The sequence below is a fragment of the Mariprofundus sp. KV genome (genome assembly GCF_013387475.1).
In the GTDB taxonomy this organism is placed as follows: Bacteria; Pseudomonadota; Zetaproteobacteria; order Mariprofundales; family Mariprofundaceae; genus Mariprofundus.
The window spans coordinates 57,672-113,836 of sequence record NZ_VWNB01000007.1 but is presented as its reverse complement, the minus strand read 5'-3'; the positions used below and the strand labels follow the sequence as shown (position 1 = coordinate 113,836).

Here is a 56,165-nt window from a genome sequence, read left to right as displayed (position 1 = left end):
GAGTAACCGGTACCGAAGTCATCAATGGCCAGTGCCATGCCCATCTCTGAGAGTTCCTCCAGCACCTTAATGGTGCTCTCGATATCATTCATGATGGTGCTTTCGGTGATCTCCAGCTCAAGGTAATCCGGCGCCAGTCCGGTCTGTTTAAGCGTTGTGGCGATCTTCTCAAGCAGCTGTTTGTCGGTGAACTGGCGACCTGAGAGATTGACGGCGACTTTCAGGCCACCCACACCGGCCTCCTGCCAGGCTTTGGTCTGGCGGCACGCCTCATAAATAACCCACTCACCAATCGGGCCGATCAGGCCGGTCTCTTCGGCAATCGGGATAAAGTGGAAGGGGGGAACCATGCCTTTTTCAGGATGTATCCAGCGGATCAGTGACTCCATGCCGACAACCAAACCACTCTCAATATCGATCTGTGGCTGGTAAAAGAGCACAAACTCTTCGCGTTCGATCGCCTTGCGCATCTCACTTTCCATGCTCAGACGATTGAGTGCAGAGTTATGAATGGATGCTTCGAAGAATTGATAGCCGTTACGGCCTGCGGCTTTAACGTCGTACATCGATTTCTCGGCGTGTTGCAGAAGTGATTCGCTATTGTCGCCGTCACCGGGGAAGATGACGATACCGGTACTTAAGGTGACTACAACATCCTGTCCGCCAATCTGAAATGCACGTTCGAGTGTTTTCATCAGCTTGCGGGTAACGATGCTTGCATCTTCAGGGTGGGCGAGCTCGGGCAGCAGCACGGCAAACTGGTTGCTGCCAAGGCTGGCCAGCAGATCATTGCCGCGCAGCTGCTTATTCAGGCGCTCGGAAATCATCTGCAGCAGTTCATCACCTTTTTCAAAGCCGAGGAAATTATTGATTACCTTAAAGTGATCGACATCTATCAACAGCACGCCAAGCTGGGTCTGTTTACGGCGGGCGTTTTTCAGCTCCTGTGATAACACCTCTTTAAACAGCTGACGATTGGGCAGCTGGCTCTTTTGATGATGCTCCCCTGGCATAGACTCCGGGGGTTGAATGATATGGATAAAGTGGGAGATCTCTCCGGCCTCATTGTCGATGGAGACGGTGGTCTGCAGCCCGTTGATGATCTTGCCACTGGCATGTTTCAGGGTGATGTTGCCACTCCATATGCCTTTTTCCTTAAGTGTCTCAAGTTCCACGCAGCTATGGGCAGGTTCGTTCTCTGCAGGAAGGTAGACTGTTGCTGAACGCTGCCCGATTACATCTTCAGCCGCATATCCGGTTAATGCAGTAAATGCAGGATTGATACGGGTGATCCGGGAGTTGCTGTCAGTAAGCAGAACCGCCGTTGCGTCGGTAGGGGCGTTCAAAGAAGATATCCGTTCCGGCAATGGTTGCTGATGTAAAAGCCTGCTTTCATGGCACTACTATGCAGCTGATTTTGAGGCATAGAGCTTTAGTAGGAGTTTGACCTGTGCCAGCGGGATATCGAGCCGGTCAGCAATGGCTTCGGGCTCTTCGCCTTCGCGGTGCATGCGCAGCACCATGGTTGCCTGGGTACTGTTCTCCGGTGGCAGTTTGGCTGGCGGCTCCTGCGCTCTGGCCGGGCTGTTGCGAACCGGTTTCTGGACGGGCTCCCGGTAAGCTTCAGGCTCTGCGCTGCGCGGTTTCTCCTCCTGCCGCTTGAGCTGTTCAATCATCAGTGTGGCCTGATTCAGATGCTGCGTGGCCTCATCAAGCTGACGGGCGGTCTCAGCCAGCAACTGCTCAAGCTTTTTCTGGCGGTTGCCGTTTCTGTACCAGACCAGCCAGAGCGCAAACAGCCCGGCTATGACGGCAATATCGATAAGCAGGCTGATCATCTGGCCATTGTTGCTCATGATGTCGGATAGTGTTGTTTCCATGAAATTACAGACCTACTCGAGATTCATCAGGCTACGCAGGCGCAGCACCATTTGTGAGTGAAGCTGTGAGACACGTGACTCGGTCAGTCCCAGAATCAGCGCAACCTCTTTCATGGTGAGCTCTTCGTAGTAGTAGAGGGTGATCAGAATGTTTTCACGTGGCGGCAGTGCCGAGATCGCCTCAGCCAGCATGCTGACAAACTGCAACATGCTGTTTTGCGACTCAGGCATCAGCATGGGGTCGCCTTCAAGGGTTTCAAGAATACTCAGATCTTCATCCTGATTACCGGTGATGGGCAGATCATCAAAGTGAACCACAGACATGCTGCGCACCTGATTCAGACGCAGGCGATACTCATCGAGTGTAATGCCGAGATGTTTGGCAATTTCAATCTCATCTGCAGGCCTGCCATACTGCTGCTCAAGTTCATGAAACGCGACCTGCATCTCCTTGGCATGATCGCGCAGACCACGCGGCATCCAGTCAAAAGCCCGCAGATAATCAATCATCGCACCGCGCACACGGTAGGAGACAAATGTTTTGAACTGCACTTCCCGGTTATGATCAAAGCGCTGGGCTCCGTCAAGCAGCCCGAGAACACCGGCATTGATCAGATCATCCAGCTCAATGGAGTCGGGTGTACGGCGCATCAGCTGATCGGCGTGGTAACGCACCAGAGGCAGATACTCCTCCAGCAGCTCATCCGGAGTTGGAGCAGAAACGTGCGCATATTGTGGATTGGCGGTCATATTCCTGTATCTCGATGTCCCTTGTTATCGTCTTGTTTGTTTGGCAGCAGCTGATTCAGCCAGGCCAGTAGCAGCCCCATCCAGGCGCCGACAAAAGTAAGAATGGCGATGCGTAACAGTGCATCGGTAATGGGGATCGCCTGAATCAGGCAGATGGCGATGCCGAGCATCAGCCCGATCAGTGCGCCCGAAGTGGCGGCGTGCGTTGGTGTCATTGTGAGGCTCCCTGGGCCTGCATGGTATCGCCGGGGTTATCGTCCAGCGTAGAGGCCAGAGAGTGCTCCCAGAAAAATTGCAGGCCGCTGGAGCGAGAGGTGTCACGCGGACGATCCAGTAGTTTGTCGAACAGTCTGTTCAGATGCGGGCCGACAGCACTGTCCATGTCGGTGAGCAGTCGCTGCTGCTGGATCGCTTTGCGTACCGACGGGTGCTGCGGCACATAACCGACAAAATCGAGATAGACGTCGAGGTAACGGTCAGTCACTGAGAGCAGGCGTTTAAAGGTGATGTGGCCTTCGATCTCATCGGTCTGATTCACCAGTACCATAAAGCGGTGTACATCGCGCTGCTGCGAGAGCACCTTGATCAGTGCATAGGCATCCGTCAGTGAGGTCGGATCAGGGGTGAGTACCACAAGCGCGGTCTCAGAGGCGGAAGCAAAGTAGAGTACATTGTCGCCGATGCCAGCGGCTGTATCGATCAGAATCAGATCATAGAGATGGCCTGCATCACGCAGCGTATCGAGAATCAGCTGCTGTTCACCGGTATTGAGGCTGGTCAGTTCATAGATGCCGCTGCCACCTGGCAGAACGTCAAAACCCTGAGGACAGTGGACAATAAGATCGTCAAGAACAGCGCCCTCAGTAAGCAGGTCGCGTACCGTGCCGGTGGTGTGAATGCCAAGCATCACATCAACGTTGGCCAATCCCAGATCGGCATCGATGACCAGTACCTTCAAACCATTGCGGGCCGCCTGTGCAGCCAGATGCACCGTCATAAATGTTTTGCCAACGCCACCTTTGCCACTACTGACCGAGATGACGCGTGGGCTTGCGCTTTTTAGTGCAGAAGCGTTCATGCTGCCATGCCCCTCTCATTTTTGCTGAGCAGGGTGGTTAGTGCATGCGCTGTAAGCCAGCCCATCTGTTCAGGCACCTCTGGACCAAAGCTGCAGTAACTCATCGGCAGATCACCGGCGATGGACCAGTTTACCACTTTACCGGGCGTACGGGTCTCATCGAGTTTGGTGAAGGCGATATCCGTCAGGGCTGTGCTCCCATGATGGGTCAGTTGCTGCATGCCATCCTCCTCATCCATATTGGCCGGAATAACCATAATACGACGTGTACAGTTCAATTCGCTCCACAGTGGCGATTGTCTTTTCAGGCAGACATCGCGGCGTGGGCTCCAGCCTTCAGTGTCTATTAGCAGGAGTTGTGCCGATTGTGTTTTTTGCAGCACCTTTTCAGCATCTTCTCTCTTTCTGACTGCGAAAAAGGGGATGCCGAGGGTGTTGGCGTAGCTCTTTAGCATCTCCAGGCCGCCCATGCGTTCGGTATCGGTGCTAACCAGTGCGACGCGGATGCCTTTAAGACTGTAGTGGGCGGCCAGCTTGGCAATCAGCGTGGTTTTACCGCTGCCGGTAGGGCCGGTGAAGAGGATAGAGCTGTTCTGCTCCTCCGGATTGATACGTCTGCTCCAGCGCAGCGCTTTAAAGCTGATCGCTTTGTGATGCGAAAAGTCGTTGGCCATATCAAAGGCGTGAGAGGCTGATATGCCGAGGCGGATCAGCTGATCAAATGCCTCCTGATCTTTGGCAGAAGGCAGGGATGTGCGCAGGCTTGCCGACTCCTTGTTGCCCAAGCCTTCAACAATGCGTTCAAGGCGTTTGAGGGTCTCATCTGCATGGTTTGGTTGTGGAGCAGTTTCAGTTGCCGGCTTTTTAAGCTCCACCTTCTCTTTTTTCGGTGGTGCCACATTGTCGAGCGCGGCATGTACATGCCAGAGGCTGCCACCTGCGGCATCGGTGGTTTGCTGACGGTCAAGGATCAGGGCCTCAGGACCCATATTCTGGCGTACCTTGGCCAGTGCCTCATGCAGGTGAGGGGCGGAGAAGACCTTAATGCGCATCGTAGAGGCTCACTTTTGCCAGCGACTGGACATTGGTCTGTGGCGGGATTTCGGTAATTGAGAGTACAACAATCCGGGTCATCACTTTGCGCAGTGATTGTGAGAGATGGGAGCGGATCTGCGGCGTGGTCAGCAGCACCGGAATATCCACATCATACTGCATGGTGATCTCATTCAGGCGAGAGATAAAGCGTTGCCACTCCGCCATATCCAGCGGCAGTGACCAGCCCGGTTGCTGCATGACGCGCTCTGTCATGCGCTGCTCCAGCTCGCCATCAAGCATGAATACGTTGAGCTCGCCCTGAGCATTGAGGTAACGCTGTGTAATGGTGCGGCCAAGGCGAACACGAACCTTCTCTATCATATCATCCAGCGAGTTGTTGCCGCCGGAGCTGTCGGAGAGTGATTCGAGGATAATCATCAGATCGCGAATCGGTACCCACTCTGCCAGCAGCTGTTGCAGTACATTCTGCAGCAGACCAACCGACACCTGTGCCGGTACGATCTCTTCAACCACTTTCGGATGCCGCTGTGAAAATTTATCAAGCAGCTCATGCACCTGCGTGCGATCGAGCATCTCAGAGGCCTGGGAGCGCAGCAGTTCAGTCAGGTGGGTGATAATAACGGTTGATGGCTCAACCACGGTGTAACCCGAGAGTTCAGCCTGTTGCCGCTTATCTTCTGAAATCCACACCGCAGGCAGACCGAAGGCCGGCTCCTGTGTTGCAATACCCTCAACAGCGGGGCCGGTAATCTGACTCTCCAGAGCCAGCAGGTTGCGGGGCCGAACCTCACCTTTGCCCACCACAGCACCGCGAATGAGAATCTGATAATCGGAGACACCCAGCTGCAGGTTATCCTTGATATGCACAGGAGGCAGTACAAAACCGATCTCCTGAGTGATCTGACGGCGCACCTTTTTCATGCGATCAAGAAGATTACCTTCGCGGCTGTTCTCAACCATGTCGATCAGGCCATAACCGATCTCAAGGCGGATCGGGTCTTCAACCAGCAGTTCATCGAGTACCTGTTCAGGTGTCGGTTCGGCAACCTCTGTGACCTCTTCAGCCACAGGCATCAGTTCGCGCTGCTGCTCTCCCAGATGCAGATACCAGCCACTGGCACCGAGTCCGAGTGCAAGCACGAGAAATGGCAGAAATGGCAGACCGGGCACCAGACTCATCATCAGCAGGGCACCACTGGCGACAAAATGTACCTTGGGATGGTTGGTGAACTGTGTTTTAAGTTCGAATGGCAGTGCCTTGTTGCTACTGGCACGGGTAATGATGATACCTGCCGCGGTGGAGATCACCAGAGCGGGGATTTGTGACACCAGACCGTCACCTACCGTCAAAAGGCTGAATACTGACATCGCATCGGAGATCGGCATGCCATGCTGCATCACACCGATAATCAGGCCGCCAATCAGGTTGATCATGGTGATGATCAGACCGGCCACAGCATCACCGCGTACAAACTTGGATGCACCATCCATAGCACCGTAGAACTCTGCCTCACGAGCAACATTTTCACGCCGCTTGCGCGCTTCCGCCTCGTTGATCAGACCTGCATTCATGTCTGCATCAATGGCCATCTGTTTGCCGGGCATCGCATCGAGGGTGAAGCGGGCAGCCACCTCGGCAATACGTGTGGAGCCTTTGGAGATAACGACAAAGTTGATCAGTACCAGAATGATGAAAATGATCAGGCCGACAACGGTATTACCACCGACGACAAAGTGGCCAAAGCCTTCAATAACATGGCCTGCAGCGGCAGGGCCCTCCTGCCCGTGCAGCAGGATGAGACGTGTTGTGGCAACGTTCAGCGACAGCCTGAAGAGGGTGGTTAAGAGCAGCAGGGACGGGAAGACCGAGAACTCCAGTGGCTTCAACACATAGATGGAGGTGAGCAGAATCAGGATGCCGATGGTGATGTTGGCGGCCAGCAGCACATCCATCAGCCAGAGTGGCATCGGCACCATCATTACCAGCAGAATGCCGAGCACACCGATGGCCAGCAGCAGGTCCGGCTGTCTGCCGATCTTCTGTAATGTTAATGCTGCAGTTTTTTGCATCTGCTCAGTTTCTCCTCTATTGCGCTCAAACGTCTCAATATCTCTGCTTCAGACGGAAGATCTCCGCAAGCAGAATGGCGACGGCTTCAAACATCTCCTCTGGAATTTCATCGCCAACCCTTACCTGCTTAAACAAGGATCTTGCCAAAGGCTTGTTTTCGCGCATCGGAATGTGATTTTCCTGTGCGATCTCTCTGATTTTTGCCGCGATATGGCCTTTGCCCATGGCCAGAACCTTCGGTGCTCCGGGTGTTCCTGGTTTATAGGAGAGGGCAATGGCCAGACGGGTAGGGTTGGTAATAACCACGTCAGCATTGGGCACATCCGACATCATACGGTTATGGGCCTGCTGCATCTGTATCTGACGGATCTTCGATTTCAGCTGCGGATCACCCTCCTGCTCCTTATGCTCATCACGGATCTCCTTCTTGGACATGCGCATCGATTTCATATGCTCCCAGCGCTGATAGAGCACATCGGCAAGTGCGATAAAGAAGAAAATAATGGCGGCCAGCGTCACAATCTGGATGCCGCCATCGATCGCCAGTGCCGCGATCGCTTCGGGATCCTTGAATGAGGAGCGCTGGATCTCATCATATAAACCTTCAACCACGGTGGCACAGGCAACGCCGATAACGACCATTTTGAGAACCGATTTGATGAATTCAGCCAGTGATTTGGTGGAGAAGAGGCGCTTAAAGCCCTTCATCGGGCTTATCTTCTCCATTTTCGGTTTCAGGGTCTCAAAGGTGAATACAGGCCCTGCCACCATGAAGGTGACCAGAACACCCAGCATGACAATGGGGATGGCAATAGGCAGTACAATGGTGGCGATATCAGCACCGGCCATAATCAGCAGCGCCTGTACCCCTTCGCCGGTGGCATCCAGGTGTGATTGCCCCGACAGATGGAACTGCATCAGCTCCATCATGGCATTGCCGAGAAAACTGCCGAGTCCGGTAACGACAATCAGACTGAGGGTGAGAAAAGTGATGGCCGTGGATGGCTCCTTACTGTTGGGTACCTGACCTTTTTTTCGGGCATCTTCGATTTTCTTCGGAGATGCCTCTTCGGTCTGTTGACTCTTATCCTGTTCTTCAGCCATCAGGGCTCCTTATATGCCGCTCAGATGGCGTAAAAACATGGGCACCTGCATAGCAAGTGACTCATAGGCGTTGTGCATCAGGTAGATGAAGGCGGGCATGCCGATACCGAAGGCGAGAAGCCCCAGACCGACAGTAAGCGGGAAGCTGACAAAAAAGACCTGAATCTGTGGTACGGCACGCGAGACCAGACCCAGCGCGATATAGACAAAGGTGAGCAGCAACATGATCGGAGCGGCAATTTTAAGGGAGAGTACAAACATTGCTGCCGCAGCATCGGTGAGTGCAAGCAGGCCGGGAAATGACCAGGGCTGATCAATGGGGAAGAGTCTGAAGGACTCAATCAGGGCACTGATAAAGATGTAGTGGGCGCCAACTGTAACCCATAACAGCATGGCCAGTGTCATGGCCAGCTGGCCGATAACCGACTGCTGACTGTGCGTGGTCGGATCAAACACATTGGCCACGGTCATACCCATCTGGAAGCTGATGAGCTGACCGGCAAACTGAGCTGATGCAAAGATCAGCTGACCGAACAGGGCAATGGCACCGGCAATCAGAATCTCCTGAATGGCAATGGCACCGAAGGCAATCGGATCAAGCGGGATCAGCGTGACGCTGCCTGAGACAATCGGATAGATGATAATACTCAACAGAACAATCAAGCCGACTTTTACCTGCTGTGGCACCAGTTGGTGACCCAGTACCGGCAGAAAGATCACCAGGGCGCCTACACGCAGGAGAATGAGCAGGCCGACGGTAATCTGTTCGATTTCAGGCCAGGGGAGATTCATCGCTTAAATCCGGTCAGTTGGTGAGGTTGGGAATCATGGCAAACAGGTTCTGTGTGAAGCTTACCATCCTCTCCGTCATCCAGGGGGCAGCAAAGATAATGGCTGCAAATACGGCAATAATTTTGGGAACAAAGGTCAGGGTCATCTCCTGAATCTGTGTAACGGCCTGAAACAGGGAGATGGCGATACCGACAACCAGTGCCACACCGAGCATCGGCATGGAGATCAGCAGCACCATTTTAATGGCTTCACTTCCTATCTGAATAACTGAATCAGGTCCCATAATAAACCTTTAAAAGCAAGGCAGGGGCCAAAGCTGAATTTCGCTTTTATTGTCGACTATTGGCTGGTTATAGCGATCAGAATTTGAAACTTGCCAATAAATTGGCAGTGATCAGATGCCAACCATCGACCAGTACGAAAAGAATAATTTTCAACGGCAGTGAGATCATGATGGGGGGTAGCATCATCATACCCATACTCATCAATACGCTGGCTACCACCAGATCAAGCACAACAAAGGGGATATAGATAAGAAAGCCGATCTCAAAAGCAGTGCGCAGCTCACTGATGACAAACGAGGGGATAAGCACATGCAGTGGCATATCCTCAACCTTTTCCGGCTTCTCCAGTTTGGCTGCATTGAGGAACAGGATCAGATCATCTTCGCGGGTTTGATTCATCATAAAATGGTGTAGCGGAGCTATGCCACGATCGACAGCAACAGACTGATTGATCTCTTCATTGAGATAGGGAGTCAATGCCTCTGTGTCAATTTTTTGCCACACTGGCATCATAATGAACAGGGTAAGAAAAAGAGCCAGGCCAACAAGAATCTGGTTGGGTGGGGACTGCTGGGTTCCCAGCGCCTGACGCAGGAAGGCAAATACAATCAGTACACGTGTGAAGGATGTCATCATCACCAGAATGGAGGGGGCCAGAGTCAGCACTGTCATCAGTGCAATAATCTTCAGACCGGTGAACCATGAATCCGGATCTTCTGCCTCACCGAGACTTAATGAGAGGGTTGGAATATCAGCCGCAGCGACCAGCTGAGGGAAAATAAGCGCAGCAGGGATCAGCGGTAGTAGCAGTAGCTCTTTTTTCATGAAACCTTCTTCTCGGCAGTGGATTCGTTGATCTGGCTGCTTGCAGGCAGGGCATCTTCTGCCCGCAACTGGGTCATGCCTCCGGGAGAGAGGCCGAGCAGATAGTGAACGCCGCGATGGCGCACCTCGATGATGCTGTTTTTGTTATCAATATGGATACGCTGAACAACCTTGAAGTCACGCTGAACAGGGCCGCCTGTATGCAGCTGAAAACGTTTCATACCCCAGATCATCAGGGCAAACAGCCCTAACACCGCTGCTAGTGCCAGCAGCGATTGTAAGACCATCGAAATGAGGTTTGTGTCCATGGTTCAGCGCAGGGATGGTTTCAGGAGAGCGTGTCGATACGGGCTGAGGCAGGAACGATTTCGGTGATGCGTACACCGAGTTTGTCACCGGTTGAAACAACCTCACCTTTAGCGAAGATGCTGCCGTTGGCCAGGATCTGAACCTCTGCATTGGCGTCCTTGTTCATCTCGATCACCATGCCTCTGTTCATGCGGGCGATAACATGCAGCGGCAGCTGAATGCGCCCCAGCTCCACGCTGATCTCCAGAGGCACATGCATAATAGCCTCAAGGTTGGCTTTTTGAGCGTTGTCTGCTTCAGCAGTATGTGGTTCATCAGTCATGACTTACCTCCGGAATGAATGGGTTCTATAAGCTCTGCAGCCAGTACGCCGTCGCTTTCACCGGGGCGGGCCTTGAAGATGGGGATATCTTCAATCCACAGTTTGCAGGGGTCATTGGCTTTGGTTTTGATGGGTAAAAAGTCTCCCGGCTTGAGTGCCAGAAATGTGCCGATATTGATCTGGCAGCGATCGAGCTCAAAGCGCAGGGAGGCAGGTGTGCTTGAGAGGCGATCCATCAGGGCATCAGTCCACTCGGTGTCGGTTTCTGAAGGTTCATCACTCACGGTGACGCGCAGACTCTCCAGCATCGGTTCAAGGAATGGCCGTGGGTAGTGTACGCCGAGCTTACCTGTCTGGGATTCACTGATTTTTACATCGAAAAGGGTTGAGAAGCACTTCTCCATCGCACTGGTTACCGCCAGAAACTGCGGGTCATAGTCGAGCTTGTAGACTTCAAATGTTAGCGGCTGAACCGGCTTCCAGAGGTTGCTCAGGGTGTTGCCGATCTTCTCTGCGATGCGCCTGCTGAGCCTGAGTTCAACAGGCGAAAGGGTTTGAGGGTTTTCACTGGACTCGCCATCACCACCGAGCATGGCATCAACGAATGCGACAATCATGGCGGTGTCAAAGGTGACCATCATGCGGCCATTGCCTTCTACTTCAAATACAAAATAGACCTGGGGGGTATCGGTGGTGATCAGATCTTTATAAACAGAGCTGGCAAGCTCCTGCACATGCACAGAGATATCGCGTCTAAACAGCTCTTTCCACTGCTCATCGAGCATCTCGGTCAGTCGCTCCTGCAGATTAACAAACATCGGATATCGTTCGGGACTATCCTCATCGCTGCCAGCAAAGAGAAATTTGTCGACCTTTTCAGGCTGCTTGATCGGAGGCAGAGCGGCAAAAATTGCATCAGCATGCTCAGATGGCCCGACCTCTGCCATCAGCGCCTCAATCTCCTCCGGTGCAAGGATGGGTTCACTCATACCAGGCCTCTTTTAACAGTCGCTTTCATTACTGTGATACAAAGTCGGTGAAGTAGAGATTCTTGATCGGCTTACCACCGACAATCCGGTTCATACGGTAGATCAGATCCTCTTTCAGGGCATATTTACCCTGCGGAGTTCTGATCTGATCAAATGTTTTACTGGCCAGGATGGTGATGATCATGTCATTGATTTTAACCATGTTCTCATCAACCTTCAGCTTTGCCTCTTCGTTACGCACCTCAAGTTTGATCTGGGCACGTAGAAAGCGGCTCTGGTCGGTATCGGCAAGGTTGACCGTGATATTTTCAATGTCGATCAGCACCGGTGGCTCATCACTCTCATCCTCAGCTTCAGGGATGGCGGTATCATCAGTCTGCTCAACGGCTGCTTTATCACTGCTGGTGGGGGCTGAGTCCATGCTGATCATTTTCCAGGCAATAAATCCACCCACGGCAAGCACCAGCACCAGCAGCACAAGATTGATGATCGGAAGTAGCCCGCCACCTGATGATTTGCCTTCCTCTTTCTTTTCCTCTTTATCTGCCATGATGCTCCTCCACGTTCATCGTGTGGTTGTACTTATGATGTACGCCCATTATTTATAAACCATAATCTCTACGCGCCGGTTTTTACTGCGTCCGAAAGGGGTTGCCTCGGTCGAAATCGGCTGCGAAGGACCGTAGCCAACCATAGACAAACGCCCCGGATTGACCCCTTCATCTTCGAGTATATGCAAGACTGATGCCGCTCTGGCCAGTGAGAGTGTCCAGGGGTCTGCAAACTGGCTGTCAGCCAGATCAAGATTCTCGTTGGTATGTCCCTGAATGCGTATGTTTCCCGGTGTGATAGCCAGCATCTGGGCTAGTTTTTTCAGTGCTTCAATATGATCCGGCTTAAGTTCGGCAGAGCCCTTCTCAAACAGGGTGGTGTCAGGAATGCGCAGATAGAGACGATCTTTGATGATGACGCCCTTCACTTTGTGCTCGAGGGTGCTGTTTTGCAGCATCGCCTTGCTGTTCTGGCGCATGGCCAGCATCAGCTCTTTGGCCGAGACCAGCTTCTGCATGGCAATGGGCGGCATGATCTGCAGCTCGGTTTTTGAACCGGCGTTAAGCACAGATACGGCTTTGGTGAATGAGGATTCGATATCGGCAAGGCCGGTTTTATCCATCGTGGACATGGAGATCAACAGGATGAAAAAGGTGAGCATGAGGCTGACCAGATCGGCAAAGGTGGTCATCCACGCTTCGGTGTTGGGCTGGTATTCGACCGGCCACTTTTTCCGCTTGGCCATTAGAAGGAGCTCCGTGGTGGTGCAATCGCCGGACGTTGCAGCTGCTGAATATTGCCTTTCTGGATTGGAGAGTCATCTGTAACAGGACGGAACTTAAGGGTAATATCGACCCGCCTGCTCAGATCCGGTCGATCTTTGACGGGGTGTTTGTCGCCCATGCCGGCTGCAGTCATGCGACCGACCGGAACGCCCCGTTCTGCCAGAGCATGGAACACACTCATCGCACGGGCTGCCGAAAGCTCCCAGTTGGAGGGGTAGCTGCCGCCACGTAGTGGTGTGTCATCGGTATGGCCTTCGACCTGAATTTCGATCACTTCCGGCTTTTTAAAGCTGTTTGCCAACTGATCAATCAACGGCATCGCTTCGGCAGCCAGCTCAACACCGCCTGAGGTGAAGGCGATATGTTCATCGAAGCGAACCTGCACGGTATCCTGATCCAGTGGCAACACCTGCACTGAGTTCTCCATGCCGAGATCTTTGGAGATGTCTGTCAATTCTTTGGCGGTCCGTTTCGGTGCGGTGGAGCCATCGACAATATCACGGGTTGGCAGGGCCGGCCCTTCACCATCAGAGAGGTTGGCGCCGCGAGGCATCGGGTTGAATGTGCCAGCCAGTGAGCCCATCGCAGCCAGACGCTTATCCTCCACAATCACCGCGTAGGAGGTGAGCAGGATAAAGAAGGCCAGCATCTGCATCATCAGCTCCAGAAACAGAGCTGCACCCGGATCAGCGGGATAGGGCAGAGGTGCCGGTTTTTTATCTTTTTTAGCCATGGCTTGTGGTTCCCGTCGACAGCCTTATTCGAAGGAGGAGACGCGCTCTTTCGGAGGCAGATAGCCGAGCAGTTTGGACTCCATGATGCGGGGATTCTCACCAATCACGAGTGATTGAATGCCAACCAGCACAATCTCATGAATCAGCAGCTCCTCTTTGCTGCGTGTCTTGAGCTTGCCTGCCATGGGCAGGAAAAGAATATTGGCCATCAGGGCGCCATAAAAGGTTGTCAGTAGTGCGATAGACATCGAGGGGCCGATCGATGAGGGGTCACTCATGTTTTGCAGCATCAACACCAGACCGACCAGCGTACCGATCATGCCCATCGATGGGGCGTAGGTGCCAAGGGCGGTGAACATATCTGCACCCCTGGAGTGGCGTTCGGAAACTTTATCCATCTCCATGTAGAGGATATCCTCAATGGCTGAAGGCTCCTGGCCGTCAATGGCCATCTGCAGCCCTTTGGCCATGAAGGCGTTGTCGATGGTTTTGACTTCACTCTCAAGCGCCAAAATTCCGTCTTTGCGTACAATCTGTGCAAGCTCTACCAGTTTACTGATCACTTCAGGCCCGGTGTCGACTTTGTACATGAAGGTTTTCATGACCACGCCGATAACGCCGATACAGTTTTTAAGAGGATATCCAACCAGCAGTACGCCGACCGTACCGCCAATAACAATAAGCATAGAAGGGGGATCAATGAAACTTGAGATACCTCCACCAATGGCACTGACCACCAGGCCGAATGCGACTACAATGCCGATCAGAGTTGCAATATCCACAGTAACCTCCCACAAGACGTCTTATGATTCATGGCCCTTCATAGCGATGGGCGTTTTACTTTTATCACAAGTTAGCAAGAAGCGTGCTAATTTTTGAGCGGATTGGGTTTTGTGTGGCTGGAGGTATGTAGCAGAGGCGGATCAGGTTGTTGGCAGGAGCAAAGGCACGGTTGAGAGAGACAAAAAAAGCCGCCCTTGCGGGGCGGCTTTTAAAAGCGATTTGGTGTCGCGTTACTTTTCGGTTGAGCAGACCAGCTCTTCTTCGATCTTGGTGCCAGCTTCAACTTCATCAATGATTTTCTGGTAGTGCTCGTTGGCAGGGCAGCCACAGGCGTGCTGTGATGTGGCGTGCAGACGGGCCTGTTCGATGTGCCACTGTGCAACTTTCAAATGTTGATCAACGTTCATGTCATATCCTCTACTTCAAAACTTTGGTATGTGTGCCTTGTTGGTACACTATATGCGGCAGGCTAGCAGTTGACGCCATAAATAAAAAGTTGATAGCGGCAGATTTTGCCCCTTTCTGTTGTGAGACAATTGTCCTGAATGATGCTGGATATAAAATTGCAGGTGGAATCGCTGTTGCAGATGGATAAGTATTGCTCAGGTTTTGCCAGGGCGGCAAAGGCATAAAAAACTATACCTCCACGGGGAGACGGGATGGCGAATCAGCAAAAGAGTTCATGGAAGCCGGGCAAAAGAGATCTGTTTTTTCTCGGTATGGTAGCTGCCGTGGTGTTGGCACTGGTGCTGGGTACCAGTGAGAGGAAGACCACGCCTGTGCCGGATGATGAGGCGCATCGTACCTCCACATCAAGGGCTGCCTGCATGAGTTGTCATGGCCCTCAGGGTGTCTATCCCCAATCCGCAAAGCATACGCAGGTTGATAAATGTTTTTTATGTCATACCCAGCCTGAAAAGTGGGTGGGTGCTGCCAAGTGAAGCGTATCGGAATCAGTATTAAGCCTAATGATGCGCGTGCCTGTGCGCTGCTCTGTGAGCTGCATCGCTGGCTGGTTGAGCGAGAGTGCGCGGTCTTTGTCGATCAAAAGCTGGAGACCTGTATCGGTTGCGCGACGGGCTGTGATCGACTGCCTGTTGCCGAGATGCCCGATAAGGTTGAGTTGATGATTGTGCTCGGTGGCGATGGCACACTGCTGCACGCAGCGCGTGATTTTATCGGTTCGGAAACACCTATTCTCGGCATCAATCTCGGACGACTCGGTTTTCTCACGGATACGCCGATTGGCCATATGTTTGATGTGGTAGAGCAGATTCTTGCCGGAAATCTGAAAACTACGCGCCATTTCAGTCTTCATGCTGAGGTGTGGCGTGGTGATAAAAAGCTGATGAGCAGCAGGGCGATGAATGATGTCGTGCTTGAGCGTCGGGGTGGCATGATCGGTTTTGAGATGTGTGTGAATGAACGTTTTGTCTTCCGCATGCGTGGCGATGGTCTGATTCTGGCTACACCGGCCGGTTCGACTGCCTATGCACTTTCGGCTGGTGGGCCTATCGTACATCCTGCCGTTGACGCGATCAGTGTGGTGCCTGTCTGCCCGCACACGCTCTCTAATCGCCCTGTTGTGATTCCGGCTGATGAACAGATTGAGCTGCATCTGGTAGAATCCTCATCACAGGGTGCTGCACTTAATCTTGACGGCATAGAGATGCTTCGACTGGAGCAGAATGATCGCATTGTGGTACGTAAAAATGGTTACATCTCTCTGGTTTATCTGCCTGATCGCCATCACTACTACGAAGTGCTCAGAACCAAGTTGAAGTGGGCAGGCCAGGTTGAAAACAGCTAAGGAACCCGCATGCTAACCTCGCTTACGGTTAAACAGTTTGCACTGATTGAGAAGGCCCAGCTGGAGCTGGCGTCGGGCATGACCGTATTTACCGGTGAAACCGGCGCCGGCAAGTCGATGCTGGTGGATGCGCTGGGGGCGGTATTTGGCGCTCGTGCCAGCTCCGACTGGGTGCGTCATGGTGCCGAGAAGGCCGAAGTGATTGCCATCTGGGATGGTGAAGATGCCAGGATCAATGCGCTGCTTGCTGAGCAGGAGATTGAACCTGAAGATGAGTTGATTCTGAGGCGGCTGATCAGCAGGGATGGCCGCTCACGCGCCTACATTAACGGTACGCCGGTAGCTCTGAAGCTGCTTCAGCAGCTGGGTGCGATCTGTCTTGATCTGCACGGCCAGCATGAACATCAGATTCTGATGCAGCCGGGATTTCAGCGCTCGCTGCTGGATGCGAGGCTGAGTGGCACGCTGCAGCAAGCTGTAAGGGCTGCCTATGAGCAGTGGCAGCAGATCAGGCTTCGCCTTCACGATCTGCAGTCTGAGCGTGGTCAGAGTGAGCAGCAGGCGGCGTGGATGCGTGAACAGTTAAACAGTCTGCAGCTTCTGGAGCTGGAGCCTGGCCTTGGTGAACTGCTGCAGTCTGAAGTCGAAGCGGGACGTCATTATGCCCAGATTCAGCACGCGGCAAATCAGGCGTTGCAGCTGCTCGATGAGGGGGAGCCAAATGCGCGTCAGCTGGTTGCCAGGGCTGGCCATGAGGTGGCGGCGGCAGCCTCCTACCATGCCGGTCTGAGGGCGGCGGTTGAGCTGGTTGAACAGATTGATGCGCTGCTGGGTGAGTTGAGCCCTGAATTGAGTGCGCTGCTGGATGAGTCGTTTGATGAAGCTCTGCTGCGCAGTAATGAGGAGCGGTTGATGCAGCTCTTTGAGGCAAAACGCCGGCATGGTACTGATGAGGAGGGGCTGATTGCCTTGATGCAGCAGTGGCAGGAGCGGCTCTCGCTGCTTGATACTGCCGGCTGGGATGAGGCTTCACTGGGTAAATCGCTGGAAGAGGCTAGAGGTCGATATGCTGAGGCGGCACAAGCGCTGACAGAGGCGCGCACTGATTGTGGTGCTGAGCTGGCAACTGCGCTGCGGCCATTTATGGATCGTCTCTCCCTTGCCGGCATGCAGATTCGGTTCAGTGTCGCTGGCAATGCACAGCAGGAGACGGCATGGAGCGAGGATGGATGGGATAGTGTAACCATGCAGGTGATGTCCAATCCCGGCGAGCCGTGGCGAGATCTGGCAGCAGTGGCTTCGGGGGGCGAGCTCTCCCGGCTGGTGCTGGCACTAAAGGGGTGTGGTCTGCTTTCAGAGATGCCTCATATTGCTGTCTTTGATGAGGTGGATACCGGCATTGGCGGTGAAACAGCGTGGTGTGTGGGTGAGCTGCTGGCAGCCATGGGGCGTGAGCGGCAGGTGCTGGTTATTTCGCATCTGCCACAGGTTGCATCCTGCGCCAGTCACCAGGTTGTTATCAGTAAACATGAGCGGGAGGGGCGGACAGTAACCCAGCTTCGAGTTGTGGAGGCGGATCAGCGACAGCAGGAGATTTCCCGCATGCTGGGTGGTGTCGATGATGAGTCATCCAGGCACGCAGAGATGATGCTGGCTCGTGGCAGAACGGCAAACGCGCCATGACACATAAAATATGCATTCGCGCTGCTGGCGCTGGCGATGTCGAGGCGATAGACCATCTGCTTAAGCCATTTGCCGAGAAAAACATTATATTAGGGCGTGATAAAGATAATATCTTTCAGCATCTGCAGGAGTTTCTGGTCGCTGAGTACGATGGCGTGCTGGCTGGTGTGGTCTGTGTTCATATCTATGGTGAAAACCTGGCTGAGGTGCGTTCGCTGGTTGTTGACCCCCAATTCCAGAAACATGGTGTGGGTCGGCTTTTGGTCGAGGGGTGTGAGCAGTGGGCGGTCGGACTTGGTGTGGCCAAGTTGTTTGCGCTGACCTATGTCACCGGTTTCTTTCTCAAGCTCGGTTATCGAATCGTTTCAAAAGAGAGTCTGCCGCATAAGGTATGGACGGTCTGTGTGCACTGTGCCCGCTTTGCCGATTGTGATGAAGTGGCCGTGGAGAAGGTGCTCTCTGATGCGCCTATTCGCCCGATGGTGGTTAAACCGATCATTGAGATAGACGGTTTTTGATCCTCAATCCTGCGCGTTCCAGTGCGATCTATATTAAATAAACGATAATCATGGGCCTATAACAATCTCTTATGTTACCGGTAAATTTTTTTGATTCTCCTGCTGATCGCAATGCGCCGGTCTTGTAACTATGCAGATTACCATGTCTTTATAGTAGGCATGTTTGTGACAGGTGATTGTGGGCCCCGTTTTCAGATGAACCCAACATGAACAAACATTAAATTTTATTTAAAATTGTACTTGATATGCCTATTTCAGATATGCAGAATGCCGACCACTTATGTTACGACTACTGTATATTGGTAGTAACTTAAGCTTTGGCTTAACAATACGAGGAGGGTATAAATGAGTGAAGAGATAAAACATTATACGGCCCATTGGCATACCAGTCCTAACCCGTTACTAGTAGGTTTCGGTGCAGGTCTGTTCTTACCATTGGCTTTCATGGCGCAGTTCGTCTATCAGATGGATACTGCGGCACTGGTTATTCTGGCAGTTGGTGCCGGCATGACAATTATGGGTGGTCTTGGCTGGGCAGCTGAAACCATCGGCGTGATTGACGACGAGAACTGGTCTCCATCGGCTATGTTTATGTTCATCGGTACTGAAATCATGACCATCGGCGGCGTTCTTGCTGGTTACTGGGTTGCTCGTCTGGGCGCACCTGTATGGCCACCTGAAGGTACTCCTGAAAACATCGGTACAAACGAAGCGGTAATTTCTACACTGATCCTGATGGTGTCAAGCTTCACAATCGGTATTGCACGTAAGAAAGAGATCAATGGTGATGCTTCCGGCTTCGCAACATTCACTCTTATCTCAGTAGCAATCTGGGCAGTGTTTGCCTACATGCTGATCGGCTCCTGGTCTGATCTGGCTGCACAGGGCTTCACCATAGGTGTTAACGCATTTGCAACTTCACTGTATGGCTTTACCGGTATTCACATGGCCCATCTGGTCATGGGTGTTCTGGTAATGCTGACCTGTATTCCGTCTGCGTTTAAAGGTCGCCTGAGCTTCTCATACACCCGTTCTATGACCATGTATGTTCACTTTGTGAACGTGCTTGGCTTCTGGGTTCTGCTCCAGGTTTATTTCTGGTAAGCAACGTAGATAGAGACTGTAACTAAATTGAATCATACCTCCTCATACTCAGTGACCCCGTCATGGTCTGGCCTGCGCAAGCTGGCTCTGACCATGGCGGTGTCTGCTGTGGCTTTGCTGGGGTTCGCAAATGGTGCACATGCCGCTTACGGTAATGTGAGCAAAGATTCAGTGGTTGATCCTAGTATTCTCAAGATCGAAGAGATCAAGTTCTTGGGTGAAAAGGCTGATTACGATTTCGTCCTCCAGGATGAGACCGGCGCGGACTTTAAACTGGGTTCAATGTTGGGTAAGCCGCTGGTGCTGGCGTTTAGCTACTACACCTGCGACGGAGCCTGCTCAGTGATTAATAAAAACCTCTCTGAGACACTGAAGGGTGTAGAGCGTTGGAAGATCGGCCAGGACTATAACGTACTGACAGTCTCTTTTGACAAAAACGATACACCTGCAACGCTGGCGAACTTTATGAAAGAGGCTGGATTCGCAGATGGTCTGCCATCAGGCTGGAAAATGACCACCATGCAGGAGAAGGCAAATATCGACAAACTCACCGGTTCGATGGGTTTTAAATATTTCTGGTCTCCGCGTGATGCCATGTTTCTGCATCCTAACGTATATATCATGCTGTCTCCGAAAGGGCGGGTAACCCGTTACCTCTACGGCGGCACGATTACTCCGTTGGATATGGAACTGGCCATTACCAAGGCTAAAGGTGAAAAGATCGCTGCCGCCAACGTCATTGATTTCGTTGTTGGTGCCTGTTACAGCTATAACTACAAAGATGGTAAATACACAGTCAATATCCCGCTTTTCGTCGCCGCTGGCGCATTGATCTTCGGGTTATCACTGATTGTTGGAAGTTTTTCGTATATGAAATTTAGGAGGGTAAAACATGAAATTTAAATCACTTATGCATAAAGTGATGGCGGCAATGCTTGCACTGCCTCTGATACCGTCACTGGCGCATGCATTCCAAGCTGCACCTGCACGTCGTGCTGACTACAACGGCTGGACTCCACACGAGCACTGGGACGCTGTATGGCACGAGACCATGCTGGACATCACCGTTCTCGGTGTTGTCTTTGCTATTATCACTATTGCGTTCATGGTTATGTATGTTCGCAAAGGCCACGGTGAGCGCGGCAAGCTGCCTTCGCTGACCAACCAGGCTAAAATCGGCTGGGTTGTTATCCCTTGTATGCTGTTCCTGGGCGACGATCTGTTCCTGTATGTGAAAGGTTTCGACCTGCACAACCACTACCGTGAAGTTCCAACCAACGCTGTTGAAGTGAAACTTACCGGCTCTATGTGGAACTGGAACTACGTTGATGTCAACGGCATCGACTCTGATAACGAGCTTGTAGTCAAACAGGGTACTCCTGTTGTTCTGCGCATGGTTTCTGACGATGTATTGCACTCGCACTATATGACTCGTTACCGTGTAACCGAGGATCTGATGCCTGGTCGTATTACCTGGCAGTGGTTCATGCCTGATCAGCTCGGCGAGTCTGTTGCGACCTGCCGTGAGTACTGCGGTACTCAGCACTCTGGCATGTACGGTAAGATTATCGTGAAGTCTGCAGCTGATTACGATGCTTATGTTGCTGAGCAGACTGCATCTGTTCCGTCTGTAACCGGCGTTGCTAAAGCTGCAACTGCTGCTGACCAGATTTAATTTAAAATAATAGAGGAGGAAAACTTATGAGTGGTTTTATGGGACATGAGCCGGACGGTAAGCCGGGTCAGCCAAAAACAGTAAAAGAGTGGGTATTTACCCTTGACCATAAGGTCATCGGTGTATGGTACCTGATTGGGTCGATCGCATCTTTCGTTGTTGCAGGTCTTGCTGCAACTGCAATGCGTATCGAACTGGGCTCCGTAGGTCCGGACATCACTGACAACGGTGATATCTACAACCTGTGGCTGACAATGCACGGTGCCGTAATGATTCTGGGCTTCCAGATTCCTGCCCTGCTGGGCTTCGTAGCTAACTGGGCTGTGCCTATCATGGTTGGCGGTAAAGATATGGCGTTCCCACGTGTTAACGCAATGTCTGTATGGCTGCTGTGGTCCGGTATCCTGCTTGCTCTGCTGAACCTGGTGATTCCAGATTCATACAACGGCATGTGGACCGGTTACCCACCATACTCACTGACTGACGCTGTAGGTAACACTGCACTCTACTCTTCAGTAGTAATCATCCTGGGTATGTCATCTGTATTCGGTGCGGTTAACCTGGCTTGTACTGTTGCATTCATGCGCTGCAAAGGCATGGGCTGGTTCCAGATGCCTCTGACTGTATGGTGTGTATTCACTGCAAACGTGATTCAGCTGATCTTCGTACCTGTACTGGCTGCATCAGTACTGCTGCTCTCTATGGACAAATACCTCGGCTTCGGTTTCTACAATCCTGAAGTTGGTGGCGACGTGCTGCTGTATCAGAACCTCTTCTGGTTCTATTCACATCCAGCGGTATACGTAATTCTGCTTCCATTCATGGGTATTCTGTTCGAGATCTTCGCAGTATCTGCACGCAACGACGTATTCAACTACAAAGCTACTGTTTGGGCGACTATCGCATTTATCCCAGTATCTTCTGACGTTTGGGTGCATCACGCATACGTTGCAGGCCTGCCAGACTGGCTGCGTCTGCTGCAGACATTCACAACCCTGCTGATCTCTCTGCCATTCGGCCTGTTGATGCTCTCACTGACCGGTACTATGTACCGCGGTGCGATTCGTTACACTGGTCCAATGTGGTGGGCTGTTGGTGCCTTCTTCATGCTGATCATCGGCGCGTTGACCGGTATTCCAAACGCACTTTCTGCAATTGACTATGGTATCTCTGACTCTTACGTAATTATGTCTCACTTCCATTACGTAATGGCGGTATCCGGTGGTATGGCGATCTTCGCTGGCGTATTCTTCTGGTTCCCTAAACTGACCGGTCGTATGTGCAACAGCTTCATGACTAAGCTGACTGCTGCTGGTTTCTTCATCGGCATGAACATCGTGATGGGTCCACTCTACTTCGCTGGTATGGAAGGCATGCCACGTCGTTACATGGACTACCAGATGTACGCGGATAACGCGACCATCGTTAGTGCACAGCACTGGTCAACTATCGGCATCTACATCACTTTCGTAAGTGCTCTGCTGATGATCGTTGTATGGCTGCATGGCGCTATCGCAGGCGAGAAAGCTACCTCTGCGAACCCTTGGGGTTCACAGTCCCTGGAATTCACAGCTACTGCTATCATTCCAGGTCAGGGTAACTTCCCGACTCCGGTAAGCGTGCCAGAAGGTTGGCATCCATATAACTTCATCGACAATCCGAAGCCTGAGTTTGAGCCACACCCTGGCCATACTGGTGGGCATCACTAAGTAGTAAGATGACTGGTGGCCTCCTTCGGGAGGCCACCTTTTCATTTGCTTAAACGCGGTAAGCCGGTCGAATTGATCAGTTTATCAGGTTTAAACAAGGAGAGGGTTTTTACCAATGAGTCAATCCATAGCTGAACAGCATATTACGACCCGTTCCGTTATTTCGGATTATGTGTCGATGTCAAAACCTGGCATTGTCGGCCTGACCCTTGTTGCTGCGTTGACCGGTATCTACTTTGGTAACCATGGCGTTATGCCGCACTGGGAGCTGATCGCCTGGACCTTCCTCACCCTTGGACTGGCTACTGCCGGCTCCTGCATGCTTAATAATCACTATGATCGTGATATTGACAGATTGATGAACCGTACCAGTAACCGTGCCCTGGCTGCCGGGGCTGTATCGGCCAATCGTGTGTTTGTTGTAGCCATGCTGCTGACTGTTTCATCACTGGCTCTGATGGCCTGGGTTGTAAACCCGCTGACTGCTGCTGTTACCGCTGTGGGTGTTGTTGGATATGTCGGTGTCTACACCATGTGGATGAAGCGCAGGACGCCCTGGGCTAATCAGTTTGGTGGCATTGCCGGCGCTGTACCACCGATGGTGGGTTATGCAGCGGTAACCAATGAGTTGGGCGCTGCCGGCTGGGTGCTGTTTGCAATTATGGTGGTTTGGCAGCAGCCGCATGCACTGGCTCTGGCGCTGAAATACCGTGAAGATTATGCTAAAGCAAACGTGCCGGTTATTCCGGTAGCCTGTGGTGTTTATGCCACCAAGCTGCGTATTCTTCTCTATACCATTGCTCTGGTTCCGGTTGCCATGACGCCATGGTATTTTGATATTGCAGGCTCTATCTATCTTGCCACATCCATTGTTCTGAGCTCGATCTTCCTGTTTATGGCAGTTCGGTTTTATCGCTCTGATCGTGATTGTGACATGCGTGTTTTTGCATACTCTATCATCTACCTGATTCTGCTTTTCGGAATCATGATTATCGATTCAATCTAAAGTCAGCCTGTAAAACTTATCCCACTTTAATGTTGCTGTGCTAGTATCAGGCACGTGGATATATCATTACTTTATAAAAAACTAACACTCGTTATCACAGTTGCACTATTTCTGCTGTCAGGGTGTAGCTCTGAGCCACAAGCCGATGCCAAAGATTTCACCCTGCAGTCAGTGAATGGCCCTGTATCACTGCATGATTTCAGTGATAAAACTGTACTGCTCTTCTTTGGCTATACGCACTGCCCCGATATCTGTCCTGCTACCATGAATAATGTGGCCACTGCACTGCGTAGCCTTAAAGATCATGCTGATAACGTGAAGGTGCTGTTTATTACTGTGGATCCTGAACGTGATAGTGCGGAGCACCTGGCAAAGTATGTCGCTTTTTTTCATCCTAATATTACAGGGCTAACCGGCTCTGCTGATGAAATTAAACGGGCTGCCGGTGCCTATGATGCCGAGTTCTTCAAGCAGGTCAGTGAGGGACGCGAGGGCTATGAGATGATCCATACCAGCATGCTTTTTCTGATTAACAGCAAAGGAAAAATTCTTGATGTGATGAGCCACCATACCGAACCCGACGATATTGCTATTGCACTGCGTAAGTGGCTTAATTCTGATTTAAAAAAATAATGATGTTTACAGCTTTATGCTACCGGTTCCAATGGAGAAATGATGTTTAAGAAAATTGCTCTTATGCTTATCTGTTTGGCCCTTATCTCATGCGGCTCCGATGCTCCTGTTGCGCCACAGGTTACAGGCGTGAATGACCCAGGTGAGGCGATTGCAGATCAGGGGTTACTGCTTGCCAGTAAAGGTGAGCACGCTGCTGCTGCTGCACTTTTTCAGCAGGCAGCTGATCAGGGTAACCGACCTGCACAATATTTCCTCGGTCTCTATTATGCGCGTGGTGAAGGTGTAACTCAGGACTTTGACAAGGCTTTTAAGTGGCTGGAAAAAGCCTCTTTAGGCGGCCACCCCAAGGCGATGTATCATCTCGGCGAGATGTATGTGCACGGCGATGGCACGCCTGTTGATCATGTCACCGCAATGGCCTGGTTCTGGACCGCTACAACCCTTGGCGAACGTTTTGCAGAAACTCGTCTGAAGACTGTGGCACCCCGCCTGACAGCTGTTGAAATTGGCGATGCGAAAGTTTTGTCTCAAGCGTTAATGAAAAAGGTGCCGAAGGATCTGAAGCTTAAACGTGTCAGCCTTCACTGATAGATAGCTTTATACCGACATATAACAGAGGAGATTAGAAAATGAACGACCTGAACAGAGAAGAGAAGGCCAAAGAGAAGAAGAAGGTTTTAGCTGGCCTTGGGCTGACTGCAATTGTATTTGGCTGGTTTCTCTACTACCTGATTTCTCATATCCCTGGTTAATTGTTACTGACGCATCAGAGCCTAAACAGCTCTGGTGCCTTACTGTCTGTTCTGCAATTAACGCTTTAATCAGTACTGCTTCTTCTGGATGGGCAGCTGGTACTCTACCTTGCCCTCCGGGTGATAGATCTCAAAGGCTGGCAGCATCAGCTGGTAACCGTTGGCCCGTGCCCAGTCGCGCATGCCGGTGTAAGCTTTATGGGAGCCAAGCAGCGTGCCACCCTCAAATGTGGCTACGACCACCTCACGGGAGGGGATGCTCATCTGCTCCAGCGGTGCGGCGATATAGTCATTACGTTGAACCAGATAGCCGATTTTGCTCTGGCGGTCTGCCTCCTGTACCTCTGAAACACTGTCCATGAACATGGCACATGGTGTAACAGCCTGGATATCTGACTCTTTCAGATGTTTGGCAACCTCTTCCAGAATAGGATCAATGTTGGTGTAGGGGCCTTTATGACTGATATAGGCAAAATGGTACTCCTGGGTTACAGAGCGATAGACCTCCGGGTCTTTAAAGGCACCAAGGTAGAGCATCACAGAAGCGCCGCCACCGAGTGTAATGATCATGGCAACGAGCGTGAGAATGAGCATCTTTGGAGAGATTGGGTTGTCCTTCTTCGATTCGGCCATTGTTAATCACATCCTGTTGTTGAGTATGGGTAAGTAGTTGTAGGATCACGCATCTTATTTTGATTGGGCTGATCGGTAAAGCGTGATCAGCTTATTCTTTTTATCTTTCTTCTGTTTCATAGTAGTTTGCTGACATTATTGAAAAAGGATCTGACCTGAAATGAGTGACACACATGCGAAAAAAGGACTAAACTATAAACTGCTTCTGGTAACCATTGTTTTTGCTGTGGCGATTGTTGTGCCGGTCTATCTGAACATGAAAAGCAGTCAGCCGGATATTATTGTCACCAAAGAGAAGATAACCCGCGCTGATCTTGTCGGTTTTCAGGCTAAGGTGAAGCAGATGGTGGATAGCTACACCGTGCGCAGCGATGGTGATCTGCCTGTCGTGCATCCACCGGCTGGTTCAGACATCTATCTGCTGGCCAAAAATTATGACTGGGGCAAGTACACACTGGAGCTGGAGAAGGGGGTAACCTACCGGCTGCACCTGGCTACACTGGATATGAAACACGCTATTGTGGTACGTGAGCTGAGGTTGATGAACAGGATTAAAGTCGGTGAATTCAAGACGATTGAGTTCGCTCCCATCAAAGCGGGAACATTTCAAATATTGTGTGGTGAATTTTGTGGCTCGGGCCATGCGGGTATGGTCGGGTCAATCATTGTGACCGATAACACAGTGGCAGCACCTGCTCAGGGTGTAGCTTCGCCGCAATGAGTTGCAGTCAGGCTTATGAGTATCTAAGCACTGACTGTAAAATGGAATAGTAGTGGTGCTATAAATGGATCTTCTGTCCAAAGAACATATCTCCGGTGTATCCAGGCATGACCGGCTGTTTATCCTCAAACTGGTGGGTGGCGGTATCTTCACCGCATTCGGTGCCTATAAGCTTGGATTTAATATTGAACTCTCTTTTGCCTCACTGGTTTTTGTGCCAGCGATCGGCATGTTTCTCACCTACCTTAAGCAGGAAGCTGACTCCAATATCCTGCGCTGGATCAGTATCTCTGTTTTCGCTGCCATCTTTGGCATGCTCACAGGCTCATATTACCTCGCTATCGCTGTTTTCCTGCTTATGGACGGGGCAACCCATAGTAAATCGATCAGCCGCTCCAGCGATGCGAAATGGATGCGTATTGTGCAGGCTGAGTCATCGATGGATCAGCTTAACCGCCTGATTACAGAGCACTCACTGTTCCAGTCCTTACCGATGAAATCGCGTTTGAGCCTTGCTGACCAGTCTACTGTGATGGAGGTGGAACCCGGTGCAGCACTGATCAAAAAGGGCGAGTTCAACTACTACCTCTTCCTGATGGCCAAAGGTGAAGCTGTGGTGATTCGCGATGGCGAAGATGTGGCCCGATTACGTTCAGGCGATATTTTTGGTGAGGTCTCGGCTGTGGGCCTGAGTCTGCCGGTGGCGGATGTGATCGCCAAAAGCCGTGTGCTTGCCTTTGCTATACCGGTTGATGCGCTCTGGGGTGAGGTGTCAGCCCATCCTGAATTTGCCGTTGAACTGCGGGAGCTGGGTATGAGTGTGGTTGATATTGAAGAGGCGGTCGAGGCTGATACAGAAGTAGAGAAGGAGAGGGTGTTTGATCAGGATGAGCAGTTTGATGTCGATGAACTGTTTGCCGATGAGAAGCAGCCTCAGCAGGCAGATGCTAAAAGTGAAAATGACAAAACAGAGCGAGGAGAGCAGTCATGAATTCGATGTTTTCCACCTGGAGCCAGCTGAGCAAACATGCCGGTGCCATGCTGATGGCGCCTTCAATGCTGGCCATTGTTGTTGTCGCATTTGCCTTCTTCTCATGGAATAAACAGACCGTTGAAGAGGTTCCGCTTCTTGATCTGGCAATGGAAGTGCGGGTTGACCTCGAGCATGTCCACCTGTTGCTGTTTCAGATTGAGAAAGAGCTGAAAAATTTACAAGCCATTAAAGGCGATGCCGATCAGCTTCAGGAGAGTCATGATCGTTTGATCGAAGGTGTGGATGGTTACTTTGCTACCATGCAGATGCTCAAATCAAATGTGGCCATGCTGCAGAAGGGCACTGCAACAATGGGTTCGGTCACGCTCAGTGATATTGAGGTGAAGCAGGTCAGTGATGATGAGCTGAGTAGCAGGGTTGAGCTGTTAACGACCATGGTTGATGAGCTTGATGAACACCTGAGGCCGGAGCTTGAGGAGGATGCGTACCAGTCATTCAGCTACTCTGTGGTGGATGCTGAACTGCTTGACGAGGCGATAAAATCTGCAGCGTTCTGTGATGAGCGCATTCATGCGATGATTAAGGAGGGGCTTGTTCCTCAGCGCAGGCTGTTTCTTCTGCTGCTTGTCGCATTTACACTTCTTGCCGGTTACATGTTTATCAAATGGCGCAAACTTAATCGCCAGCAGGAGAGCTGTCTGGCTGATATCTATCTCACATCGCAAGCCACAGAGCAGGCAACTGATCCGCTGCTGATCCTCTCAGCTGCAGGTATTATTGAGTACGCCAATCTGCGTTTTTATGAGTTTAGCGGGTTGGAGTGCGATGCTGTGATCGGCAAACCGGTAAGTGATTTGAGTATTGATGAGAGTGGCTGGGTAGCTCAGGCGTTGAGTGAGGCAAGCAGTGGCAGGCAGTGGCAGGGTGATGTGCGCATGCTCAATATTCAGGGCGATGGCTATCACTGTGGTATCACTGTTTCACCGCTGATGGATCGAACCCTTTCACCCTCCTTTGTTGTGCTGCGTCAGCAGTTATCGTGAATGAGATTCACTGCTTCTGCTCTGCAGTGAAGATAGCCTGAAAAACCCTGTGTCCTTTGATCTGATGCAGAATTGCCATACTCAGGTGACCGATAAAGAAGAGCCATAACATGATACCCAGCACCTCGTGTATCTCTCTGATAAAGTGAATCGCTGGCGGCATGCTGCCGTCATGCTTGATGCCGAGATAGATGATTACACCGGTTGTGCCAAGGCCAGTTGCCAGCAGCAGCCCCAATCCGTGTACCGTACCTGCAATCAGGTGAACCTGATCAGGGGCGGGGAGTTTGCCCTTGAACCAGCCTGGAATATCGCGTTTGGCCTCTACTAGCAGAGCTGCGCGCAGATCCTTCTCAAGCCACGGGAACAGACGGTTGCGATGATCATCTTTGTCCATAACCAGCATCAGGTAGGAGAGGGCGATGATCAACACGAAGAAGCCAATGACCCAGTGAATCGAGAAGAGGAAGAGTGCGAAGTGATCAGCTGCTTCCCCCGGTTTGGGCACTTGCATGAACAGCTCGGTTGCAAGTTGGCTAAGCACTGTCAGTAGCAGCAGGATGTGCAGGATGCGTATGCTTTTTTCATATCTCATGGGCGCCACTCTTTACAGAACTTAAGCAATTGGGAAGAGCTGAAATGGTTCTCTTATCCAGCAGTGGCAAAAGGATAAATCTGCTGCGTCGGGTTAAGGCTGGTGTTAGGATGCGCGGCCAAAAATGCACTGTAGTCAATAAAGCAGAACAGGATTTCCGATGACGACCAAGTTCTCTCTTCCCATTACCGAATCACCACAGAGCAAGCTGGCTGTAGGCTGGCTCTATGTTGCAGTTGGATTTCTGCTGGCATCGGGTATCTATCCGCTGCTGCTGGCACTGGCCAGGACCACCTATGAGATGCCCTGGAAAGATTTCTTCTATACCGCACTGGTGCTGCATGTCGATTTCACCGTGTTGTGGTGGCTGATTGCCATTGCCGGTGTCTTCTGGACACTGAATACCGGCGGCAGACAGGTGATGACCGGCTGGTTATCGCTGTTTCTGGTAGTCTTTGGTGGTGTTGTGATTGGTGTCTCCCCTTTAACCGGTGATGCCAATCCACTGACCAACAACTATGTTCCTATGCTGGAAAATCGCATGTTTATCAAAGGTCTTATTGTCTTTGGTGGTGGTGTGCTGTTGCTTGTGCTGCGCTCGATGTGGGCACTGAAGTGTAAGGAATCACGCGAGAACAGCGGTGAGGGGGCTATTCGTTTTGGTACGCTGACCGCAGCTATCGCCACTCTGATCGCCATGATCGCGCTGATCTGGACCTTTACCGACACCCCGATTGCCAGTGGCCGCTCCTACTATGAGAGCCTCTACTGGGCCGGTGGCCACATTCTGCAGTTTGCCCATACCGCCCTGATCTGTGTCGCCTGGCTCTGGATCGCTCAGGCCTGTGGTCTTGAGGTAAAAGCCAAGCCGCTCTATCTGATGGCAGCCTTTGCCATCGGTGTTGCTCCGGTGTTGATGATGCCGTGGCCTTTCCTGGCCTATGATATTGGTGGCCCTGAATTTATGAGCTGGTATGTCTGGCTGATGCGTGATGGTAATGGTGTTGCACCACTGCTGATTGGTCTGCCTGTAGTCTGGGCACTACTCACCCAGTCGGCTGCAGATAAGGCTTCCCGCCATCTCTATGCGGCACTGATCTTCTCGATCATCCTGTTTGCCATGGGTGGCGTGCTCGGTCTGTTTATCGGCGAGAGCAGCACGCTGATCACAGCCCATTATCACGGCTCCATTGTGGCGGTAACCATGGCCTTTATGGCGATGACCTACTACTGGTTGCCGCAGTTCGGTTTTGCCACGCCAAACCTGAAGTGGGCGCGTATTCAGGTTTACGCCTATGCCGTCGGTCAGATCATGCATATTGTCGGGCTGGCCTGGGGCGGTGGACATGGCATGAAACGTAAGGTGGTTGGTACCACGCAGGATATCGGTCTGCAGAGTATGATCACGCCACAGGATCTGGTTGGTATTGGTGGTGTGATTGCTGTACTCAGTGGTCTTCTGTTTGCATTTGTAGTGTTGCCTGTGATGCTGAAAGGGCGCAATAAACTGGTTAACGGAGCGTAATAGAGATGAGTCATTCCGATCAGGTTCAATACGACAGGCAGATCGCCTACTGGTTACTTTTCGTCTGTGCCGCCATCTTCATTATGCTGGTGATTGGCGGAGCAACTCGCCTGACCCATTCAGGTCTCTCAATGATGACATGGGATCCGCTGATGGGCTGGATCCCGCCGATGAGCGAAGCGGCATGGCTGGAGTCATTCAAACATTACAAGCAGATTCCTGAATTTTATGAGTTGAATCCGAATATGGATCTGGAAGGGTATAAGGGCATCTTTATGCTTGAGTATATCCACCGTGTCTGGGGTCGCTTGATCGGTATCTTCTTCCTGCTGCCATTCCTCTACTTCCTGTTTGCCGGCAAGATCAGCAAGCCTCTGCGTCCGCAGTTGGTGATCATGTTCCTGCTCGGTGGCATGCAGGGTGTGTTGGGCTGGTACATGGTAAGCAGTGGTTTTGATCAGGCGCATGTGAGTCAGTATCGACTGACCGCCCATCTGATGGCGGCGTTTGCGATCTTTGCCTATATCCTCTGGGTTGCGGCAGGGCTGCTCTTCCCTAAACGTGAACCATCGCTCTACAGCGTTAAGCCGCTGTTTTCAGTCGTTGCCCTGGTTACGCTACTGATTGCCGTTACTGTGGCTGCAGGCGGCTTTGTAGCGGGTCTGAAGGCGGGTTTTGCCTACAACACCTTCCCGTTCATGGGTGGTAACTTCATTCCAGAGGGTTATGGCATGTTGCAGCCCTATTATTTGAACTGGTTTGAAAATATTGCTGCGGTTCAATTTAATCATCGCCTGCTGGCTGAAACGGTGTTGCTGCTGGTGATCGGAACATTCCTCTACTCGCGCAAATTTGAGCTGGTTGGTGCTGCCAAAGTGGGCATGCATCTGATGCTGGGCATGGTTGTGATCCAGTTCTGTCTTGGTGTAGCCACGCTGCTCTCTGTCGTGCAGCTGCATCTGGGGGTGGCACATCAGGGTGGTGCGATGGTGTTGTTTGCTTTCTCGCTGTTTACCCTGCGCATGCTTCAATCCACTGATAAATAGGCCTTAATCTTTGAACCTGTTCGAACGGCGCAGCGTCTTCTCGCTGGCGGGTATCTATGGCCTGCGCATGCTCGGGCTGTTTATGATCCTGCCGGTCTTCTCGCTCTATGCCGAAGGGCTGGAGGGGGTAACCCCGATGCTGATCGGTCTGGCACTCGGTGTGTACGGGCTGACCATGGCGATCTTCCAGATCCCCTTTGGTATGTTATCAGATCGTTTCGGTCGCAAGCCGATCATTACCCTTGGTCTGCTGCTGTTTGCCATCGGTAGTGTGGTCGCCGCCATGTCCGACTCGATCTGGGGCGTGATTATCGGCCGGGCTATTCAGGGCTCAGGAGCCATTGCTGCCGCCATGATGGCACTGATGGCTGATCTGACCCGGGAGGAGGAGCGTACCAAAGCGATGGCGATTATGGGTGTCTCTATCGGTATGTCGTTCACACTGGCACTGATGGTTGGCCCGCTGCTCAATAGTGCCATCGGTGTTGATGGTATCTTCTGGATGACTGCCGTGCTGGCAGCAGCCGGTATCGCTATTCTCTATCTGCTGGTTCCGGAACCCGAACATCTGAACTTTCATCGTGAGGTAGAGACCGTTCCTGCCCAGCTCAAGCAGATTTTATTTAATGCGCAGCTGTTCAGACTTGATGTCGGTATTCTGATTCAACACGGTATTATGATGGCGATGTTTACCGCTCTTCCCTTTGTGCTCAGGGATAAACTGGGCTTGCCGACAGATCAGCACGCCTGGTTCTATCTGCCTGTATTGATGATCTCAGTGCTCGGCATGGCTCCTCTGGTGATGCTTGCCGAGAAGAGGCAGAAGATGAAACAGGTGTTTCTCGGTTCGATTCTGTTGATGGTGATTGCCGAGGTGATGCTGGGTACCGATCAGCGTTCGCTCATTGCCGTGGGTTTCGGCCTGCTACTCTTCTTCACAGCATTCAATGTATTGGAGGCGAGTCTGCCGTCACTGATCTCACGCATGGCGCCGGTAGAGAGTAAGGGCACCGCCATGGGTGTCTACTCCACCTCCCAGTTCCTCGGCGCCTTTATCGGTGGCGCAGGTGGCGGCTGGCTCTCCGGCGCATTCGGCATGCAGGCCGTTTTTTACGTTTGTGCTGCAATCGCACTTGGCTGGCTTCTACTGGCACTCGGTATGAAGGTGCCTGCCTATCTCTCCTCGTTTATGGTTCATGTCCAAGTTCACGATGACGCTGCTGCTGAGCAACTGGCTAAGCAGATCAAACAACTTGCTGGCGTACATGAAGTGAAAGTGATTCCGGAAGATGGTGTCGCCTACCTGAAAGTAGATAAAAAGCTGTTCGATCAACAGCATGTGATGGCCTTAATCGGCAAATAAGAGTTTCAGGCTGATCAGTTATAAATAGTATCACGACTGCTCAATACTATTATTCGATGGTTATAGGTATCTCTTACGCTATTGATTTAGAAGGTAATATTCACGTCTGCGCCTGTGTGAAGTCGATAGTAGGGATCATTCATCTCATACCTAAAGCTAAAGACTATTCAGCCCACTTGATCCAGGCGCGCAGGGAGGCAACGATCTTCTCCGGAGGATCCTGATGACTGGCCAACTCGCCCAGTTTGCCATCAGGACGCATCACATAGAGATAGGTTCCGTGGTTCATGGTGTAGTTGCCCTTGGCATTGGGTTTGTTCTTCTCTTTGGGAACCATAAAGGCTTTGGCAGCAGCAGTTATCTCGGCTTCGTTGCCGGTCAGACCGATGATGTCCGGGTGAAAATATCGGGTGTATTTACTCAGCATCTCCGGGGTGTCGCGGTCATGGTCGAGTGAGATGAATACGGCGCGTACCAGCTTCTGTTCATCTTCATCAAGTAGTTTAAGAGCTTTGCCGAAATTCAGCAGGGTGGCAGGGCATATATCCGGGCAGTGGGTATATCCGAAAAAGATGACGCTTACTTTTCCTGCCAGATCAGAGAAAGAGACCGTGCCTTCAGCATTATGTAGTGTGAATTCCGCATTAAACTGCGGATACTTTGTATCAGGCATCTTGTTCAGATTATAGACGCCAAAGCCAATCATGGAGATGGCCAGAATCAGGACAATAATTGGGAACTTACCGATGTTGTTGCTCATGTGGTGGGTTACTCCATAAAAGGGTGGAAGTGGCCTTTGCTGAGAACGAAGCATAACATCTGCATGCAGGGAATACAGGAGGGAAGATGAACCTATGAACGATTATCTCCTCTCGCTGCTCTTCTATCTGGTGCCGGCCAATATCATCGCTGTCACCATTATCATGCTCGGCCATCGCAAAGATGTGCATTTTCACTTTATCGAATATCTCTTTATCTACCTGCCATGGGTTGGGTTTGTGGCTCTCACGCTGGTGATCTTCGGTAGTCTGGATGCGGTACCATCGATGCCGGTGATCAAGGTGTTTCTGCTGGTGCTGCAGTCAATCGGTTCCGGTGTCATGGGTGGCGCGATACTGATGCCCCGACTGGTGATGCGAGACTCCGAGATGAATCCGATCGCCATTACGGCAATCAGTACCACACTGATTACCGTGCTCTATGTGAAATTCAGAATGATGCTGTTTATTATGGTCGAAGGCCTTTCAGCAGCTGTCGATCAGGGTTAAAGCAGTTTTAGATATTCGATGATCTGAGCCCGTTTTTCAGCATCTTTGATGCCGGGGATCTTCATGCGTGTTTTCGGATCTACACCCGTAGGGTTCTCTATCCATGCGTCAAGAGAGGCCTCATCCCATACTTCAACAGGTATACCTTTGGTTTTCGGAGTCTGTCCATAGATGCCCTGTAGTGATGGGCCGACTTTGCGCACATTTTTATCGAGATAGTGACAGGAGCCGCACTCTCTGCGTGTGATATCAGCACCCGGAAGAGACTCATTAGCCAGATTCTGCAAGGTTTTGCCGACAATGTCGTTGCTGTTGCCGCCATCGCCACAGGCGCTCAGGCCTGTTGCAAGAAAGATCGATAGTGCCGAAATAACAACGCGTTTCATGGAAAACCTCTCACTGTTTAAAGTGGCATATACCCTATCATAATTGATGCAGATACTTCACCTCCTGATCAGGCAGTGACAGCATTTAAGGCTGTTTCCTGTTTGCAACAGCGAGAAAATGGCCTGAAAAAGTAATAGTAATGCCTGTGGGGGGCGTATCATAGCCGGAAACTGCATGGAGCAGATCAACAAAGAGCGGGCTGACTGGATTTCAAAAAATGAGGCGAAAGCAGCCAAGCGCGAATAACAGACTCTCTTTTTTACTGGCAGATCACATCACGCAGTAGTTTGAACAGGGCGCGTGATGATTTGGGAGGTTTGTTCTGCAACAGCTCTTTGTTGGCATTGCGAACCAGCTGCCTGATCTGACTGACATCAGCCTGTGGATAGGTAGCCATGAATTCGGTTACTGCATCGTGGCCATCGGCGATCAGACGATCACGCCAGCGCTCGGTGCGGTGAAAGTTCTTATCCTGTTCTTCCTTTTTGGCATCCAGCTCTGAAATGGTTTCAAGGAAGGAGTCGGTATCATCCTGACTTTGGCGTAGTAGCTTGACGATGAACTTGAACTGCCGTTTTTCGGCGCCATGTTTCATCTTCTGCACACTGATCAACGCATTGAACAGCTCTTTAGGCAGATCCATCTTCTCCAGTGCAACCGGATCAAGCCTGGAGAGGCTTCGAGCCAGATCATGCAGCTCTGAAATCTCCCGCTTCTGCTGGGTTCTGTTTAAACGTTCAACGCCCTGAAACTCTTCACTCTCTGTATCATACATGCGGCAAGTGTAGCGAGCCTTCTCCAAGCTGTCCTATGCAAATTTTTAGATTTACGCAGAAGCCCCAGGGCACTCTCTCTTGCGCAAGCGCAATTCACCTGTGGACACAGATAAAGATCAGTAAGAGAAACACATGGCAGCTTGGTGAATGGTAGCTTCTGTTTTTAAGTTTTTTCTATCTGCGAATATCTGCGTTTATCTGTGTCTAATTCAGATGTGCTCACGGGTTTTGTGGAAGGTGATATCGGGCCACTGCTCTTCTGTATAGCTGAGTTTCCAGGCGCTGGGTGCCAGATAGGCCAGGAAGCCATCGGCATCCTCTGCCAGGGCGGAGTCGAACAGACGGGTGAATTCAGCCAGTTTCTTCTCATTATCAGATGTAACCCAGCGGGCAACCTGAAAGTCGGTTGCGACGTAATCTGCATCCACCTTATATTCAGCCTTCAGGCGTGCTACGGTAACATCAAACTGCAGTACACCTACGGCGCCAAGAATATAGTCACCGCCCATGTTGGTTTTGAATACCTGTACCGCGCCCTCTTCAGAGAGCTGGATCAATCCTTTATGCAGTTGTTTACGTTTCATCGGATCGATCAGCCGCACGCGGCGGAATAGTTCAGGAGCGAAGTTCGGAATGCCGGTGAATTTCAGCTCCTCTTTGCTGGTAAAGGTGTCGCCGATCTTTATCGTGCCGTGGTTATGGATACCGATGATGTCACCGGCATAGGCCTCTTCCACATGGGCACGATCCTGTGCCATAAAGATGGTGGCATTGGGGATCTTCACATCTTTACCGATGCGGTGGTGACGCACGCTCATCCCCTTGGTAAATTTACCTGAGCAGATGCGGAAGAATGCGATACGGTCACGATGGGCCGGATCCATATTCGCCTGAATTTTAAAGCAGAAGCCGGAGAAGGCCTCCTCATCCGGATTCACGGAGCGTTGCATTGCTTCACGCGGGCCGGGGTGGGGAGCCAGTTCACAGAAGGCATCGAGCAGCTCTTTAACACCGAAGTTATTGACGGCAGAGCCGAAGAATACAGGAGACTGACTGCCGGCCAGGAAGTGCTCAAGATCAAACGGATCAGCAGCACCCTCCAGCAGTTCGATGTTTTCACGCAGCTCATCGGCCTGCGAACCAAGAAGTTCATCGAGCTTGGGATCATTCAGATCTTCGATATGGATGCTCTTGATGTCGGCGGTTTCAGAGCCTGCCTTAAACAGGTTGATCTCCTTCTTATACAGGTTGTAAACACCCTTAAACGATTTGCCCATGCCGATCGGCCAGGTCATCGGGGTGCACTCGATCTGCAGTTTCTCTTCAATATCGGCAAGAATATCGAGCGGCTCCAGCCCTTCACGGTCGAGTTTGTTGATAAAGGTGACGATAGGGGTGTTGCGCATGCGGCACACCTCCATCAGCTTCTCGGTCTGCGGCTCCACGCCTTTACCTGAATCGATCACCATCATGGCTGAGTCCACAGCAGTGAGGACGCGGTAGGTATCTTCGGAGAAGTCCTGATGGCCCGGTGTATCAAGCAGGTTGACCTCAAAATCTCGTTTGCCGATCTTATAGTTGAACTTCATCACCGATGAGGCGACAGAGATACCGCGCTCCTGCTCGATTTTCATCCAGTCCGATGTGGCATGCCTACTCGCTTTTCGTGCTTTTACAGCACCGGCCATCTGAATCGCACCACCGAACATCAGCAGTTTCTCTGTCAGCGTGGTTTTACCCGCATCCGGATGCGAAATAATACCAAAGGTGCGACGTTTCTCGATTTCAGACTGCAAACTCATGTGACTCTCTCCTGCGAAGGCGCGCAGTCTACATAAGCAAAGGGTGATTGTGGACTGTGTAATATATTTTGAAGAGTCACGACTGAGAGGGTACGGAGATCAACATGAGAGAGATATGGAGTACGATGACCCTTTTGCTGCTGTTGCCACTTCCTTATGCGCAGGCAGCCGAGGTGATTACCTTAACGCAGACAGCCTGTCAGATCATTGAGGCAGAGGCGGATACGGTGCACTACAAGGCATATTCAGCCGATGCGTGTGCAGCAGTGAATGAGAAAACCGGCGAGTTACGACTGCAGAAGGCAACTGCACTGCGTCTGAAAGCCGGAGATTATATATTCCGGGTAAGCAACTGGGATGTTCCCTATGCCCTGGGTTTCTGGTTGCGTGGTGCCGGCCTCTCCAGATATACACTTCCTTCAACGTCTGGTGGTGGTTTGCATACAGGTGCTACAAAGGATTATAGGGTGAGTCTTGAAGCGGGTGAATATCGCTACGCCTGCCCCCTGAACCCAACGCCCGATTATCTGCTGATTGTGGAGTGAGTCTGCTTATGTTGAAACGTTTAATGCCACTTATATTGCTGCTGTTGGTCCTGGGGCTGTTCCTGTTTTTTGATCTGGGGCGTTATCTCAGTTTTGAAGCCTTAAGAGAGCATCGTATGCTGCTCTCCGTCTGGGTATCCGAGCATGCACTTCTTGCTCCGCTACTTTTCATGCTTGTTTATGTTGCGGTCGTCGCTTTTTCACTGCCGGGAGGGCTGGTGATGACAGTGACTGGCGGATTTCTGTTCGGTGCTGTTGCCGGAGGGCTGTATACGGTTGTCGGAGCAACGGTTGGGGCCGTGTTGCTGTTTCTGCTCGCCAAGAGTTCACTGGGTGACTATCTGCTGGCCAAAGCCGGTGATTCAGTGACCAGAATGCAGAAGGGGTTTGCTGATAATGCAATGAGTTACATGCTTGTGCTGAGGTTGGTGCCAATCTTCCCGTTTTTTCTGGTCAATCTGGTACCTGCGTTCCTTGGTGTGCCGCTCAGGGTTTATCTGATCGCCACCTTCTTCGGGATTATGCCGGCCACCTTTGTCTTTGCACTGGCCGGATCAGGGATTGGCAGTCTGCTCGATCAGGGTGGTGAGATTTCACTGCAGGGGGTGATGACCCCTGAAATTCTCGGGGCGCTGTTTGGTCTGGCTCTGTTGAGCCTGATGCCCGTAATCTACAAACGTTTTCGCAAGCCTGCAGCAGAGGAGATAAAGTAATGGATACGATCCATGTAGATATCTGTGTGATTGGTGCCGGATCGGGGGGATTGAGCGTAGCTGCCGGTGCCTCCCAGATGGGGGCGAAAGTGGCACTCATTGAAAAGGGTGAGATGGGCGGCGACTGTCTGAATGCGGGCTGCGTGCCCTCCAAGGCGCTGCTTGCTGCGGCCCATGTCGCACACACATGCCGTGAATCGGCACAGTTTGGCATCCAGGGCACAGAACCGCTGGTCGACTGGTCAACAGTGAATAGGCATGTGCAGCAGGTGATTGCATCGATTGCACCGAATGATTCACAGGAACGCTTTGAGGGTTTGGGTGTCACCGTGATTCGTGCCGCTGCAAGTTTTATCGATAGCGATACGGTCAGAGCCGGAGATCAACTGATCAGGGCGAAGTACTTTGTTCTTGCGACCGGCTCATCACCTTTTGTTCCACCGATTGAAGGGTTGAACGAGGTTCCCTATCTCACCAATGAGAATCTTTTTTCTAATCGTGAAGCCGTAAAACACCTGATTGTCATTGGTGGCGGTCCGATTGGTATAGAGATGGCGCAGGCACACAGGCGCCTTGGTGCCAAAGTGACGGTGATGGAGATGGCCCGTCTGCTGATGAAAGATGACCCGGAATTGACGAAGATCGTTATTCAGAGGCTGCAGCAGGAGGGGGTTGAATTTCATGAAGGGGGGCGAGACCTCCGGCTTGAGAAAACCGCTGATGGAAGAATCGCAGCATATTGTAACACCGATGGCGGGGCGCAGTGCGTTATCGGATCTCATCTGCTGATTGCCACTGGTCGCCGTGCCAATGTCAGTGGTCTGAATCTTGAAACAGCAGGCATCAGATACTCACCGCATGGTGTTGATGTTGATGCCCGTCTGCGCACCAGTAACAAAAAGGTGTTTGCCATTGGTGATGTGGCAGGCCCATACCAGTTTACCCATATGGCTGCCTATCAGGCTGGTATTGTGATTCGTAACATGCTCTTCAAGTTGCCTGCCAAAGTGGATTATTCGGCAGTGCCATGGGTGACCTTCACAGACCCTGAGCTTGCCCATGTCGGACTCTCTGAAGCAGATGCAGTTAAGACGGGAATAGCGATTCGTGTGCTGCGCTGGAGCTTTGCTGAGAATGACCGTGCTCAGGCCGAGAGACGGAGCGAAGGGATGATCAAGGTGATTACAACGCCGAAAGGCGTAATCCTTGGTGCAGGTATCGCTGGACTGCACGCCGGTGAATTGATTCAGCCGTGGATCCTGGCCATAAGCCAGAAAATGAAGATCGGGGCTATGGCCTCAATGATTGCGCCATACCCGACATTGGCTGAAGCCAATAAACGCATTGCAGGACGTTTTTACACAGACAAACTCTTCTCCAGCGCTACCCGCAGGGTGGTCAGCTTGCTGTTGAAAATATGACGCACCACCTAAAAGCCGGTTTGCAAGTAGGGAAATTCCTGTCTATGCTGTTTCTGTCACACGAATTCTTTGGAGGAGGGAGTGTTATGAAACGTTTTATATGGTTTTTTATTCTGACATGTTGTGGTCTGCAAAGCGCGCAGGCGGGTGGTTTTATGATTGGCGAGATGGCCACCCGTTCGACAGGTATGGGTAGTGCCTTTACTGCCATCGCTGATGATGCTTCTGCGGCATGGCATAATCCCGCTGGTGTGGCATTCACTCAGGGTGGTCAGATTATGGTCGGTAGTGATCTGATCCTCACAAGCAATCAGTATGAGCGCGCTACAGTAACCAAAGCGAAGGATGGTACTTTTTTCGTTCCCCATGCCTATTTCACCTATTGGGATGAAGGCTCCAAGTTGGGAGCGGCTTTAAGCATCAACGCTCCGTTTGGTCTAGAGACGGACTGGCCGACAACAGCTCCTTTCGCCGGAAAAAACACCTTTTCGCGCATCAATATGGTGCTGGTTAATCCCAGTATAGTATTCCAGCTCTCTGACCGTTTCTCTTTTGCTGCAGGTGTAGATTATGCCTATTTGAATCAGGTGGATCTGAACAATACAGCACAGAATCTGAGCGGTAGCGGTGATGGTTGGGGTGGTAATGCCTCAATTTTCTATAAGGGTGACGGCTTTAATTTCGGTATTAACTATCGCAGCAGAATAAAGGTGGATCTGAAGGGAACAGCACGGGCTCTGGGCGCTTTTGCACTGTTGACGGGTGCTACCAGTTCATCGGCTACTACCTCTGTTACACTGCCTGATCAGGTCAATGTCGGCCTTGCTTTCATGCCGAATGATCAGTGGACAATTAGTCTGGATGCCGACTGGGTGAACTGGAAAACCTATGATGCGATCAACATTCGTTATAACAGTGCCCTCTACCGTGCTCAGCTATCTGCGCTGCAGGGTGTTCTGGGAGGCCCGGTTACCGGTCAAACTGATCTGCCTCAGAACTGGAAGGCAACCGTTGACCTCAGAGCGGGTGCAGAGTGGAAGTATCTTCCTCACCTGAGAGCTCGAGTCGGTTATGTTTTTTCTCCCACACCTATCAGGGATGCCGATTTCTCACCATCTGTGCCGGGTAATGATCGGCATATCGTATCGATCGGCCACGGTTATGATGTGAATCCGGATACGACAATTGATCTGGCTTATGCCTACGTTTATATCCGGACCCGAAACCAGACAGCGTCAGCGGTAGGTCCTTACCCCGGTTCACCGAACACTGTGAAAAACGGTATCTATACAGGTGATGCCCATATCATCATGGCATCACTCAGTTATCGTTTCTGATCTGTCTTATGAGTGATTGAAGGGGGCCAGCTGGCCCCCTTTATTGTTGGGTGAATGAGAGATACGAAGCTATACTGTAGACAAAAGGTTAGTTTCTTTTTCCTGACCACAGGAGGTTGCCATGTTGTGGATGCTTATTCTGGCCCTGTTTTTCGGTGTTCTGTTTCTGTTGGCCAACACCAAACTCTCTCTGCATATCTGGCTTGCCCTGTTAACAATCTCTGATTTCCTGCTCATCGGAGCAGGCCTGAATATGACAATCGGAAGCATACTCTTTGTTCTGATTGCGCTGGCTTTTTTACTGCTCGGTTTTGATGAGATTCGCAAAAGCCGGGTCAGTAGCCCAATTCTGACATATATCCGTAAAGTGCTACCACCGATGTCACAGACTGAGCGTGATGCGGTAGAGGCCGGAACTGTTTGGTGGGATGCAGAACTTTTTCAGGGTAATCCCGATTGGGATATCCTGCTGAAAACCCCTAAAGCGCAGTTAAGCAGTGAGGAGCAGGCCTTTCTTGATGGGCCGGTAAATGAGCTCTGTGCCATGCTCAATGACTGGCAGATTAACCATGAGCTTCGCGATCTTCCACCTGAGGTGTGGCATTATATTCGCAGCCATGGTTTCTTCGCCATGATTATCCCGAAATCCTACGGTGGCCTTGAGTTCTCAGCCTATGCACATGCCTGTGTGATTCAGAAGATCGCCAGCCGTAGCGGTGCGGCGGCGGTGACGGTGATGGTGCCCAATTCGCTGGGGCCGGCCGAGCTCCTTATGGCCTATGGAACAGAGGAACAGAAGAATCACTATCTGCCACGCTTGGCAGCTGGTGATGAGGTGCCCTGTTTTGCACTGACCGGCCCGGATGCCGGCTCGGATGCCGGCTCAATTCCCGATACAGGTATCGTCTGCAACATCGAGTTTGAAGGAGAACAGCGGTTGGGTCTCAGACTGAACTGGGAGAAGCGCTATATCACCCTTGGCCCGATTGCTACCGTGCTGGGTCTGGCATTTCACGCCTATGATCCTGACCATCTGCTGGGTGATCAGGAGGATCTGGGCATCACCTGCGCACTGGTGCCAACCGATTTTCCCGGTATCGAGATTGGTGCCCGTCATGATCCGTTGAATATCGCCTTTCTTAATGGCCCGAACCGTGGTGTGGATGTGATCATTCCGCTGGATTGGGTCATTGGCGGTGAGAAGATGATCGGTAAGGGGTGGCGCATGCTGGTTGAACGGCTCTCCATTGGCCGTGGTATTTCACTGCCTTCACTTAGTGCCGCAGCCGGTAAGATGGCGTGTGACACAACCGGCGCCTATGCCCGGCTGCGCAAACAGTTCAGGACATCTATTGGTAACTTTGAGGGGGTGGAGGAGGCGCTGGCACGCATTGGCGGCCTGACCTATATGATGGATGCCACAGTACGATTAACCACCTCAGCACTTGATCAGGGCGAGAAACCGGCTGTGCTGACTGCGATCGCCAAACGCTATTTGACCGAGAGCATGCGTGTGGTGATCAATGATGCAATGGATGTGCATGGTGGACGCGGCATCTGTCTGGGGCCATCCAACTACCTTGGTCGCACCTACCAGTCGATTCCGGTCGCCATCACCGTGGAGGGGGCGAATATACTGACTCGCAGTATGATGGTGTTCGGGCAGGGGGCGATGCGTTGTCATCCCTATCTGCAACAGGAGATTGAAGCAGCTTCGCTTGAGGATAGGGATGAAGCACTTCTGCGCTTTGATGCCGCCCTGATGTCACATGTCGGCTACACCATTGCCAATGCCGCCAGAGCAGTGCTCTATGGCCTTTCAGGGGCTCTGTTTGCCTCATCCCCGGTTGCAGGGCCAACCGCCACCTACTATCGGCAAATCGCCCGTTACAGTGCCGCCATGGCTGCCATGGCTGATCTGGCACTGTTAACACTTGGAGGAGCACTGAAACGCAAGGAGTCGATATCAGGTCGCTTTGCTGATGCCATGGCTTATCTCTATCTGACTTCAGCTGTGCTTAAACGCTATGAGGATGAGGGGCGATGCAGAGCTGACCTGCCGCTGGTGCACTGGTCATGCCAGTTTGCCCTTTATCAGGTACAGCAGGCCCTTGATGGTATCATTCGCAACTTTCCGCTGCGACCTGTGGCATGGAAAATGCGTGCCTGGGCCTTTCCCTTGGGCGTGCACCGCAAACCGCCGGGGGATCGTCTGACACATCAGGTGGCCAGCATGCTGATCGAACCATCAGCTGCGCGTGAGCGGCTTGTTGATGGCATCTATAACCCGGAGGATAAAGATGACCTGACCGGCTGCCTGCACCACGCTATGGCGCTGACCATACAGGTTGAACCGATTGAGAAGCAGCTTCGCACTGCCGGTTTTATCTATACGCCGGAAACCACTTACGCGGCATGGATCGAAACAGCAGTGACGGCTGAGAAGATCAGCAGAGAGGAGGCTGATCTGCTGTTGGCTGCAAAAGAGGCCGTGCGAAAAGCGATTATGGTTGACGATTTTGCCGGTGATTTGTGGTCGAAGTGACGGGTTGAAAAGCCGGACTAAAGACCGCCGCTGATCTTCCAGCCATCGGCTGCTTTGGTCAGATCAAGGCGTTCGCGCTGGGCAATGGCACGCCACTGATCATCAGCTTTAACCCTGAGTATGTAACTCTGTTCACACTGGGCATGGGTATCATCGACAAAATAGATGGTGCGGTCACTGGAGCTCATCTCCATCGTATCGAATTGAAAAAAGAGTGCTTCCACCCTTGCGAGCAGATCCGAGGTGGTTTGACCATTATGGTTGTAATCATGATACAGCAGGGCACTGTAACTGTTGATGTTGCGGCTGCTGACCGCCTGATCGCGGGCATCAAGCAGCTGATGAATATCCTGTTTGTCGCCACCACATGCACTGAGCAGCAGCGTCAGGATCACTGCCATGCACTGGATCGGTCTCTGTTGCAGGTGTCGGAGCACTTATAAGTCTCTGATCAACTCAGAGGAAATCTTTAGCTTTGCTGCTCCATCTGCTGTCGGGATAGTTGTGCCTGAGCAGCAGTGCCATCTGGCGGGCATCCTTGCTCAACCCCATTTCAGCATAGGAGGCTGCAAGGTAGTAGAGTGACTCTTCAATGGCCGATGTGGTCTGGTACTCTTTAACAACCTTCTGGAAACGGTTGGCTGCAGCCACATAGCGATCTTGGTCAAAGTAGTACTTGCCGACCAGCAGTTCATGTTCGCCGATTGAGTTGTACAGTTTCTGAATACGCGGCTGCACATCTTTGGCATATTTGCTTGTCGGGTGTTCCCTGATCAGTCGCTCAAAGCTCTCAATGGCCTTCTTGTTGTGTGTCTGATCATGCTCCTTGGTGCTGCGCTGCATGTAGTAGCTCATGGCCAGCATGTATTTGGCATAATCGATATGTTTGTGTTTGGGGTGACGTTCAATGAAGCTCTCGCTCAGGGTTTCAGTCAGTGTGTATTCGCCACCACGGTAGGCAGAGAAGATACGCAGCAGCTCACCCTTGGTGGCATAACTGCTGTAAGGAAAGGTGGCACTGAACTTTTCCAGGTCAAATGCGGCGGCATTGTACTGTCCCAGATTGATCTTCTGCTTGGCAGCGTCGTACTGTTTTTCCGCACCCGCCTTATCATAGGCTTCGTCGGTGGCACAGCCTGAGAGGAGAAGCAGTAAAGAGGCGATCGAAAGTTGGCTAAAGAGGCGGATATTCATGACTGCGGAGTTTACGGTGTAGAGGGCAGCGCGACAACGCCCAGATGACGTCCGCTGTTTTTGCCATCCCTGCGATAGGAGTAGAAGCGCTCAGGATCACATGCCGTGCAGTCAGAAAAGATCTCCACGCGCTGCGCACTCACGCCGCTCTGCAGCAGCTGCAGTCGATTGATGGCCTGAAGATCCGCATGTAACTCAGGCTGATCACCGATGCAGTTGTCAGCACCGGCACAGCTGGCGGCAAGCTGGTCGGCGGCATCTCTGCCTATCTTAAAACAGCATGGGCCGATACAGGGGCCAAGTGAGGCGATGATATGCTCCTGCGCTGCACCAAGCGTGACCATCTCTTCCACAGCCCGGCAGACAACTCCGGCAGCTGTGCCACGCCAACCGGCATGCACCGCCGCGATGATACCGTTTTGCGGATCTGCCAGCAGAACCGGCAGGCAGTCTGCGGTGCGAACAGCAAGGGCAGTGCCCGGATCCCGGCTAATCAGGATATCGGCTTCCTGCCGGTGCATCTGGCCGGGGCCGCTACAGCGGTAACTTGTGTTGCCATGAACCTGAATCACTTGATGCGGCTGACTCTCCAAGCCCGCGACAGTTACAAGGCGGTTCAGGTTGCGCTTAATAGCGGATTCACTATCGCCCAAACCGCTACCGAAATTAAAGCTGTCGAAAGGGGGAGGGCTGAAGCCGCCGCTACGCTGTGTGAAAACTGCGGTGATGGTGTGCTGCCTGAACAGTTCAGAGCAAAGCAGCTGTTCAGCCATAGTTCTGGCGCATCGCCTTATCAAGTTTGCGTAGATCTTCGGGAAGGGGTGCAGTGATATGCAGTGCCTCACCTGTTACAGGGTGGGTAAAGGCGAGCAGTTCAGCGTGCAGCGCCTGACGGGTCAGTGCACGGATCAGGCTGCGTGTCGGTTCCGGTATATTGGAACCGGGATTAAAGCTGCGGCCGTAAACCGGGTCACCGAGAATGGGTAGTTTTTCGTGGGTCAGATGCACGCGAATCTGATGCGTGCGGCCGGTATGCAGCTGCAGACGCATCTGTGAAAAGGGGCCATAGATATGTTCAACCGTGGCATCGGTGATCGCTTCGCGCCCACCATGCACGACTGCCATCTTCTGGCGCTGCTGGGGGTGTCTTGCCAGCGGCAGTTCAATGCGTTTAACGCGCCAGTTTGTTGTGCCGCGACACCAGGCGACGTACTGGCGATCCAGATCGTGGGTGGCAAACATCTCGGTGAGTCGACGATGGGTGATTTCGGTTTTAGCCACCAGCAGGCTGCCAGAGGTATCCTTATCAAGCCGGTGCACGATGCCGGGTCGCTCTTTGCCGTTGATGCCGGGCAAATCGCAGCAGTGGTGTAGCAGGGCATGCACAAGTGTCCCATGGTCATGACCATGAGAAGGGTGCACCACCATACCTGCCGGCTTGTTGATCACCAGCAGATGCTCATCTTCAAAGAGGATATCCAGCGGAATATCTTCGGCACTGAGCTCCAGCGGCTGCACAGGCGGCAGCTTGATGGTGAAGCAGTCACCCTCAACGACACGTCGTGAAGGCTGGGTGATTGCTGATCCGGAGGCATCAACGATGCACCCGTCCTTGAGCAGTTGCTGGATGTGATTGCGGCTCAGCTCACTGACTGCAGCAAGCAGTGCATCAACGCGTTTACCATCCTGATCACGACTAACCGTGATGATCAGTGGCTCGGGTAAATTAGCGTTGCTCACTCGCCCTGTGACGCGGCAGCTTCAGGCTTCCTCTCCTGCTGAACAGCAGCTTGTGGCTGGCTCTCCTGAGTAGGAGCTTGTGGCTGGTTCTCCTGAGGGGCAGCAGTGTCAGGGCTCTTCTCCTTAGCCGGTCTCCTGGTGCGGGCCGGTTTCTGGTCATCAGCCTGAGCAGTTGGTGCGGTATTGCTCTCTCCACCATCATGCTGACTGTTCTCCTGGCCCTGGGTCGGAGCACCATCTCTGTTGCCGGAAGGGCGACGGCGACGGCGACGGCGACGGCGAGGTTTTGCCTCGGAGCTCTCGCCACTGTCACCCGCTTCAGCCTGTACAACATCAGTCGGCACCACATCGGTTTTTTCAACCTTCGGTTTGGGTTTGCGTTTGCGTTTGGGGCGCTGCGTTTCACTGCGCGGCTGATCGTTCTGAGCTGCAGTGCCTTCCTCGTTCTCTTTTGCAGCACTGTTGCCAGCCGGACGACGGCGACCTCTGTTGCCTGTGCCACTGCTGCGGCGCTTGCGACTGTTAGCCGCCGCCTCCTGTTTCAGGCGCAGCTCTTCCTCTTCCGCCTGTTTCTGCAGCTTCTCTTTGCGACTGGCACCGGTGAGGATGTTGATCAACGTCTTCAGTGGGCCATCTTTTTTCACTTCAGGCTCAGGCGGTGGCGGTGTTGGGATACCAACCACCGGTTTCACAGGTTTAAGCTTGCGGCCTGAACGTGGTGGTTTGATCTTTTTGCTGGTGTCTTCAAGCACTTCAACACGCTGCTGATTGTTTTCACTCCACTGACGCTCAATGCGGTAGTGCGGAATATCGAGATCAGGCCTGATCTGCAGGGTGATCTGAACCTCATTGACCTCTTCGATGCGGGCTATGTTGGCGCGTTTGTTGTTCATAAGGTACTCGCCGGTATCCGATGGTACCTGCACGATCAGCGTCGGTTTCTTGCCGGCCTCTGCCCAATCTTCCATACGGGTGAGCATCTGCAGTGCCATCGATTCCACCGTGCGGATGGAACCGCGACCCTGACAGCGCGGGCACGGCTCGGTAGTGGATTCACGTACCGACGGGTGCAGACGCTGACGGCTCATCTCAAGAAGACCGAAACGGGAGATGCGGGCAAACTGGATGCGAGCCTTGTCACCCTTACACGCCTTGCGCAATACCTCTTCAACCTGCTGGCCATGCTTGCGGCTGGCCATATCGATAAAGTCGATAACAATCAGGCCTCCGATATCACGGATACGCAGCTGGCGGGCGATCTCTTCAGCCGCCTCCAGATTGATGGCCAGGGCAGTATCATCGATATGTTTGCCTTTGGTGGCGCGTGAGGAGTTGATGTCGATCGCAGTCAGCGCTTCGGTCGGATCAAGCACAATCGAACCGCCGGAGGGAAGACGGATTTCACGCTCATGAATCTCTTCACATTGCGATTCGATATTGTAGCTGCGGAACAGCGGAACTTTACCGCGATAGAGTTTAACCAGCTTCTCTTTACCCGGCAGTACCGCGTGTACAAAGGCTTTGGTGTGGGTGTAGACCTCATGGTTATCAACCCAGATCTCCTGTACATCATCGGAGAAGTGGTCACGAATTGCACGTGTTGCCAGATCACCCTCAAGATAGATCAGGGCAGGTGACGGGGTGGTTTCACTCTTGATACGAATCTCATCCCAGAGACGGCGCAGATAGCTGTAGTCGCGCTGCAGCGCTTCAAGGTTCTGATCTTTACCGGCAGTGCGGATAATCAGTCCCATGTTATCGGGAACCTCAAGCTGGGAGAGGATCTCTTTCATCGAGCGGCGCTCTTCATCGGAGAGCTTGCGCGAGATGCCGCCACGTGTGGTGTTGGGGCTCAAGACCAGGTAGCGACCGGCCAGAGAGATCTGGGTGGTCAGGGCTGCGCCTTTATTGCCGCGCTCCTCTTTGACCACCTGAACCAGAATCTCCTGTTTCGGTTGCAGGATATCCTGAATGGAGAGGTTGCGCGGGTTAGCCGATTTATCGACACCATCTTTCCAGTAGTCGGGGTGAATCTCGTTCAGCGACAGGAAACCCTGTCTGGCTGAGCCGTATTCGACAAAGGCAGCCTGCAGGCTCGCCTCGACTTTGGTGATTTTACCCTTGTAGATATTACTTTTGGTCAGGGCTTTGCTGGCACATTCGATATCCAGTTCGTGCAGGTAGCCGTCCTCAACAATGGCAACACGACTCTCTTCGTCGTGGTTTGCATTGATGAGCATGAGTTTTTTTGGTGCAGTCACGCCATCATCCTTTTGGCGCTTGAGAGACCTCTGAATTACAGATCGGTGGCAGACCGGTTGCATAGAACAGCTCTGCCAAAAGGCCGAATAGTCACACTGCTTAAGATAGAAAAATCCCATACAGTTACTGATAATTATGGACTATTCAGTCACATCTATGTTTGCTTCCAGCCGCGCTGATTCGGGTTGGTAAGCTTAAAGTCTTTCAAACGCTTTCTTTTATTTTATGCAGGCTCAACGTTGGCAAACGATCACATGACATCGATACGCTCAGAACAATACCGGAAAAAAAAGTAACCCTGCCATCTACTTCGTCGGAGGCTGGGATTCCCGAGTACAAATCACTACTATTGCCTGTGCGTTGGTGATTATCGTGTGATGCAGGAAAACACGGAGCTCGCTGCATACCGATGCGACTCTATAGCCCAAAGGCGGTTTGGCAACAAAAATGCACGAAAACGGCATGTTAACAGTAGACCAGAATGAAGATGGAAGTCGCCTTGATCGGGTGCTGATCCGCCACCTCGGCCCGGGCCAGCGCGCGCTGATCCTGCGCCTGATCCGCAAGGGCAATGTTCGGGTAAACAAAAAAAGGGTAAAACCCGAGTCGCGTGTAAGCAGTGGTGACCTGATCTTTCTGCCGGTCAGCCTGCGTGAACCCGAGCCTCAGGATGCGATGCACATTCCCGCCTCGCTGCTCAGAAAAGCGGAGCAGTTGCCGATTCTGTTCGAGGATGATTGGCTGCTGGTGGTGAATAAACCGGCAGGTTTAGTAGTGCATGGCGGTTCCGGTCACGATGCAGGGCTGATCGAAGCGCTCAAAGAACAGCGCGGACTGGTTGATCTCAGGCTTGCCCACCGTCTTGATCGTGATACTTCCGGTGTGCTGCTGATGGCCAAGAATCTGGAGGCGCTGCGTAAACTCACCGAGTCATTCCGTGAACGCGACATGCAGAAAACCTATTTCGCGCTGATTAGCGGCCACCCTTTTGCCCATGCCGGACGCATGAGCTCAAAGCTTGCCAAGGGTATTGTGCGCGGTGGTGAGCGCATGGTGGTTGATTCAGAAGATGGCAAAGAGTCGGTCACCGATTATCAGGTGATGAAACATTATCAGCGCGCCGGGTTGGATTACGCCATGGTCGCGCTTACTCCCCATAGTGGCCGTACCCACCAGCTGCGTGTGCAGTTACAGAATGAGGGACATGCCATTCTTGGTGATGGCAAATATGCCGAAAAGGATGAACTCACCGCCTACAAATCCCTCGGCGGCAAAGGCCTCATGCTACACGCCTGGCGTCTTCGTTTTGATCATCCGATTACCGGTAAGTCTCTCGAACTAAAAGCCGACTGGCCAGCCAACTGGAACCCACTTCTTCATAAGTAATTCAGCTGACATCGAATACCGCTATTGGTCGATGGTTGCCTGTGGTGATTGGCCAGATACTCTTGGCCGTCTTGAGGTAGGCGCGACGCTACTTACGGAAAAAACAGATAGTGGATATGATATAATCTATGAGGCACATTAGGGCAGCTGTATTTCGATAACGTGACAGATGGTGACGGAAAGTAGGCTTTAAATGTTGAAATATTGATTGTCAAATGTAGGGTTTAGGCGAAATCAATCAACAAGGGGTTCTTAATGCTATTGGAATTTGGTGCTCAAAACTTTTTCTGTTTTAAAGAAGGGGTTGAAATCTCATTGAGATTAGGCTCAAAATGCCCAGGCTATATTTCCAATGGAAAATCATTTACCAATGTTCTTTGTGTTAAAGGTGCAAATGGTTCTGGTAAGACAAATGCGTTAAAGATAATTCCCTTTCTAAACAACTTTTGCTGTAACTCGTTTAGCAGGAAGCCTGAGGAGCCAATATATTATGAGTCCTTTTTTCGTAATAAGGATGAGTCTTTTATATATGTTGAGTTTATTGTAGATGATGTAACCTATAGATACGAGTTAGTGTCATCTAGAGATGAGGTTATCTCTGAATGTATTTTTCGTAAGAAAAAAAGGTTTTCTCCTATAGTAGAACGAAAAGGTAATAAGCTGAAGAATTGTATTAACGAGTATAAAGAACTTGGAGTAATCAAGAAGCTTCGCTCTAATGCTTCAATTGTAAGCACTGCTCATCAATATGAAATTGATTGCATGGAGCCAATTTATAATTTCTTTAGACGAATTTCTAGCAATGTTTCTTATGCTGGATTGATGCATGCGTCCAATGATACTGAATCAGCAATTAGTAAGTTGTATTTTGAGCATTCAGAGGTTCTCGGTTTTTCAAAAGAGTTGATCCATAAGTTTGATGAAGCTATTTACGATATAAAAGTTATACAGAAAGATGGATCTAATCCAGAAGTCGAAGAGAAAGAGTATATTCCTGTTTTTTTGCATAAAATCGATGAAGAAGTTCATCCTTTACCAATTTTTGCTGAATCTAGTGGAACTCAATCACTGTATAAGCAACTTTGGAGATACAAAATCATGCTAGAGATGGGGGGGGTTTTAGTCTTAGATGAATTTGATATAAATTTGCACCCTGACATCCTTCCATGGCTGATAAAATTATTTACTGATGAAGAGACCAATCCAAATAATGCACAATTGGTTTTCTCAACTCATAACACTGAAGTTTTAGATGTGTTGGGTAAGTATAGGACTGTATTTGTAGCCAAAGAAGAAAATGAAAGTTTTGCCTACCGATTGGACGAAATCCCGGGTGACATATTAAGAAATGATCGGCCAATTGTTCCAATATACAAGACTGGCAGAATTGGTGGGGTTCCAAAGCTTTGAAAAAAACCATGAGCTTAAGAAAGAACTCTTTTCTTGAGAGTATGCCGCTTTCGATTTTGGATTCTCAATCCGACCAGTTAACGGTGAAGTGTAAGTTTAATTTTTCATATATAGATTTTTCTCAAGGCGCAGGGCAATCATTTGACCAATGGAGCAAAAAGCAGTTAATTGAACTATTGGATAAATTGAAGTGCTATTCAGGAGAAGCTCTTAAGCACTGGATGAAAACCCCTATAGGCAGTGGAAAAAAACGTGGCCAAGTTCTTGCTGTTTATGGGAAATTCCCTTCCAAGTCTGATTTTATACACCCAAAATATATTCCTGCAGATGTTCGATGGGCGAGGTTTAGGCTTGAATCTGATTCAAGACTAGTTGGATTTATCATCCCTGAAGACAAGAATGGGACTTTGCATTCTAAAACTAAACAGCGGTTTGACAGCAACACGTTTTATGTTGTCTTTTTGGATGAGCAACATAAATTCTACAAGAGTAAATAATTCCCCTCTCATCTTGTGAAAAGCCATTCTAATTTGGCTAAAGGGGACGCTACCCTTTAACGATTGATAAGCATCGAACAATCAATTGCTGGCTGTATTTTTTCTCAATCTGATACGCCAGCTTGAATCGTTTGGCTTTAGTCATATCCTGCGCAGACACTTTTCTCTCGGAGATTTAATAATGGCTGATTATCAGTATATCTATTCCATGCAGGGCGTTGGCAAGGTTGTTGCCAATAAGAAGGAGATTCTTAAAGACATCTACCTCTCTTTTCTGCCCGGCGCCAAGATCGGCGTATTGGGTCTGAATGGTTCCGGTAAATCGACACTGCTGAAAATTATGGCTGGGCTAGATACCGAGATTCTCGGTGAAGCGCGTCCGGCCCCCGGTATTCGTGTCGGTTACCTCTCGCAGGAGCCTGAGCTTGATGAGAGCAAGGATGTGCGCGGTAATGTTGAAGAGGCGGTGCAGCCGATGAAGGATGCGCTGGCCGAGCTTGATGCGGTCTATGCTGCTTATGCCGATCCCGATGCTGATTTTGATGCTATTGCAGTCAAACAGGCCAAGCTGGAGGCCTTTATTGAGTCCGGTGACGGCCATAACCTTGATCGCAAGCTTGATGTTGCTGCCGATGCACTACGTCTACCTGACTGGAATGCCGATGTAACCAAGCTCTCCGGTGGTGAGCGTCGCCGTGTTGCGCTGTGCAAACTGCTGCTCTCCAATCCCGATATGCTGCTGCTCGATGAGCCGACCAACCATCTCGATGCTGAATCGGTGGCCTGGCTGGAGCGATTCCTGCACGACTATCCGGGTACCGTGGTGGCGGTGACCCATGACCGTTATTTCCTTGATAATGTGGCAGGCTGGATTCTTGAGCTGGATCGTGGTCGCGGTATTCCGTTTGAGGGTAACTACTCAGGCTGGCTGGAGCAGAAAGAGAAACGTCTGGCGGTAGAAGAGAAACAGGAGTCCTCACGCCAGAAAGCGATGAAACAGGAGCTGGAGTGGGTGCGTGCCGGCACCAAAGGGCGTCATGCCAAATCCAAAGCGCGTCTGAAAGCCTTTGATGATCTCTCCAGCCGCGAGACGCAGGAGCGTAATGCTACCAAACAGATCTTCATTCCATCCGGTGAGCGTTTGGGTGATATCGTCTTTCAGGCTAAAAATGTCAGCAAAGGATTCGGTGATCGGCTGCTTATCGAGAATCTGAACTTTGATCTGCCACGTGGTGGTATCGTCGGCATTATCGGTGCCAACGGTGCCGGTAAAACAACCCTGTTCCGTATGCTGACAGGTCAGGAGAAACCCGATTCAGGTGAACTGATTGTTGGTGATACCGTCAAAGCCTCCTATGTCGATCAGTCCCGTGATGCGCTCGATGATAGCAAAACAGTATGGGAAGAGATCTCAGGCGGTACCGACTCGATGTATCTGGGCAAGGTAGAGGTGCCTAGCCGCGCGTATTGCGGTCGCTTTAACTTTAAGGGTGGCGATCAGCAGAAGAAGATCGGCATGCTCTCCGGTGGTGAGCGTAACCGCGTGCATCTGGCCAAGATGCTCAAAGAGGGCGGCAATGTATTGATGCTCGATGAGCCGACCAATGATCTCGATGTTGAAACCCTGCGTGCGCTGGAAGAGGCGCTGCTTGATTTCGCAGGCTGCGCGATTGTTATCTCGCATGACCGCTGGTTCCTCGACCGTATCGCTACCCATATGCTCGCCTTTGAGGGTGAGGGGCATGTGGAGTGGTTTGAGGGTAACTTCGAAGAGTATGAGGCCGATAAGAAACGGCGTCTCGGTGAAGATGCCACCCAGCCGCACCGCATGAAATATAAGAAGCTGGTTTAAAAGGGTTAACCACGAAGGCACAAAGTCACTAAGGAAATCAGAGAAAGGTAAATAATCTGTCATTTGGTATTTCATGTGTAGTGAATATGAAAAAGATTAGCTCCCTTTCTAACTCATTTTATTGTTGTCCTTCTTTGTGCCTTCGGTTGTCGTACAGGATGTACAAATGCCGTGAGCGCATGGATGCGCAGGAGAGGCCTTTGTGGTGAAGATGTTAATGAGGGAGTCGATATGAGAAGAAAACCGTTGTTTATCGTGTTGGCTGTGATGGCGCTTGCTGTTGTGGCAGCGGTGAAAATCGGTTTTTTTGATGCGCTGCTGGTCAGCTCTGCATTTAATCAGAGCAGAGAGAGGGCAGAGCAGGGTGATGCCAAAGCCCAGCTTGAGCTGGGTAAACGCTATTATCATGGCTCCGGCGTTGAGAAGGATGAAGAACAGGCGCTGGTCTGGTTTCTCAAAAGTGCAGAGCAGTTTAACCCCGAAGCGATGCGGCTGGCGGGTCTGATGTACAACAACGGTCAGGCTGCAGTTCAGGATCCCAAACAGGCCCTGCGCTGGTTAGAGGCTGCTTATGATGCTTCCGACAATATGGCAGCCTATTTTATCGGGCAAATGTACCAGCAGGGCGAAGGTGTTGAGAAAAACATGGCCACAGCTTTTAACTGGTACCAGAAAGGTGCTGATCGGGCTGATTCATGGTCGCAGTGGGCGCTTGGCAATCTCTATCAATCCGGCTTTGACGGTCATCCGGTTGATCTGAATAGTGCTGTTAAATGGTATCGGCTCTCAGCCAAGCTGGGTAATGAACTTGGTCAGCATGAGATGGGGCGGTTGTATAACCACGGCATCGGTGTTGAACAGGATCTGGGCAAGGCGGAGATGTGGTATCGCCGTGCATCTGAGCAGGGTTACTGGCTCGCCAGTAACAATCTGGCATGGCTGCTGGCAACGGCTAAAGGCAGTGGCATTCGTAACGGCAAAGCTGCCCTGAAGGTGATTGAGGGGATTGATCTGGCACAGCTGGATGATCTGAACAGGGCGATGGTTTTAGATACCTTTGCCGCCGCTTATGCAGAGGTGGGGCGATATGTCGATGCTGTCATGGCGCAGGAGAAGGTGATTGCCCTGCAGCAGCAGATTAAAGTAGAGCCGACGTTGATCAGTGAGAGTGAAGCCCGGCTGCACGCGTATCAACAGAAACAGGCCTGGAGAGAGTGAGATGGACAAAGCTGTAGTTGTTATTGGTATTGGTGAGATCGGATCGGTATTTGCACGTGGGTTTATGAAGCTTGGTTATCCGGTAGTACCGGTCACACGTGAGATGGATATGGCGCTTGTCGCGGCTGATGTGGCTGAGCCTGAGCTGGTTGTGGTGGCGGTGGCCGAGAAGGATCTGCATGCAACCCTGCAGAACCTGCCGGATGTTTGGCGCAGCAGGGTAGTGCTGCTGCAGAATGAGCTTTTGCCGCGTGATTGGTTGCAGCATGGATTGGATGATCCGACTGTGATCTCAGTCTGGTTTGAGAAGAAAAAGGGTATGGACTCCAAGGTGGTCATTGCTTCTCCAGCTTACGGTGAGTTTGCCGGATTGCTCAAAGAGGCGCTGGGCACACTCGATATCCCTGTTGCCGTAGTGAAGGATGAGGCAGCGCTGCTGTTCGAGCTGGTGCTGAAAAACCTCTACATTCTGACCACCAATATCGCCGGTCTTGAGGCTGGAGGCAACGTGCGTGAGCTGTGGCTGAACCACAATGATCTGGCCTGCTCGGTGGCCGGAGATGTGCTCGATATTCAGGAGTATCTCACGGGTGAAGAGGTCAATCGCATTGCACTGATTGAAGGGATGCTCAAAGCCTTTGATGGTGACCCTGAGCATGGCTGTATGGGACGCTCGGCACCGGCA

At 51.5% G+C, this 56,165-nt stretch carries 60 protein-coding genes (2 of these 60 cut by a window edge); 30 read left to right on the top strand and 30 right to left on the bottom strand.

The window, feature by feature from the left end:
- The 19 genes from F3F93_RS07320 to F3F93_RS07230 all read right to left on the bottom strand — a co-directional run.
- Positions 1–1,346, bottom strand: the 5' portion of a protein-coding gene (locus F3F93_RS07320) for a GGDEF domain-containing phosphodiesterase (RefSeq protein ID WP_241697029.1). 283 nt of this gene lie to the left of the window's left edge; the window shows 1,346 of its 1,629 coding nt (coding positions 1–1,346); it begins with the start codon at positions 1,344–1,346; the stop codon falls past the left edge of the window.
- Between the two features lie 57 nt (positions 1,347–1,403).
- Entirely contained in the window at positions 1,404–1,880 is a 477-nt protein-coding gene (locus tag F3F93_RS07315) for a hypothetical protein (RefSeq protein WP_176958522.1), read from the bottom strand.
- Positions 1,881–1,892: 12 nt separating this feature from the next.
- Positions 1,893–2,630 carry a FliA/WhiG family RNA polymerase sigma factor gene (locus F3F93_RS07310; protein ID WP_176958521.1) on the bottom strand — a complete coding sequence of 246 codons (738 nt, stop codon included), beginning with the start codon at positions 2,628–2,630 and terminating at the stop codon, positions 1,893–1,895.
- Positions 2,627–2,845, bottom strand: coding sequence for a hypothetical protein (locus F3F93_RS07305; RefSeq protein ID WP_176958520.1), 219 nt, complete (start codon positions 2,843–2,845; stop codon positions 2,627–2,629). The genes F3F93_RS07310 and F3F93_RS07305 overlap by 4 nt, the downstream gene beginning before the upstream one ends.
- On the bottom strand, positions 2,842–3,708 hold the full coding sequence (locus tag F3F93_RS07300) for a MinD/ParA family protein (RefSeq protein ID WP_176958519.1): 867 nt from the start codon (positions 3,706–3,708) through the stop codon (positions 2,842–2,844). The genes F3F93_RS07305 and F3F93_RS07300 overlap by 4 nt, the downstream gene beginning before the upstream one ends.
- Complete coding sequence (locus tag F3F93_RS07295; RefSeq protein ID WP_176958518.1) at positions 3,705–4,760, bottom strand: GTP-binding protein; 1,056 nt, start codon at positions 4,758–4,760, stop codon at positions 3,705–3,707. Before F3F93_RS07295 ends, F3F93_RS07300 begins: the two co-directional genes overlap by 4 nt.
- Positions 4,750–6,834: a flagellar biosynthesis protein FlhA gene (gene flhA, locus F3F93_RS07290; RefSeq protein WP_176958517.1), complete on the bottom strand. Its 2,085-nt coding sequence runs from the start codon at positions 6,832–6,834 to the stop codon at positions 4,750–4,752. Before flhA ends, F3F93_RS07295 begins: the two co-directional genes overlap by 11 nt.
- Before the next feature lie 34 nt (positions 6,835–6,868).
- Positions 6,869–7,939 carry a flagellar biosynthesis protein FlhB gene (gene flhB, locus F3F93_RS07285; protein WP_176958516.1) on the bottom strand — a complete coding sequence of 357 codons (1,071 nt, stop codon included), beginning with the start codon at positions 7,937–7,939 and terminating at the stop codon, positions 6,869–6,871.
- A gap of 9 nt (positions 7,940–7,948) precedes the next feature.
- Positions 7,949–8,731: a flagellar biosynthetic protein FliR gene (fliR, locus tag F3F93_RS07280; RefSeq protein ID WP_176958515.1), complete on the bottom strand. Its 783-nt coding sequence runs from the start codon at positions 8,729–8,731 to the stop codon at positions 7,949–7,951.
- Between the two features lie 13 nt (positions 8,732–8,744).
- The gene (gene fliQ, locus F3F93_RS07275; RefSeq protein ID WP_176958514.1) at positions 8,745–9,014 is read right to left on the bottom strand and encodes a flagellar biosynthesis protein FliQ; all 270 of its coding nucleotides are present in this window, start codon (positions 9,012–9,014) and stop codon (positions 8,745–8,747) included.
- Positions 9,015–9,090: 76 nt separating this feature from the next.
- Positions 9,091–9,840, bottom strand: a complete 750-nt coding sequence (fliP, locus tag F3F93_RS07270; RefSeq protein ID WP_176958513.1) for a flagellar type III secretion system pore protein FliP — start codon at positions 9,838–9,840, stop codon at positions 9,091–9,093.
- Positions 9,837–10,148 carry a flagellar biosynthetic protein FliO gene (locus F3F93_RS07265; protein ID WP_176958512.1) on the bottom strand — a complete coding sequence of 104 codons (312 nt, stop codon included), beginning with the start codon at positions 10,146–10,148 and terminating at the stop codon, positions 9,837–9,839. The genes fliP and F3F93_RS07265 overlap by 4 nt, the downstream gene beginning before the upstream one ends.
- A 20-nt stretch (positions 10,149–10,168) precedes the next feature.
- Positions 10,169–10,471 (bottom strand): FliM/FliN family flagellar motor switch protein, encoded by a 303-nt coding sequence (locus F3F93_RS07260; protein WP_176958511.1) that lies wholly within the window; start codon positions 10,469–10,471, stop codon positions 10,169–10,171.
- Positions 10,468–11,460, bottom strand: a complete 993-nt coding sequence (locus tag F3F93_RS07255) for a FliM/FliN family flagellar motor switch protein (protein WP_176958510.1) — start codon at positions 11,458–11,460, stop codon at positions 10,468–10,470. The genes F3F93_RS07260 and F3F93_RS07255 overlap by 4 nt, the downstream gene beginning before the upstream one ends.
- A gap of 28 nt (positions 11,461–11,488) precedes the next feature.
- Positions 11,489–12,010: a flagellar basal body-associated FliL family protein gene (locus tag F3F93_RS07250; RefSeq protein ID WP_176958509.1), complete on the bottom strand. Its 522-nt coding sequence runs from the start codon at positions 12,008–12,010 to the stop codon at positions 11,489–11,491.
- A 48-nt stretch (positions 12,011–12,058) separates the two neighbouring features.
- The gene (locus F3F93_RS07245) at positions 12,059–12,757 is read right to left on the bottom strand and encodes a flagellar motor protein MotB (RefSeq protein ID WP_176958508.1); all 699 of its coding nucleotides are present in this window, start codon (positions 12,755–12,757) and stop codon (positions 12,059–12,061) included.
- Positions 12,757–13,530 (bottom strand): OmpA family protein, encoded by a 774-nt coding sequence (locus tag F3F93_RS07240; protein WP_176958507.1) that lies wholly within the window; start codon positions 13,528–13,530, stop codon positions 12,757–12,759. Before F3F93_RS07240 ends, F3F93_RS07245 begins: the two co-directional genes overlap by 1 nt.
- A 24-nt stretch (positions 13,531–13,554) precedes the next feature.
- Positions 13,555–14,313 carry a MotA/TolQ/ExbB proton channel family protein gene (locus F3F93_RS07235; protein WP_176958506.1) on the bottom strand — a complete coding sequence of 253 codons (759 nt, stop codon included), beginning with the start codon at positions 14,311–14,313 and terminating at the stop codon, positions 13,555–13,557.
- Positions 14,314–14,544: 231 nt separating this feature from the next.
- Positions 14,545–14,721: a hypothetical protein gene (locus F3F93_RS07230; RefSeq protein WP_176958505.1), complete on the bottom strand. Its 177-nt coding sequence runs from the start codon at positions 14,719–14,721 to the stop codon at positions 14,545–14,547.
- Between the two features lie 252 nt (positions 14,722–14,973).
- On the opposite strand from F3F93_RS07230, the gene F3F93_RS07225 reads away from it, so the two are divergent.
- The 12 genes from F3F93_RS07225 (at position 14,974) to F3F93_RS12635 (ending at position 25,207) form a co-directional block, all read left to right on the top strand.
- Complete coding sequence (locus tag F3F93_RS07225; RefSeq protein WP_176958504.1) at positions 14,974–15,255, top strand: hypothetical protein; 282 nt, start codon at positions 14,974–14,976, stop codon at positions 15,253–15,255.
- Positions 15,252–16,124, top strand: coding sequence for an NAD(+)/NADH kinase (locus F3F93_RS07220; RefSeq protein ID WP_176958503.1), 873 nt, complete (start codon positions 15,252–15,254; stop codon positions 16,122–16,124). The genes F3F93_RS07225 and F3F93_RS07220 overlap by 4 nt, the downstream gene beginning before the upstream one ends.
- 9 nt (positions 16,125–16,133) lie before the next feature.
- Positions 16,134–17,807, top strand: a complete 1,674-nt coding sequence (recN, locus tag F3F93_RS07215; protein WP_176958502.1) for a DNA repair protein RecN — start codon at positions 16,134–16,136, stop codon at positions 17,805–17,807.
- On the top strand, positions 17,804–18,325 hold the full coding sequence (locus F3F93_RS07210; RefSeq protein ID WP_176958501.1) for an N-acetyltransferase: 522 nt from the start codon (positions 17,804–17,806) through the stop codon (positions 18,323–18,325). The genes recN and F3F93_RS07210 overlap by 4 nt, the downstream gene beginning before the upstream one ends.
- 345 nt (positions 18,326–18,670) lie before the next feature.
- On the top strand, positions 18,671–19,429 hold the full coding sequence (locus tag F3F93_RS07205; RefSeq protein WP_176958500.1) for a cytochrome c oxidase subunit 3: 759 nt from the start codon (positions 18,671–18,673) through the stop codon (positions 19,427–19,429).
- A 27-nt stretch (positions 19,430–19,456) separates the two neighbouring features.
- A complete protein-coding gene (locus tag F3F93_RS07200; protein ID WP_176958499.1) occupies positions 19,457–20,332 on the top strand; it encodes an SCO family protein in 876 nt (291 codons plus the stop codon).
- Positions 20,322–21,104 (top strand): cytochrome c oxidase subunit II, encoded by a 783-nt coding sequence (locus tag F3F93_RS07195; protein WP_176958498.1) that lies wholly within the window; start codon positions 20,322–20,324, stop codon positions 21,102–21,104. The genes F3F93_RS07200 and F3F93_RS07195 overlap by 11 nt, the downstream gene beginning before the upstream one ends.
- Before the next feature lie 26 nt (positions 21,105–21,130).
- Positions 21,131–22,813: a cbb3-type cytochrome c oxidase subunit I gene (locus tag F3F93_RS07190; protein WP_176958497.1), complete on the top strand. Its 1,683-nt coding sequence runs from the start codon at positions 21,131–21,133 to the stop codon at positions 22,811–22,813.
- A 115-nt stretch (positions 22,814–22,928) separates the two neighbouring features.
- Entirely contained in the window at positions 22,929–23,819 is an 891-nt protein-coding gene (gene cyoE / locus F3F93_RS07185) for a heme o synthase (RefSeq protein WP_176958496.1), read from the top strand.
- 54 nt (positions 23,820–23,873) lie between these two features.
- Entirely contained in the window at positions 23,874–24,452 is a 579-nt protein-coding gene (locus tag F3F93_RS07180) for an SCO family protein (RefSeq protein ID WP_176958495.1), read from the top strand.
- 129 nt (positions 24,453–24,581) lie between these two features.
- A complete protein-coding gene (locus tag F3F93_RS07175; RefSeq protein WP_176958494.1) occupies positions 24,582–25,043 on the top strand; it encodes a tetratricopeptide repeat protein in 462 nt (153 codons plus the stop codon).
- Positions 25,044–25,084: 41 nt separating this feature from the next.
- On the top strand, positions 25,085–25,207 hold the full coding sequence (locus tag F3F93_RS12635; protein WP_277816522.1) for a hypothetical protein: 123 nt from the start codon (positions 25,085–25,087) through the stop codon (positions 25,205–25,207).
- Positions 25,208–25,276: 69 nt separating this feature from the next.
- Here F3F93_RS12635 and F3F93_RS07170 read toward each other — a convergent pair whose 3' ends face one another.
- Positions 25,277–25,840, bottom strand: a complete 564-nt coding sequence (locus tag F3F93_RS07170) for a GyrI-like domain-containing protein (RefSeq protein WP_176958493.1) — start codon at positions 25,838–25,840, stop codon at positions 25,277–25,279.
- A gap of 160 nt (positions 25,841–26,000) precedes the next feature.
- Between F3F93_RS07170 and F3F93_RS07165 the strand changes: the two genes are divergently transcribed.
- The 3 genes from F3F93_RS07165 to F3F93_RS07155 all read left to right on the top strand — a co-directional run bounded on the left by F3F93_RS07165 (position 26,001) and on the right by F3F93_RS07155 (position 28,598).
- The gene (locus tag F3F93_RS07165) at positions 26,001–26,561 is read left to right on the top strand and encodes a hypothetical protein (protein ID WP_176958492.1); all 561 of its coding nucleotides are present in this window, start codon (positions 26,001–26,003) and stop codon (positions 26,559–26,561) included.
- Between the two features lie 64 nt (positions 26,562–26,625).
- Positions 26,626–27,552, top strand: a complete 927-nt coding sequence (locus tag F3F93_RS07160; RefSeq protein ID WP_176958491.1) for a cyclic nucleotide-binding domain-containing protein — start codon at positions 26,626–26,628, stop codon at positions 27,550–27,552.
- Positions 27,549–28,598: a PAS domain-containing protein gene (locus F3F93_RS07155; RefSeq protein ID WP_176958490.1), complete on the top strand. Its 1,050-nt coding sequence runs from the start codon at positions 27,549–27,551 to the stop codon at positions 28,596–28,598. The genes F3F93_RS07160 and F3F93_RS07155 overlap by 4 nt, the downstream gene beginning before the upstream one ends.
- A 7-nt stretch (positions 28,599–28,605) precedes the next feature.
- Here F3F93_RS07155 and F3F93_RS07150 read toward each other — a convergent pair whose 3' ends face one another.
- The gene (locus F3F93_RS07150; protein WP_176958489.1) at positions 28,606–29,193 is read right to left on the bottom strand and encodes a cytochrome b/b6 domain-containing protein; all 588 of its coding nucleotides are present in this window, start codon (positions 29,191–29,193) and stop codon (positions 28,606–28,608) included.
- Between the two features lie 160 nt (positions 29,194–29,353).
- Between F3F93_RS07150 and F3F93_RS07145 the strand changes: the two genes are divergently transcribed.
- Genes F3F93_RS07145 through F3F93_RS07135 form a run of 3 tightly spaced genes read left to right on the top strand, consistent with a single transcriptional unit; the run spans position 29,354 to position 33,127 of the window.
- Positions 29,354–30,718, top strand: a complete 1,365-nt coding sequence (locus tag F3F93_RS07145) for a cbb3-type cytochrome c oxidase subunit I (RefSeq protein WP_176958488.1) — start codon at positions 29,354–29,356, stop codon at positions 30,716–30,718.
- A gap of 5 nt (positions 30,719–30,723) precedes the next feature.
- Positions 30,724–31,764 (top strand): COX15/CtaA family protein, encoded by a 1,041-nt coding sequence (locus F3F93_RS07140; RefSeq protein WP_176958487.1) that lies wholly within the window; start codon positions 30,724–30,726, stop codon positions 31,762–31,764.
- Positions 31,765–31,774: 10 nt separating this feature from the next.
- The gene (locus F3F93_RS07135; protein WP_206675392.1) at positions 31,775–33,127 is read left to right on the top strand and encodes an MFS transporter; all 1,353 of its coding nucleotides are present in this window, start codon (positions 31,775–31,777) and stop codon (positions 33,125–33,127) included.
- A gap of 163 nt (positions 33,128–33,290) precedes the next feature.
- Here the strand turns inward: F3F93_RS07135 and F3F93_RS07130 are convergent, their stop codons facing one another.
- Positions 33,291–33,887, bottom strand: a complete 597-nt coding sequence (locus tag F3F93_RS07130) for an SCO family protein (RefSeq protein WP_176958486.1) — start codon at positions 33,885–33,887, stop codon at positions 33,291–33,293.
- Between the two features lie 94 nt (positions 33,888–33,981).
- Between F3F93_RS07130 and F3F93_RS07125 the strand changes: the two genes are divergently transcribed.
- Entirely contained in the window at positions 33,982–34,395 is a 414-nt protein-coding gene (locus F3F93_RS07125) for a hypothetical protein (RefSeq protein ID WP_176958485.1), read from the top strand.
- Here the strand turns inward: F3F93_RS07125 and F3F93_RS07120 are convergent.
- The 3 genes from F3F93_RS07120 to F3F93_RS07110 form a co-directional block, all read right to left on the bottom strand.
- Positions 34,392–34,781, bottom strand: coding sequence for a c-type cytochrome (locus F3F93_RS07120; protein WP_176958484.1), 390 nt, complete (start codon positions 34,779–34,781; stop codon positions 34,392–34,394). The two genes, F3F93_RS07125 and F3F93_RS07120, sit on opposite strands and share 4 nt — an antisense overlap.
- 260 nt (positions 34,782–35,041) lie before the next feature.
- Positions 35,042–35,557, bottom strand: coding sequence for a ribosome biogenesis factor YjgA (gene yjgA / locus F3F93_RS07115; RefSeq protein WP_176958483.1), 516 nt, complete (start codon positions 35,555–35,557; stop codon positions 35,042–35,044).
- Positions 35,558–35,767: 210 nt separating this feature from the next.
- Positions 35,768–37,360: a peptide chain release factor 3 gene (locus tag F3F93_RS07110; RefSeq protein WP_176958482.1), complete on the bottom strand. Its 1,593-nt coding sequence runs from the start codon at positions 37,358–37,360 to the stop codon at positions 35,768–35,770.
- Between the two features lie 104 nt (positions 37,361–37,464).
- Between F3F93_RS07110 and F3F93_RS07105 the strand changes: the two genes are divergently transcribed.
- From F3F93_RS07105 to F3F93_RS07085, 5 genes are all read left to right on the top strand, one after another.
- On the top strand, positions 37,465–37,905 hold the full coding sequence (locus F3F93_RS07105; protein ID WP_176958481.1) for a hypothetical protein: 441 nt from the start codon (positions 37,465–37,467) through the stop codon (positions 37,903–37,905).
- 8 nt (positions 37,906–37,913) lie between these two features.
- On the top strand, positions 37,914–38,618 hold the full coding sequence (locus tag F3F93_RS07100; RefSeq protein ID WP_176958480.1) for a TVP38/TMEM64 family protein: 705 nt from the start codon (positions 37,914–37,916) through the stop codon (positions 38,616–38,618).
- Positions 38,618–40,039 carry an FAD-dependent oxidoreductase gene (locus F3F93_RS07095; protein WP_176958479.1) on the top strand — a complete coding sequence of 474 codons (1,422 nt, stop codon included), beginning with the start codon at positions 38,618–38,620 and terminating at the stop codon, positions 40,037–40,039. The genes F3F93_RS07100 and F3F93_RS07095 overlap by 1 nt, the downstream gene beginning before the upstream one ends.
- Positions 40,040–40,125: 86 nt before the next feature.
- A complete protein-coding gene (locus tag F3F93_RS07090; RefSeq protein ID WP_176958478.1) occupies positions 40,126–41,376 on the top strand; it encodes an outer membrane protein transport protein in 1,251 nt (416 codons plus the stop codon).
- A 121-nt stretch (positions 41,377–41,497) separates the two neighbouring features.
- A complete protein-coding gene (locus F3F93_RS07085; protein WP_176958477.1) occupies positions 41,498–43,921 on the top strand; it encodes an acyl-CoA dehydrogenase in 2,424 nt (807 codons plus the stop codon).
- A 17-nt stretch (positions 43,922–43,938) separates the two neighbouring features.
- Here F3F93_RS07085 and F3F93_RS07080 read toward each other — a convergent pair whose 3' ends face one another.
- Genes F3F93_RS07080 through F3F93_RS07060 form a run of 5 tightly spaced genes read right to left on the bottom strand, consistent with a single transcriptional unit; the run spans position 43,939 to position 49,116 of the window.
- Positions 43,939–44,322, bottom strand: coding sequence for a hypothetical protein (locus F3F93_RS07080; protein WP_176958476.1), 384 nt, complete (start codon positions 44,320–44,322; stop codon positions 43,939–43,941).
- 55 nt (positions 44,323–44,377) lie between these two features.
- Complete coding sequence (locus F3F93_RS07075) at positions 44,378–45,115, bottom strand: outer membrane protein assembly factor BamD (RefSeq protein ID WP_176958475.1); 738 nt, start codon at positions 45,113–45,115, stop codon at positions 44,378–44,380.
- 11 nt (positions 45,116–45,126) lie between these two features.
- Complete coding sequence (pgeF, locus tag F3F93_RS07070; protein WP_176958474.1) at positions 45,127–45,888, bottom strand: peptidoglycan editing factor PgeF; 762 nt, start codon at positions 45,886–45,888, stop codon at positions 45,127–45,129.
- The gene (locus F3F93_RS07065) at positions 45,881–46,855 is read right to left on the bottom strand and encodes an RluA family pseudouridine synthase (protein ID WP_176958473.1); all 975 of its coding nucleotides are present in this window, start codon (positions 46,853–46,855) and stop codon (positions 45,881–45,883) included. The genes pgeF and F3F93_RS07065 overlap by 8 nt, the downstream gene beginning before the upstream one ends.
- Positions 46,852–49,116, bottom strand: coding sequence for an Rne/Rng family ribonuclease (locus tag F3F93_RS07060; protein ID WP_347239221.1), 2,265 nt, complete (start codon positions 49,114–49,116; stop codon positions 46,852–46,854). The genes F3F93_RS07065 and F3F93_RS07060 overlap by 4 nt, the downstream gene beginning before the upstream one ends.
- Before the next feature lie 463 nt (positions 49,117–49,579).
- Between F3F93_RS07060 and F3F93_RS07055 the strand changes: the two genes are divergently transcribed.
- From F3F93_RS07055 to F3F93_RS07030, 6 genes are all read left to right on the top strand, one after another.
- Positions 49,580–50,503, top strand: a complete 924-nt coding sequence (locus F3F93_RS07055) for an RluA family pseudouridine synthase (protein ID WP_241697028.1) — start codon at positions 49,580–49,582, stop codon at positions 50,501–50,503.
- 255 nt (positions 50,504–50,758) lie between these two features.
- Entirely contained in the window at positions 50,759–51,913 is a 1,155-nt protein-coding gene (locus F3F93_RS07050) for an ATP-binding protein (protein ID WP_176958471.1), read from the top strand.
- A complete protein-coding gene (locus F3F93_RS07045; RefSeq protein ID WP_176958470.1) occupies positions 51,910–52,410 on the top strand; it encodes a hypothetical protein in 501 nt (166 codons plus the stop codon). The genes F3F93_RS07050 and F3F93_RS07045 overlap by 4 nt, the downstream gene beginning before the upstream one ends.
- A gap of 181 nt (positions 52,411–52,591) precedes the next feature.
- On the top strand, positions 52,592–54,262 hold the full coding sequence (ettA, locus tag F3F93_RS07040) for an energy-dependent translational throttle protein EttA (protein WP_176958469.1): 1,671 nt from the start codon (positions 52,592–52,594) through the stop codon (positions 54,260–54,262).
- Positions 54,263–54,493: 231 nt separating this feature from the next.
- Complete coding sequence (locus tag F3F93_RS07035) at positions 54,494–55,480, top strand: tetratricopeptide repeat protein (protein WP_176958468.1); 987 nt, start codon at positions 54,494–54,496, stop codon at positions 55,478–55,480.
- A gap of 1 nt (position 55,481) precedes the next feature.
- Positions 55,482–56,165, top strand: partial view of a hypothetical protein gene (locus F3F93_RS07030; RefSeq protein WP_176958467.1) — the 5' portion only. It continues 84 nt past the right edge of the window; only the first 684 of its 768 coding nucleotides appear in the window; it begins with the start codon at positions 55,482–55,484; the stop codon falls past the right edge of the window.

Bases quoted from the DNA above. Each gene is read 5' to 3' on its own strand.
- F3F93_RS07315 (WP_176958522.1), bottom strand. From the start codon at position 1,880: ATGGAAACAACACTATCCGACATCATGAGCAACAATGGCCAGATGATC.
- F3F93_RS07310 (WP_176958521.1), bottom strand. From the start codon at position 2,630: ATGACCGCCAATCCACAATATGCGCACGTTTCTGCTCCAACTCCGGAT.
- F3F93_RS07305 (WP_176958520.1), bottom strand. From the start codon at position 2,845: ATGACACCAACGCACGCCGCCACTTCGGGCGCACTGATCGGGCTGATG.
- F3F93_RS07300 (WP_176958519.1), bottom strand. From the start codon at position 3,708: ATGAACGCTTCTGCACTAAAAAGCGCAAGCCCACGCGTCATCTCGGTC.
- F3F93_RS07295 (WP_176958518.1), bottom strand. From the start codon at position 4,760: ATGCGCATTAAGGTCTTCTCCGCCCCTCACCTGCATGAGGCACTGGCC.
- flhA (WP_176958517.1), bottom strand. From the start codon at position 6,834: ATGCAAAAAACTGCAGCATTAACATTACAGAAGATCGGCAGACAGCCG.
- flhB (WP_176958516.1), bottom strand. From the start codon at position 7,939: ATGGCTGAAGAACAGGATAAGAGTCAACAGACCGAAGAGGCATCTCCG.
- fliR (WP_176958515.1), bottom strand. From the start codon at position 8,731: ATGAATCTCCCCTGGCCTGAAATCGAACAGATTACCGTCGGCCTGCTC.
- fliQ (WP_176958514.1), bottom strand. From the start codon at position 9,014: ATGGGACCTGATTCAGTTATTCAGATAGGAAGTGAAGCCATTAAAATG.
- fliP (WP_176958513.1), bottom strand. From the start codon at position 9,840: ATGAAAAAAGAGCTACTGCTACTACCGCTGATCCCTGCTGCGCTTATT.
- F3F93_RS07265 (WP_176958512.1), bottom strand. From the start codon at position 10,148: ATGGACACAAACCTCATTTCGATGGTCTTACAATCGCTGCTGGCACTA.
- F3F93_RS07260 (WP_176958511.1), bottom strand. From the start codon at position 10,471: ATGACTGATGAACCACATACTGCTGAAGCAGACAACGCTCAAAAAGCC.
- F3F93_RS07255 (WP_176958510.1), bottom strand. From the start codon at position 11,460: ATGAGTGAACCCATCCTTGCACCGGAGGAGATTGAGGCGCTGATGGCA.
- F3F93_RS07250 (WP_176958509.1), bottom strand. From the start codon at position 12,010: ATGGCAGATAAAGAGGAAAAGAAAGAGGAAGGCAAATCATCAGGTGGC.
- F3F93_RS07245 (WP_176958508.1), bottom strand. From the start codon at position 12,757: ATGGCCAAGCGGAAAAAGTGGCCGGTCGAATACCAGCCCAACACCGAA.
- F3F93_RS07240 (WP_176958507.1), bottom strand. From the start codon at position 13,530: ATGGCTAAAAAAGATAAAAAACCGGCACCTCTGCCCTATCCCGCTGAT.
- F3F93_RS07230 (WP_176958505.1), bottom strand. From the start codon at position 14,721: ATGAACGTTGATCAACATTTGAAAGTTGCACAGTGGCACATCGAACAG.
- F3F93_RS07225 (WP_176958504.1), top strand. From the start codon at position 14,974: ATGGCGAATCAGCAAAAGAGTTCATGGAAGCCGGGCAAAAGAGATCTG.
- recN (WP_176958502.1), top strand. From the start codon at position 16,134: ATGCTAACCTCGCTTACGGTTAAACAGTTTGCACTGATTGAGAAGGCC.
- F3F93_RS07210 (WP_176958501.1), top strand. From the start codon at position 17,804: ATGACACATAAAATATGCATTCGCGCTGCTGGCGCTGGCGATGTCGAG.
- F3F93_RS07205 (WP_176958500.1), top strand. From the start codon at position 18,671: ATGAGTGAAGAGATAAAACATTATACGGCCCATTGGCATACCAGTCCT.
- F3F93_RS07195 (WP_176958498.1), top strand. From the start codon at position 20,322: ATGAAATTTAAATCACTTATGCATAAAGTGATGGCGGCAATGCTTGCA.
- F3F93_RS07190 (WP_176958497.1), top strand. From the start codon at position 21,131: ATGAGTGGTTTTATGGGACATGAGCCGGACGGTAAGCCGGGTCAGCCA.
- cyoE (WP_176958496.1), top strand. From the start codon at position 22,929: ATGAGTCAATCCATAGCTGAACAGCATATTACGACCCGTTCCGTTATT.
- F3F93_RS12635 (WP_277816522.1), top strand. From the start codon at position 25,085: ATGAACGACCTGAACAGAGAAGAGAAGGCCAAAGAGAAGAAGAAGGTT.
- F3F93_RS07170 (WP_176958493.1), bottom strand. From the start codon at position 25,840: ATGGCCGAATCGAAGAAGGACAACCCAATCTCTCCAAAGATGCTCATT.
- F3F93_RS07165 (WP_176958492.1), top strand. From the start codon at position 26,001: ATGAGTGACACACATGCGAAAAAAGGACTAAACTATAAACTGCTTCTG.
- F3F93_RS07160 (WP_176958491.1), top strand. From the start codon at position 26,626: ATGGATCTTCTGTCCAAAGAACATATCTCCGGTGTATCCAGGCATGAC.
- F3F93_RS07155 (WP_176958490.1), top strand. From the start codon at position 27,549: ATGAATTCGATGTTTTCCACCTGGAGCCAGCTGAGCAAACATGCCGGT.
- F3F93_RS07150 (WP_176958489.1), bottom strand. From the start codon at position 29,193: ATGAGATATGAAAAAAGCATACGCATCCTGCACATCCTGCTGCTACTG.
- F3F93_RS07145 (WP_176958488.1), top strand. From the start codon at position 29,354: ATGACGACCAAGTTCTCTCTTCCCATTACCGAATCACCACAGAGCAAG.
- F3F93_RS07140 (WP_176958487.1), top strand. From the start codon at position 30,724: ATGAGTCATTCCGATCAGGTTCAATACGACAGGCAGATCGCCTACTGG.
- F3F93_RS07130 (WP_176958486.1), bottom strand. From the start codon at position 33,887: ATGAGCAACAACATCGGTAAGTTCCCAATTATTGTCCTGATTCTGGCC.
- F3F93_RS07125 (WP_176958485.1), top strand. From the start codon at position 33,982: ATGAACGATTATCTCCTCTCGCTGCTCTTCTATCTGGTGCCGGCCAAT.
- F3F93_RS07120 (WP_176958484.1), bottom strand. From the start codon at position 34,781: ATGAAACGCGTTGTTATTTCGGCACTATCGATCTTTCTTGCAACAGGC.
- yjgA (WP_176958483.1), bottom strand. From the start codon at position 35,557: ATGTATGATACAGAGAGTGAAGAGTTTCAGGGCGTTGAACGTTTAAAC.
- F3F93_RS07110 (WP_176958482.1), bottom strand. From the start codon at position 37,360: ATGAGTTTGCAGTCTGAAATCGAGAAACGTCGCACCTTTGGTATTATT.
- F3F93_RS07105 (WP_176958481.1), top strand. From the start codon at position 37,465: ATGAGAGAGATATGGAGTACGATGACCCTTTTGCTGCTGTTGCCACTT.
- F3F93_RS07100 (WP_176958480.1), top strand. From the start codon at position 37,914: ATGTTGAAACGTTTAATGCCACTTATATTGCTGCTGTTGGTCCTGGGG.
- F3F93_RS07095 (WP_176958479.1), top strand. From the start codon at position 38,618: ATGGATACGATCCATGTAGATATCTGTGTGATTGGTGCCGGATCGGGG.
- F3F93_RS07090 (WP_176958478.1), top strand. From the start codon at position 40,126: ATGAAACGTTTTATATGGTTTTTTATTCTGACATGTTGTGGTCTGCAA.
- F3F93_RS07085 (WP_176958477.1), top strand. From the start codon at position 41,498: ATGTTGTGGATGCTTATTCTGGCCCTGTTTTTCGGTGTTCTGTTTCTG.
- F3F93_RS07080 (WP_176958476.1), bottom strand. From the start codon at position 44,322: ATGGCAGTGATCCTGACGCTGCTGCTCAGTGCATGTGGTGGCGACAAA.
- F3F93_RS07075 (WP_176958475.1), bottom strand. From the start codon at position 45,115: ATGAATATCCGCCTCTTTAGCCAACTTTCGATCGCCTCTTTACTGCTT.
- pgeF (WP_176958474.1), bottom strand. From the start codon at position 45,888: ATGGCTGAACAGCTGCTTTGCTCTGAACTGTTCAGGCAGCACACCATC.
- F3F93_RS07055 (WP_241697028.1), top strand. From the start codon at position 49,580: ATGTTAACAGTAGACCAGAATGAAGATGGAAGTCGCCTTGATCGGGTG.
- F3F93_RS07050 (WP_176958471.1), top strand. From the start codon at position 50,759: ATGCTATTGGAATTTGGTGCTCAAAACTTTTTCTGTTTTAAAGAAGGG.
- ettA (WP_176958469.1), top strand. From the start codon at position 52,592: ATGGCTGATTATCAGTATATCTATTCCATGCAGGGCGTTGGCAAGGTT.
- F3F93_RS07035 (WP_176958468.1), top strand. From the start codon at position 54,494: ATGAGAAGAAAACCGTTGTTTATCGTGTTGGCTGTGATGGCGCTTGCT.